Origin of the sequence: Rubrivirga litoralis, from assembly GCF_031846415.1 — a bacterium.
GTDB classification, from domain to species: domain Bacteria; phylum Bacteroidota; class Rhodothermia; order Rhodothermales; family Rubricoccaceae; genus Rubrivirga; species Rubrivirga litoralis.
Window position 1 is genome coordinate 1 of the sequence record NZ_JAVRHT010000031.1, and the last position, 41,472, is coordinate 41,472.

Below are 41,472 nucleotides of genomic sequence, written 5' to 3' on the forward strand. Positions count from 1 at the left end.
AGGAGCTTGTTGGCGTAGGCGTTCCGGCTGGAGAGCGCCTTGTGGAGCCCCTCCGGCGTCGTCGTGTCGTAGCGGTCGAGCGCGTCGAAGAGGTATGGGTCGGCGTCCTCTTCCCCGCCGCCGCTGGCGGGCACCACGCGGTCGAGGTAGGGCTCCAGGACGGCGAGGGCCTGGGGGACGAGGAGCACATCGTTTGTCTTCTGCGTCTTCCCCATCCGATACCGGACGCGGTAGGTCACGACGGGCTCGCCGTCGTCGTCCACGCCCGCCTCGGTGCGGACCACGTCGGAGCGCCGAAGCTGGACCACGTCGGAGAACCTCATGCCCTGGGCGTAGAGCGAGAAGAGAAACCAGTCGCGGACCTTGGCGAATCCCGACCCCTTCGGACCGGCGGGGCCGAGGTCGAGCGCTTCGATGGCCGCCACCTGCTCGGTCGAGAGCTTGGCCCGCTCCGGCCGGGCGATCTTCGGCGGGCGGTACTGAGTGAACGGCGAGTCGGCCGCGTTGACGATCCCGTGCCGAATGGCCCGCCGGTAGTGAAGGCGGAGGACAGAGATACCGGCGGCGACGGTGGACGCCTTGTTCTTCTTCTCCGTCATCAACCAGAGCGTCCACCGGTCGAGGAGCGCCGGGGTAAGGCGCCGGAACGTGAATGGCCTCCCGGCGAACGCCTCCAGCTTGCCGAGGACGGCCCGCTCCTTCCGTCCCCGCTGGACGTTCCCCTGCCGCTCAACGCCGTCCAGGAACTCCTCAGCGTAGGCGAGGAAGCAGTCGATGTGCCCCTTGCCGACCACGGCCGCCTTGAGCGCCTCGGCTGTCGGGTGCTCGCCCGTCTTGAGAAGCCGGAGTCGCTCGCGCTCGGCCGCGTTCAGCTTCGTCTCGATCAGCTCGTTGATCTCCTCGTGGAGGTCGTGCGTCTTCCGGACCCGCTCGGCCCGCGCGTTCCAGTGCCGGGGATGGAGGTAGACCCCGACCGAGTGGTAGAGCGAGCGCGAGGCGTCGGCGAACCGGAGCCGGATCGGATGGTGCCCGCGCGGGCTCGTCTTGTGCGTCCAGAGGACGGGGCGGACGGTTGCCATAGGCGAGGCCGACGGGGTGAAAGGTAGGGTGAAAGGGAATCTACGGATTCAACCGGACTCGACCAACCCCCTACCGACCTCACATTGCCCCTTAGGCAAGAAAAAAGGCGCCTTCCGGGGTCAACCGGAAGGCGCCTGATCTCATCTTGTGCCCGAGACTGGAATCGAACCAGCACTCCCTTTCGGGAACACGACCCTGAATCGTGCGCGTCTACCAATTCCGCCACTCGGGCAGGCCCCGCCAAGGTACGCCGCCCCGCCCTGCGCGCCCACGCGGGCGGGGCGGGGCGGGGCGTCTCCACGGCCTCTCCACCGACGGCCGGCGTCCGCAGGCGGGGCGGGGCGGCCGCCGGCGCTAACCTCCCCGCCCCGCCCGTTCCGCCACGCCCACCGCAGACTTTGTCGATGCCCCTCCGCCTGACCGTCCTCGCCGCCCTCGCGCTGGGCGCCGCGCTCCCCGCCGCCGCCCAGCGCGTGCTCCCGTACCCGGTGACGCCGCCGCCCCAGTTCGAGCGCGCCGTCGCCAACGGGACGCGGTCGCCGACGGGCGCGCCCGGCCCGAACTACTGGCAGAACGGGGCCGACTACGACATCGACGCCCGGCTCGACGAGGCAACGCAGACGCTCGTCGCCACGGGCACGATCACCTACCACAACAACTCGCCCGACGCGCTCCCGTACCTCGTCCTCAAGCTGCGCCAGAACGTCCACGCGCCGGGCGTGCCGCGGAACCGGCCGGTCGCCGTGACCGGCGGGCTCGCGCTCTCGCGCCTCGCCGTGGGCGGGGCGGACCTCCGCGACGTGACGGTCGCCGAGACGCCGGGGAGCTACAGCGGCTCGGTCGAGCCCGGCACCTACGCCGTCAACGGGACCGTCCTCACGCTGGGCCTCCCCGCCCCGCTCGCGCCGGGCGACAGCGTCGCGCTCGACGTGGCCTGGAGCTACCCCGTCCCGCCGGCGACGGGCACGTACCGCCAGGGCACCGACGGCGAGGTCACCTACATCGGCTACTGGTACCCGCAGGTCGCCGTCTACGACGACGTCATGGGCTGGCACACCGACCCCTACCTGGGCAACGGCGAGCACTACATGGACTTCGGCCGCTACGCGGTCGACTTCGACGTGCCGGCGGGGTGGCTCGCGTGGGGCACCGGCCGCCTCGCGAACGCCGACGAGGTCCTCACCGAGCAGACGCGCGGGCGGCTCGCCGAGGCGCTGACGTCCGACGATGTCGTCCACGTGATCACCGAGGACGAGCGCGGCCGCGCCACGCAGCCGGGCACCGACGGCCGGCTCGTGTGGCGGTTCGAGGCCGACCGTGTCCGCGACGTGGCGCTCGCGACGTCGGACGCTTACGTCTGGGACGCCACGCACGCGGACGTGGACCAGGACGGCGACGGCGACGACGAGGCCGTCCTCATCAACGCCCTCTACCGCCCCGCCGGCGAGCGGCCGATGGAGGCCCCGTGGGAGCGGTCGGCCGAGTTTTCGCGGTTCTCGATCGAGCACCTCTCGGACCTCATCTTCCCCTACCCGTGGCCCCACATGACGGCCGTCGAGGGCGTCATCACGGGCGGCATGGAGTACCCCATGATGACGCTCATCGGCGGCGACCGCTCGGCGCCGTCGCTCTTCGGCGTCACCTACCATGAGATCGGCCACATGTGGTTCCCGATGATCGTGGGGACCAACGAGAAGGCGTACACCTGGATGGACGAGGGGCTCACGTCGTTCGACACGAACGAGGGCGTGGCCGCCTTCTTCGACGGGTCGTCCGAGGCCCGCCCCGCCATCGACGCCTGGGACCGCGCCCGGCAGTCGCACTACGCGCTCGCCGGCACCGGCGAGGCCGTCGCGCCGATGCGCCACAACGACTTGTTCCCCATCGGCGGCGGCACGCGCGAGGTCGACGCCGTCCAAGGCGGGGCGCGCGTGGTCGCCAGCTACTCGACGCCGGCCGTGCTCCTCCACGCGCTCCGCGGGCTCTACGGCGAGCCCGCCTTCTACGACGCCTACCGCGAGTACGCCCGCCGCTGGGAGTACAAGCACGCCTACCCGTACGACTTTTTCAACACGGTCGAGAACCGGCTCGGCGAAGACCTCGACTGGGCCTGGACGCCGACGCTCTTCGACACCTGGACCGTCGACCAGGCCGTCGCCTCGGTCCAGAGCGAGGGCGGGGCGGTCGTGGTGACGGTCGAGGACCAGGGCCGCGCGCCCATGCCGGCCCCGGTCCGCGTGACCTACGCCGACGGCCGCGTCGAGGACCAGACGGTGCCCGTGGAGACGTGGCTCTCGGGCGCCACGACGGCGGCCCTCCGGTTCGCCCCGGGCGAGGTGGCGCGCGTCGAGATCGACCCCGGCCAGTTCCTCCCGGACGTCGACCGGACGGACAACGTGTACCCGGCCGAGCCGGCCGACCTGTAGCCGCACCGCCCTCCACCCCGCCCCGCCCACCGAGGGCGGGGTGGGGGCCGTTTGGGAACGGCGCGCAGTGGTTCAGGACGTTGTGCGGGACCGGATGGTCGATGCGCCACCCCGCCCCGCTGACGAACCGACCCACCGCCGCACGGACTCCAGAACGCCCTTCGGGTGGGTACGGGATACCGAGTACGAGGTACGGCTCGATCTGACCTCGGCGCGCGTACCTCGTACCGAGCACCCCGTACCTCCCCGTACCTCCCTCTAGTCTACCACGTCGAACGCGGCGTCGCGGACCGGGAGGTTCGAGGCTTCGGGAGTCCACAGGCGGGCGCGGTCGAGCGCCTCGCGCGGGACGCGCCGCTCGCGCATGGACCACGCCGGGAACCGCCGCTCGGCGACCGGGCCGACGAACGACAGGCGGACGTCGTAGTGGCGGGCGTCGTTCGAGATCCGCGTGAGCAGGTCGAGGACCACGTCCTGCGGCCCCTCCACCCACTGCGCGTAGCGGACGACGTGGCCGTCGCCCTCGATCATCAGGAGCTGCCCCGTCACGCCGGTCCGCCGGTTGGCCGCCGACGCCCGCGCGACGAGCGCAGCCACCTCGTCGGAGCCGAGGGGGCGGGCGGGGAGGGACGAGTACCCGGCGGCGAACAGGGGCGGGGTGGGCACGGCGCAGGCGGGCTCGGGGACGGACCCGATGGTACCACCCCGCCCCGCCCGACGCCTACCCGCGGCGGCCGCCCCGCCCGCGCTCAGCGGATGCGCGGGCGGTAGTCGGTGAGGCCGTAGACGAGGCGGAGCGAGGCGAACGAGACGCCGCCCGGCCCGACGCCGACGAGCGCGCTCAGGATCGGCCGCTCGCGGTCGATAAACCGGAGGTTCAGCCCGACCGCCGCCGACGGCCGCAGCGGGACGCCCTCCCCCTCCGCGACGCGGCCCTGCGTAAACCGGACGCGCGGCGTGAACTGGCGGAACACGTCGTCGTAAGCCGCCCCCGCCATGCCCTCGGCCACGCCCTCGATGAGGAACGCCCCGATCAGCTGGGCGATCACGGCCCGCGCCCCGACCGTGACCGAGAACGCGTCGCGCCCGACGAAGTCGCGCCGCGGGTAGCCCACGAGGAGGTCGCCGTCGAGGACCGGGAGGTACACCCACGGCAGCGGGTCGCCCCCCTCCTCCCGCGTCACGACGCCGTTGAGGCGGACGAACAGCGCGCCCCGCTCGGGGAGGAACGGGAGCCGAATGGGGGCGGGGCGGAACACGTAGCCCAGCGCCTGGACCCGCGTGAACGCCAGCCCCGCCCCGTCGAGCGCCTGGAACCGGGTGACCTGCCCCTGCGCGTAGACCCCGCGCGACGGCATCGTCGGGAGGTCGCGGGTGTCGAGAACGGCGATGAGGCCGGCCTCGGCGCCCACGCGAGCGTCGCCGCGGAGCGCGTCGAGACGGGCGAGGTCCGACGGCGCGACGGCCGCGAGGTCGCCCGGCTCCACCTCTTCGTACCCGCGGAGCCGGTCGACCCGGAACCGTACGACCGGCTCCAGGAGCACGCGGCCCGGGCGCCCTGGCGACCACCCGAGGCGGGCCTCGGCCTCGACGGCGTAGCGGTCCAGGAACAGCTCGGCGCCGGCCGGCGAGGACGGCCCGTGCCCTACGAACCGGCTCCGCGACGTCGTCCCCGCCGCCCCGCCCACGAGCCCGAACAGGCGGTGGCGGCGGGGGTCGCCCGTGAGGTACTCGGCGTAGACGCCCTGGAGCCGCTCAGACAGCCGAGCCGCGAGCTCGGCGTAGTCGTCGTCCGAGAGCAGGCCCTCGACGCCCACGCCGCCCGCGATCCCGAACCCCTTCGACGGCGAGTACAGCGAGCTCGGGGAAAAGAGCGGCTGGACGCGCAAGGACCGCACCTCGTCCACGACCTCGACCAGCGCCTCCTCGACGTCAGACCGGCTCGTGTCGGCGGGCGCCGGCGACGGCCGGAACGTGGTGTCCGGCTGGACGAACAGGGCGGCGACCGAAAAGACGAGGGCGAGCATCAAAGGCGTGGGGGAACCGGGGCGGGGCCAGCGGAGCGGCAGCGGCTTCGACGCCCGCACGCCGCCCGAAAGATCCCCCACCCCGCCCGCGCGCGGGGCGGGGCGGCGCTACAGGCGGAGCGTGAACGTCGTCTCCACGTCGGGCTCGGACGACACGGCGAGCGTCCCGCCGTGGAGCCGAGCGATCCGCTGAGCGAGCGCGAGGCCGATCCCGCTCCCGCCCGGCTTGGTCGAGAAAAACGGAACGAACGCCCGCTCGGCCACCTCGGGCAAAAGCCCCGGCCCGTCGTCGGCGACCTCGACGACGGCGCGGCCGCCCGGCCCGGCGTAGGCCCGGAGCGCGACCGCCCCGCCCGCCGCGCCGCTCGGCTCGCCGTCCCGCGCGCCGATCGCCTCGACCGCGTTGAGGGCCAGGTTCACGAGCGCCTGCTCGACGAGGTCGGCGTCGGCCACGATCTCCAGCCGCTCCGGGTCCACGTCGACCGTCACCGTCACGCCGGGCGCGCTCGCGCGCGCCAGCGTCGCCACGTCGCCCAGGAGCTCGGCCGCTGAGATCACGCGCGGGCGGGGCGTGGGCAGCCGCGCGAGCGTCCGGTAGGCGTCGACGAACGAGACGAGCCCGCGGCTCCGGCGCTCGATGGTCCCCAACGCCTCGCGGACGTCGTCGAGCCGGCCGCCCCGCCCCGCCCCAGGCAAAACGGGCGGGGCGGCGCCCTCGGGCGGGGCGGGGCGGTCGAGGAGCGAGCGGGCGGTCCCGGCCAGCGACGCGATCGGGGCGACCGAGTTGGCGATCTCGTGCGTCAGCACACGCGAGAGCTCCTGCCAGGCTTCGAGCTCGCGGGCTTCCAGCTCCTCGCGGATGTCCTGGAGCGAGACGAGCGTGTGGGCCTCGCCGCCGACCGTGAACCGGGTCGCGTAGGCCACAAGCTCCTGCGGACGCCCCTCGCCGCCGCCCAGCCGCACCAGCGACCGCTCGCCCGGGGCGACGTCGGCGAGCGCCCGCGCCGCCTCGGGCGCCCGCCGCGCGAGCACCTCCAGCGACCGCGGCCGGGCCACGCCGAGCGTCCGCCGCGCAGCCAGGTTGAAGATCGTGACCTCGCCGCCGGCCCGGAACGCGACGAGCGCCACGCCGACGTGGCGGACGACCGCTTCGAGGTAGCCCGCCTGCTCCTCGCGCTCGGCGCGGACGCGGCGGAACGCCCCGCCCACTTCCTCGAACGCCGCCGCGAGCGCGTCGAGCAGCGGGTCGCCCCCGGCCGCCGAGAACCGGCCCGAGACGTCGTCGTAGCGGACGCCCTCCAAAAAACGGCGGACGTCGCGCGCCGGCCGCTCGGCCGCGCGGACGGCGCCCCACCCCGCCCACACGGCCACGGCCGCCAGCGCCGCCGCCCCGCCCGCCGACGCCGCCCCGCCCCGGACGACGAGCGCAGCCGCCCCGCCCACCGCCGCCGCGAGCACGGCGAGCCGAACGACGAGGCGGACGCGGTACCGACGCCAGACGCGGGAGAGGGTCACGGGAGGCGCGTAGGCAGGGACGAGAGGAGGCGCGTAGGCAGGTCAGGGAAACGTACGGGCGAGGCAGGCAGGGCGCTGTAGCGGCTGCACGCCCGCCTACAGGCTTACTCCCCTACCCGCCTACTCGCCTACCCGCCTACCCGCCTCACAGCCCGTACTTCTCGATCCGCCGGTAGAGCGACTTCCGCGTGAGCCCGAGCTCGTCGGCCGCGTGCGTGATGTTGCCGCCGTGCTTGGCGAGCGCGCGTCGGACGGCCGCCCGCTCCAGCTCCTCCAGGTCGAGCGTATCGAGCGCCGCCCCGCCCTGGCCGCCCGCGTCGCCCGAGGGCGGGGCGGCCGAAAACTGGAGGTCGGCGTCGGCGATCCGGTCGCCCTCGGCCAAGATGACGGCGCGCTCGACCGTGTGCTGGAGCTCGCGGACGTTGCCCGGCCACCCGTACTGCCGCAGCCGCGCGCGCGCGCCGTCGGTGAAGCCGGCCGCGGCGCGGCCGTAGGCGCCGGCGTAGCGCGCGAGAAAGTGGTCGGCCAGGAGGTCGAGGTCGGCGCCCCGCTCGCGGAGCGGGGGCAGTCGGAGCTCGACCGTGTTAATCCGGTACAGGAGGTCCTGCCGGAACGCGCCCTCGGCCACGCGCTCATAAACCGGCACGTTCGTCGCGCTCACGACGCGGACGTCGACGCGGCGCGGCGCCGACTCGCCCACGCGGACGACCTCGCGGCGCTGGAGGGCGGCCAGGAGCTTGGCCTGCTCGGTCGGCCCCGCGTTCCCGATCTCGTCGAGGAACAGCGTGCCCCCGGCCGCCGCCTCGAACCGCCCCGCCCGGCCGGCCGCGGCGCCCGTGAACGCGCCCTTGGCGTGGCCGAACAGCTCGGACTCGAACAGCGACGGCGGCACGGCGCCCAGGTCGACCGACACGAACGGGCCGGCGGCGCGGCCCGAGAGCCGATGCACGGCCTCGGCGACCAGCTCCTTGCCCGTCCCGTTCTCGCCCAGAATGAGGACGTTGGCGTCGGTCGGGGCCACTTTGCGGACCGTCTCGTAGACCGCGCGCATGGCCGGGCTCTGGCCCACGAGCTCCCCCACCCCGCCCTCGGGCACGGCCGGGCGGGGCGGACCCGACGCGGGCGGGGCGGGACCCGCGACCGCCCCGCTCGCCTCGCGCTGGCGCCGGAGCTGGGCCGCCGCGCCGACGGCCGCGAGCAGCCGCGCGTTGGCCCACGGCTTCGTCACGAAGTCGGCCGCCCCGTGCTTCATCGCGCGGACGGCGAGGTCGACGTCGCCGTAGCCCGTGATCATGACCACGACGGCGCCGGGGTCGATAGCGTGCGCGTTCTCGAGCCACCGGAGCCCCTCGCGCCCGGTCGAGGCGTCGCGGCTGAAGTTCATGTCGAGGAGCACGCAGTCGTAGCGCGTCTCGCGGAGCAGCGTCGGGAGCGCGGCCGGGCTCGTCGCCGTGTGGACGGTCTGGACGTGGTCGCGGAGGAGGAGCCGGATGGCCGTCAGCACGTCCTCGTTGTCGTCGACGACGAGGACCGAGGCGTCGGGGGGCGGGGCGGCGGCGGAGGGCGGGAGCATGGCGGCAAGATCGTTCGCCCGAGCGCGCGCAAACGGTGTGCGCCCGGACCGCCCCGCCCCAGACGGCGGCCGAGCGGCGGGCGGGGCGGCCGCGCCGTGCCCCAGCGCACGGCCGCTGTGCGCTCGCGCACACCCGGACCGCCCTCAGCGCCCCTGGCACGAGCTGGGCGCCCTCGGCACGCCTCTTGGACTCCCCCAGACCACCCCGCCCCTCCACGTCCATGAGCGCCCCCATCACCCTCCCGCCCACGCCCAACGGCGCCGCCGACGCGGACCGCCCCGCCCCGCCCGCGTCCGTCTTGACGCGCCCCGTGGGCGGGGCAGTCTCGGGCGGGGCGGCTCCGGGCGGGGCGGCGGGGCACGGCGAGGGCGTCGACCGGCGGCGGGCCAAGCGGCTCGTCACGCCGCGCCGGGCGCTGGCCGCGCTCGCCGTCCTCGCCGTGAGCGCGCTCGCCGCCTGGGCGCTCTGGGGCCGGCCCGAGGGGCAGACGCTCCGCGTCGACGCCGACCGGCTGACGGTCGCGGCCGTCGAGGACGGCCCGTTCCAGGAGTACGTGGCCGTCACCGGCACGGCGCAGCCGCTCCGCACCGTCCTGCTCGACGCCGTCGAGGGCGGGCAGGTCGTCCGCCGGCACGTCGAGGAGGGCGACACGGTCGCGGCCGGGCAGGTCCTGTTCACGCTCCGCAACGACGACCTCGCGCTCGAAGTGATGGGGAGCGAGTCGCAGCTCGAAGAGCAGGCGGCGGCGCTGCGCCAGAACCGGCTCCAGATGGACCAGTCGGCCCTCGACCTCGAACAGCAGCTGGCCCAGCTGGACTACGACATCACGCGGCTCGAGCGCGACGAGGCCCGCGTCTCCGGCCTGGTCGACCGCGACGCGGCGCCCCGGAAGGACCTGCTCGCCATCCAGGACGAGCTCGCCTACACCCGCCGCCGCCGCGCGCTCACGGCCCGGGGCGCCGAGCAGCAGGAGGCCCAGCACCGCGTCCAGACCCGCGACATGGCCGCCTCGGTCGGCCGGCTCCGCGAGAACCTCGCCCTCGTCCGCCGCTCGTCGACCAACCTCACGGTCCGCGCGCCGGTCGCGGGCCAGGTGTCGGGGCTCCAGGCCGAGATCGGCGAGCTCAAAAACCGGGGCGACCGGCTGGGCCAGGTCGACGTGCTCGACGCCAGCAAGGTCCGCGCCCTCATCGACGAGCACTACCTCCCGCGCGTGGCCCCGGGCCAGCGGGCCACGGCGACCGTGGGCGGGGCGGAGTACACCCTCGCCGTCCGCGCTGTCTACCCCGAGGTCACGGACGGCCGCTTCGAGGCCGAGCTCGTGTTCGCCGGCCCCGCCCCGCCCGACCTCCGCCGCGGCCAGTCGGTCCGCCTCCGCCTCGAACTGGGCGACCCGGAGCGGGCGCGGCTCCTGGAGCGGGGCGGGTTCTACGGCGACACCGGCGGCCAGTGGGTGTTCGTGTTGTCGCCCGACGGGCGCGAGGCCGTGCGCCGGCCGGTCGAGCTCGGACGCCAGACGCCGCGCCACTTCGAAGTGCTCGGCGGGCTGGAGCGGGGCGACCGCGTCGTGGTCTCGTCCTACGCCGCCTTCGGCGACGCGGACCGGCTGGTGGTCGAATGAGGTCGCTGGTCCCTGGTCCTTTGTCACTTGTCATTCGTCCTTGGCGCGTTGCTTCCTCGACGTTCCGCTATGGGGCGGGGCGGGGTGGTGCGGCCGATGGAGCGCGGGTAGGCGTTCAATCGCGGACCCAACTCGTCGAGGATCGGGCGGAGGCGAGCGGACTGATCACGCGTGAGGAGGCCCCGCTTCTGGGCGCGCCGCAGCCCGTGGCGGGTCTCGTAGAGCGAGCCGCGCGCGTAGTGGACGAAGCGCCTGTTGTCCTTGAACGTGCCCCGCCCCGCTCCTTCGGCGATGTTTGCGCCCACGCTGTCGGCCGAGCGCACGACCTGCTCCCCGACCGTCCGCCGCGCGAGGCGGTCCCATGTGTCCACCGTCTCCCAGACGGCGTCCGCCAGCCGCTCGGGCAGCTTGTAAACCTCCAACTCGTCGAACCCCAGACTCGGCATAGCACATCAGGTGTCGTGGCCCCTCAATCTCGCGCCTAGCGCCCAACCCAAATGACCCATGACAAATGACCTAGGACAAGGCACCCCCACCCCGCTCATCCTCACCCACGACCTCCACAAGGTCTACGCCACCGACGAGGTCGAGACGTCGGCGCTCAACGGCGTCTCGGTCTCCATCGACCCGGGCGAGTTCGTCGCCATCATGGGGCCGTCGGGGTGCGGGAAGTCCACGCTGCTCAACCTGCTCGGGCTCCTCGACCGGCCCTCGACGGGGTCGTACAAGCTGGCCGGCGACGAGGTCGGCGCGCTCCCCGAACGCGACCGCGCGCGGAAGCGGCGGGGGGCGCTCGGGTTCGTGTTCCAGAGCTTCAACCTCATCGACGACCTGACCGTCGCCGAGAACGTCGAGCTCCCGCTCGTCTACCTCAAGGCATCGAAGGCCGAGCGGGCCGAGCGGACCGAGGCCGCGCTCGACCGGGTCGGCATGGCGCACCGGCGGGGGCACACGCCGCAGCAGCTCTCGGGCGGCCAGCAGCAGCGCGTGGCGATTGCGCGCGCCGTCGTCGCCAGCCCGCAGCTCCTGCTCGCCGATGAGCCGACGGGGAACCTGGACAGCCAGAACGGGGCGGCCGTCATGGACCTGCTCGCCGAGCTCAACGCGGCCGGCACGACCATCGTCATGGTCACGCACTCGCCGTCGGACGCCGAGTACGCGCAGCGCGTGGTCAACCTGTTCGACGGGCGCGTGGTGAGCGAGCACGTCCTGGCCGGCGAACTCCACCCGCCGGACCCGGCCGCCAAGGGCGCCCTCCCGCAGCCGCTCTAGCGCTGCGTCGCGAGGAACCCGATGGGTTCGGCTCGGGCGGGGCGGTCCGGGAGGAGTCCCCCTCCTAGCCAGGAGGGGACACCGCGAAGCGTCGGCGCAGCCAAGGGTGGTTGTCGGGCCGAGCACCACCCCGCCCGACAAGCTGTGGAGGAGCACTCGTGCTGCGTCAAGCTCTTGCTTGATCGGGTGGCGCTCTGTTCAGTCCACCACCCCTAGCCCCTCCTGTCCAGGAGGGGGACTCTCTCGCCGACGCCGCCCCGCCCACTCGTCACCCCGCCTTTCCTCCTCCTCCACCCCGCCCGCCATGTGGACGCACCACCTCCGCCTCGCCCTCCGCGCCCTCGCCCGCGACAAGACCAGCGCCGCCCTCGGCGGGCTGAGCCTGGCCGTCGCCGTCGCGGCCTGCGTGCTGATCTCGCTGTTCGTGCGCGAGGAGCTGAGCTACGACCGCGCGCTCCCCAACGCCGACCGGGTCTCGACCGTCGCGACCGAGGACCACTTCGGCGGCGAGCGCCACGCGTTTACTGCGACGCCGTACCTCCTAGCGAGCACGCTCGTCGCCGAGGCCCCGGCGGTCGAGGCCGCGAGCGTTACCTACGGCGGGTGGAACATGACGCCGGTCCTCGACGCGGGCGGGGCGGAGGTCGGGGATGAGGAGGTCCGCCTACTCTTCGCCGACTCGCTCTACTTCGACGTGCTGGCGTACCCGGCCGTCGCAGGCGACGTGGGCACTGCCCTGGACACGCCGGACGGGGCCGTCATCACCGCCTCGACGGCGCAGCGCCTGTTCAGGACGGCCGCCCCGCTCGGGCGGACGCTGACGCTCGCCACCGGCGACACGAACACGGTCACGGTTCGCGCCGTCGTCGCCGACCCGCCCGAGCTGTCGAGCTTCCCGTTCGACGTGATCGCGTCGTTCGCGGGGTGGCGCGCGCAGAACCCGGATGTCAGCCCAGGGTGGAGCGGCGCCATGTACCAAACGTACGTGCTCCGCCGAGCGGGGACCGAGCCCGACGCCGTCCAGCGGGCGCTCGACGTGGTCGTGCCGGAGGTGGAGCGGTCGGAGGACAAGGCCCTAATCAACGTCCCGCTCCGCGAGTACCGGCTCTCCGAGTTCTCGGACGCCCAGGACGGGTTCGGCGGGAGCCTCGTGTTCGTCCGCCTGTTCGCGGCCGTGGCCGGGCTCATCCTGCTCCTCGGCGCCATCAACTACGTCAACCTCGCGACGGCGCGCGGCGCGCGGCGGGCCAAGGAGATCGGCGTGCGGAAGGCGTTGGGGGCGGGGCGGGGCGGGCTCGTGCGCCAGTTCCTCGTCGAGTCCGTCGTGCTGAGCGCGCTCGCGGCGCTCGTCGGGCTGGCGCTCGCGGCGCTCGCGCTCCCGCTCTTTAACGGGACGTTCGGGACCGACCTTGCCCTGGCCGACCTCGACGGGCCGTTCCTGCTCGGCCTGGGCGGGGCGGTCCTCGCGGTCGGCGTGCTGGCGGGGCTGTACCCGGCCCTCTACCTGTCGCGGTTCGACGCAGCGCGTGTTCTCCGGGGCGGGGCGGCGGCGTCGCGGACGGCCGGCGAGGCGTTCCTGTCGCGGACGTGGCTCCGCCGAGGGCTCGTCGTGTTCCAGTTTGCGGCGGCCGTGCTGCTCCTGGTCGGGACGGGCGCCGTCGCGCGCCAGCTCGACTACATCCGGTCGAAGCCGCTCGGGCTCGACCCGGACGGGCTCGTCGTGGTCCCCATCACCGACCGCGCCCTGGCGCAGCAGTCCGACGTCGTGAAAGCGGCGTTCCTCCGACTCCCCGAGGTCGTCGCGGCGGCCGGGGCCTCGGTCGTCCCGCCCAAGCTGTACTCGGGGATGGCGAACGAGCCCGACCCCGAGCAGCCCGGCCTCGGGCTGAACTACAGGCTCGTCGACGGCGACGCCGACTACGCCGACGCGCTCGGCTTGGGCGTCGTGGCGGGGCGGTGGTTCCAGGACACGGCCGACGACGACGCGCGGGCCGTCGTGGTCAACGAGTCGTTCGCCGACGCGCTGGGGTGGACGCCGGACGGCGCCCTCGGGCGCGAGGTGGAGACCGGCTTCGGAGACACGCCGAACGTGGTCGTGGGCGTCGTGGCCGACTTCCACTTTGCCTCGCTCCGCGAGCCGGTCGGGGCCGTCGCCATCGGCCCCGACCGGCCCGACGGGATCGAAAACGGGAGCGGGGACGCCGCGAGCTACCCCTGGATCGCCGTCCGCCTGGCGCCGGGCCGGGACGCCGAGGGCGTGGCCGCCCTCCGCGCGGCGTGGGCTGGCCTCGCGGGCGACGCCCCGTTCGAGCCCTGGTTCGTCGCCGACGACTTCGCCGAGCTCTCCGCCAGCGAGGAGCGGCTGGCGCGGACGTTCGCGTTCTTCGCCGGGATCGCCGTGCTCATCGCCGCGCTCGGGCTCGTCGGGCTGGCCGCGTATTCGGCCGAGCGGCGGACGAAGGAGGTCGGCATTCGCAAGGTGCTCGGGGCGAGCGTGGGCGGGGTGGTGGCGCTCCTGTCGCGGGAGTACCTCGCGCTCGTCGCGGTGGCGGCCGTGCTCGCGGCGCCGGTCGCCGTGGTCCTCGTGCGGCGGTGGCTGGAGGGATTCGCCTACCACGCCCCGTTCAGCCCGCTCGTGCTCGTCGGCGCGGCGCTGGCCGCGCTCGCGCTGGCGCTCTTGTCGGTTGGGACGCAGGCGCTCCGGGCGGCCCGCCGCGACCCCGTCCGCGCGCTGCGCTCCGAGTAGGCCGCCCCGCCCTGTGCGCCGCCGCCCGCCGACTGTGCGCCCGCGCACACCGCCCCGCCCCCAGAACGCCCCCGGAGTGGGCGGGGCGGGGTGGTCCGGGCCTTGCTCTCTCCGCCACCCCGCCCTACCCTCACCTATGTCTCCCCACCCCCTTGAGCGCCGCGTCCGTTTCCTCACGGGTGCCACCATCGCCCTCACGTCGGTCCTCCTCGCCCTGGTGCTCGGGGCCGCGAGCCCTGCCGGCGCTGCCTGGGTCCAGCACCTCGCCGCGGGCGTCGTCGAGGCCGACACCGTCCGTGCCGACGTGATCATCACCGAGCGGGTAAACGTCGTGCAGCCGGATGGCCGGCTCGCCGTCGTCGTCTCGAACGGGGACCGCATTCCAGATCCCATCTTCCAGGGCGAGGAGTTTCCGCCGGAGATTTCGGAAGGGCGCCGAGGCTCTGCAGGGCTCGTGTTCTACAACGCCGACGAGACCGAGTCCGGCGGGCTCATCCACCGGACGGTGCGGGCGGACGGCGGGTACGAGGCGTTCGGAGCGCTCACGTTCGACCAGTTCGAGCAGGACCAGACGGTCGCCCTCGCCTACGACGACGACGGGGCGAGCCGGCGGGCCGGGCTCCACGTCTGGGACCGCCCGACGGAGTTCACGATCAAGGAGCTCATTGACGTCGTCGTCGGCGTCCGGTCAGAGGACCCCGACGCCCGCGCGTCGGCCCAGGAGCGGTACGAGGCTATGCGAGACGCCGGCGGGCTCGACGCCCCGCAGCGGGTGTTCGTCGGGAGCGAGAACCGGACGGCCGAGGTCCGTCTCCAGGACACGCAGGGGCGCCCCCGCATCCGACTCATCGTGGACTCGCTCGACGTCGCGCGCCTCGTCATCCTCGACGCTGACGGCGAAACCGTCCTTCGCCTCCCGGAAGACTAGCCCCGCACCGCGTCACTGGGCCGCTCCCCAAACCCTGCTGTTTTTACCTACCCATATCAAACCGTCATGACGCTTCCGACGAGCTACGTGCTGCTAGGCTTCCGCGCGCTGCGGAAGGACAAGGTGGCCTCCCTCATCAACCTCGTCGGCCTGTCAGTGGCCGTTGCCTGCGCCGTCGCGCTGTTCCTCCTGCTCCACGAGATCAACACCGCCGACGACTTCCACGCGCACGGCGACCGGATCTTCTTGGTCGGCCACGCGGTCGAGGGCGGGGCGGGGCCGGAGCGTTGGGGGACCGCGCCCGAGCCGCTGGGGCCAGCGCTCGCTGCGGACCTCCCTCAGGTCGAGCGGGCCGTCCGCGTGGCGACGCACCCCGCCCTGGTGCGCGCCGATGGCAGCACGTACCACGAGACGCTGTCTTTTGCCGACGCCGGCTTTTTCGACGTGTTCTCCTTCCCCCTCGCCCAGGGCAGCGGCGGGGCGCTCGCCGACCCGAGCGGCGTCGTCCTGAGCGCCGAGGCAGCCACGAAGTACTTCGGCGCCGAGGACCCGCTGGGCCAGACGCTCACGGTGACGCTGCCCTCTACGCGCGACACGAGCGGGGCCGTCGAGACGCTGACCGTCGTCGGCGTCGCCGCCCCCTTCCACGCCCGCGCAGACTTCCGCTTCGACCTCCTCGCGGGCTACGACCTCCAGCGAGCGGCCGGCCTCGCAGCCCCGAACGACTGGGCGTCGCTGACCGAGGCCACGTTCCTCCTGCTCCGCCGGTCGGCCGACGCCCGCGAGGTCTCGGCGCAGCTCGATCGCTACGCCACCGTCCAGAACGCGACCAGCCCGGACCGGCCCGCGACGTTCTTCCTCGACAGCGTCCAGCACCCGGACTGGCTGACGGCCTGGCAGATCGAGGACCGCGCGCTCCAGGCGCCCCTGCTGTGGGAGTCGGTGATGTTCGGCCTGATCGCGCTCCTGATGCTGCTCGTGGCGTGCTTCAACACCATCACCATCTCGCTGGGCGCTGCGGCGCGTCGGCTCAAGGAGATCGGCGTCCGCAAGGCGATGGGGGCCAGCCGCCGGGAGCTCGTCCAGCAGTTCCTGATTGAGAGCCTCGTCCTGTGCTCGCTGGCCGTGCTGGGTGGGCTGTTGGTGGCTTGGACGATCACCGTCCCCTTCCTGAACGGGTTGCTCAACCGGCCAAACCCGCTCGACATCTCGGACGTCGCGGCGTTCTGGCCCGTCGTGGCCGGCCTGCCCCTGTTCCTCGGGTTCGTGGCCGGGCTCTACCCGGCCGTCTACGTCTCAGCGTTCCAGCCCACGGCGATCCTGGGGGGGCGCGCTCGGCTGGCCGAGAAGAAGGCCCTCACCCGGACGCTCACCGTCGTCCAGTTTACGCTGGCCTTGGTCACCATCTGCCTAGCGCTCTTCACGGCCACGCTCGACGACAAGCTGCTCGGGGGCAACTGGGGGTACGACCAGGACAACCTCCTGGTGGTGGCGACGTCGGGGCCGGAGCAGACCGACTGGCTCCGGCGGGAGGCGTCCGCGCTCCACCCGGTCCGCAGGGTGGCCGGGGCCGCGAACCCCGTCGGGTCTCCGGGAGCCCCCGCCACGGTCCGCGTCCAGGGTCAGGAGGCGCAGGCGGCCCACTTTAGCGTCGGGCCGGAGTACCTCGCCACGCTGGGCATCGAGGCGGCCGCGGGGCGTGCGTTCGGCGCGGGCTTCGCCGACGGCGATCGGTCCGTCGTCGTCAACCGCACGTTCGTCCAGGAGCAGGGGTGGGCGGCCCCTGTCGGGCAGCAGGTAGAGCTCGACGGGCGGCCGCTGTCGGTCGTCGGCGTCGTCGAGGACTTCCTGCTGGCGCCGATGGCGGGCACGGCGCGGCCGGTCGTCTTCAGCCTGGCCGAGGCGGCTCAGGTGCGGTCCCTGACCCTGCGCGTCGAAGCCGGGGCCGCCGCCGACCTCGACGCCGCACTCCGGGCGCGCTGGAAGCGCCGGTTCCCGGGCGTCGATTACTCCTCGTACGCTCAGGCGGACGCATTCGCCAGGGAGTCGATGCGCGGCGTCTCGCGGTTCATCACCTACCTGGCCGCCTTCGCCCTCCTCATCTCGTGCATGGGGCTGTTCGGACTGGCCGCCCAGGGCGCGGCACGGCGCACGCGCGAGGTGGGCGTGCGCAAGGCGCTGGGCGCGTCGGCGGCGCACATCGTGTTGTTGGTCAACCGCGGCTTTCTCGGGATGCTCGTCGTCGCTACGCTGGTCGCGACCCCGCTGTGCTACCTCGGGCTAAGCACGGCGCTCCGCCTAGCGCCGGTCGACGTCGCGCTCGGGTCGGCGCCGTTCGTCCTGTCGAACGCCCTGGTCTTCCTACTGGCGGCGGCGACGCTCTCGGTGCAGACGGCCCGGCTCGTCCACGTCCGCCCGGCCGAGGTGCTACGGGCGACGTAGCCGGCCGCCCCGCCCGCCGTCGGGGGAGCGTGCGCCGCCGCCCGCCGACTGTGCGCGTCCGCACACCGCCCCGCCCCCAGAACGCCCCTGAGGCGGGCGGGGCGGGGTGGTCCGGGCCTTGCTCTCTCCGCCACCCCGCCCCGACGTCGCGCTTCCTCGCCGGCCGCCCCTGCCCCCATGCCCCTCGTCCTCCGCACCGCCCTCCGCGCCCTCCGGCGCCGCCCCGCCGACGCCCTCATCAACGGGCTCGGGCTCGCGCTCGGGCTCGCGTGTTGCGCGCTCATCGCCCTCCACGTCGCCGCCGAGCGCGGGGCCGACCGCCAGCACGCGGGCGGCGAGCGCGTCGTCCGCGTCGGCATCGAGATGACGGACGCGGGCGGCGAGGTCACGAAAGCTCCGACCGTGCCCCGACCACTGCTCGCCGCCGTCGAGCGCGATCCGGCCGCCGAGGCCGTCGCCACCGTCCGGTACGGGGCGGGGTTCCGCGTCGAGCGGCCGGTGGGGAACGTCCGCGCCGACGCCATCTTCGCCAGCGCCGACGTCCTCGACGTCCTCAATGGCTACCGCCTCATCGCGGGCGACGCCCAGACAGCGCTCGCGGCACCCGGATCGGTCGTCCTCACCGAGGAGGCCGCGCTCCGGCTCACCGGCGAGGCCGCCCCGCTCGGGCAGACGCTCGACGTGGGCGCCGACCTTCCCTACACCGTCACCGGCGTCTTCGACGAGACGGGCCGGTCGCACCTCGCGTTCGACGCGCTCGTTTCGTTCGCTACGCTCGACGCGGCGGACTGGTACGACCCAGACCAGTGGCAGTCGTTCGACCTCGGCGTCTACGCCCGGCTCCGCTCTGGAGCCGACCGCGCCGCGTTCGCCGGCCGCGTTCAGGGCGCGCTGGACGACGGGATCGGGGAGGGCATGCGGGCTGAGGGCATGGCCGCCGCCGCCGCCGTCCAGCCGCTCCACGACGTTTACCTCGCTGAGGACGGGCGGATGAACCCGCCGTACGTGCGGACCGGCCACCCCGCCCTGCTCCGCGTCCTGTCGCTCGTCGGGCTGTTCGTGCTCGCGGTCGCCGCCGTCAACTTCGTGAACCTGGCGACGGCCCGGTCGGTCGAGCGCGCCCGCGAGGTCGGCGTGCGGAAGGCGGTTGGGGCGGGGCGGGGCGGGCTCGTGGCGCAGTTTCTAGCCGAGGCCGTGGCGCTCGCCCTCGCGTCGGGCGCCGTGGCCCTCGCCCTCGTGGCGCTCGCGCTCCCGGCCTACAACGGGCTGACGGACGCCGGCCTGGCGCTCTCCGACCTGCTCGCGCCCGCCCCGCTCGCGGCCGGGCTCGCCGTTGTCGTGGCCGTCGGGCTCCTGGCTGGAGCCTACCCCGCGCTCGCGCTCTCGTCGTTCCGCCCCGCCGAGACGCTCCGCGGCTCGTTCGCGACCGACCGCCGGGGGGCCGGGCTGCGGCGCGGGCTCGTCGTGTTCCAGTTTGCCGTCTCGGGCGCGCTCCTCGTCGCCACGCTCGTCGTGGGATCGCAGCTGGGCCACCTCCGCGACCAGGACCCCGGGTTCGACCGCGAGCACGTCGTCCTCGTCCCCACGAACGTCGTGGGCGGGGCGGACGTGCGGGCGCTGAAGGACGCCTTCGCGCGCGTCCCCGGCGTCGAGGCCGTCGCCCTAACGGGGGCGCCGCCGACCGAGGCGGGCTGGGAGAGCCAGAACGTCTCGGCCCGGGGCGGGGCGGGCGGGACGCAGACGATGGAGACAGTGATCGCCGACCCGGACTACGCCGAGGCCCTCGGGCTGCGCGTCGTCGCCGGCCGCGACCTCTCGGCCGAGATCGAGACGGACCGCGAGACGGCCGTGCTCCTCAACGCGTCGGCCGCGCGCGCGCTCGGGTGGACGCCCGAGGAGGCCGTCGGGCAGGAGGTCGAGACGTCGGGCCGCTACCCCGGCACCGTCGTCGGCGTCCTGGCCGACTACGCCCACCACGGCCTGGCCGCCCCGCCCCGCCCCCAGGTCTTTTTCGACCAGGCGGGGCAGGCGCAGTGGGCGGCCATCCGCCTCGCGCCGGGCGCGACGGGCGCCCTCGACCGGCTCCGGGCGGTGTGGGAGGGCCGCGTGCCCGGCGACCCGTTCGCGCCCACGTTCCTCGACGCCGCCGTCGACGCGCAGTACCGGGCTGAGGAGCAGCTCGCGCGGGCGTTCGCCCTGTTCGCCGGCCTCGCCGTCGTCGTGGCGTGCCTCGGCCTGTTCGGGCTGGCGGCGCACGCGGTCCAGAAGCGGCGGAAGGAGGTCGGCGTGCGGCGCGTGCTCGGCGCCACGGTCGGGCAGGTCGTCGGCCGCCTCACGGCGGACTTTGCGCGGCCGGTCCTCGTCGGCCTGGCCGTCGCGGTGCCGGTCGCGTGGTGGGGCCTCTCGCGGTGGCTCGACGGGTTCGCCGAGCGCGTGGCGCTCACGCCCGCCCCGTTCCTCGTCGCCGGCCTCGTGGCGCTGGCCGTGGCCGTGCTGACGGTGAGCGTCCACACAGTCCGCGCGGCGACGGCGGACCCGGCGCGGGCGCTGCGCTCGGAGTAGGGCGGGGTGGTCGTCTGTCCTTTGTCATGGGTCCCCCAGTTGAGCCGCCCCGCCCACCCCGCCGCTTCTCCCCCACCCCGCCCCGCTCGCGATGACTGACTCGATCCGGTTCGCGCTCCGCCGCCTCGCCCGCCGCCCCTCCACGTCCGCGCTCCACGTGGGCGGGCTGGCCGTCGGGCTCGCGTGCTGCTTTTTGGCCCTCTTGTTCGTTCAAGACGAGTTGGGCTACGACCGCTTCCACGAGGGCGCCGAACGGATCGTCGGCCTCCGCCAGGAGCTCTCGTTTGGGGACCAGACGATGGATATCCAGTCCGTCCCCAAGGATGGGCGGGCAGCGCTAGACTACGACGTGCCGGGCGTCGAGGCGGTGACGGAGACGAACGGGCAGGGCGGCCTCGTCCGCCGTGCGCCCGAGGCTGAGGGCGTGGTCGTGGAGGACGCCCGGTTTGCCGACGCCTCCTTTTTCGACGTGTTCACGTTCCCGCTCGTCCGCGGCGACGCGGCCACGGCGCTCGACGGCCCCGGCCGGGCCGTCCTCACGGCGTCGCTCGCCCGCTCTCTCTTTGGCAGCGACGACCCGGTCGGGCAGGATGTCTACCTCGAACGAACGGGGTTCGGTCTCCAGGACCCTGATCCGATCCTGCTCACCGTCACGGGCGTCGCGGCCGACCCGCCCGCGGCGTCGTCCATCCTGTTCGACCTCCTCGTTTCAGGTCAGACGGAGGTGACGGTGTTTAGCGGGATGGCGCCGGCGCTCGACGGGACCGGCGCGACGTACGTCCGGCTCGCCGCGCTCCGCGACACGGCCGCCGTCAAAGCGGCGCTCAACGCGCTCGCCCCGGCCGACGACTCGTTCGCTGAGTTCGTGCAGGCAGGCGCCGTGTCGACGCCGCGCCTGATAGATCAGCACCTGAGCGAGGGCGGGACCCGGACGGCCCTCGTCGGGCGCCCGCTCTACCTCGCCCTGTTCTCGACCGTCGCCGCGCTCGTCCTACTGCTGGCGTGCGTGAACTACGCCAACCTCGCGACGGCCCTCGCGCTCGGCCGGGCGACCGAGGTCGGCGTGCGGAAAACGCTGGGGGCGGGGCGGGGGCAGCTTGCGCGGCTGTTCCTGATCGAAGCCGTCGCGCTCGCGCTCGCGGCGGGTGGGGTGGCGGTCGCGCTCGTGGCGCTCGTGCTCCCAGCGTTCAACGCCTTCTTCGAGAAGGGCGTCTCGCTGAGCTCGCTCGGGCTGGCGGAGTGGGCCGTAGTGCCAGCGCTGGCCGTCGCCGCCGGACTCTTGGCCGGCGCCTACCCGGCCCTCGTGCTGGCCCGGTTCCGGCCCGCCACCGCCCTCCGGGGGGGCGGGATGCGAGGGCGGGGCGGAACGACCGTTCGACGAGCGCTCGTCGTGTTCCAGTTTGCCGTGACCATCGTGCTCCTGGCGTCGACAGCCGTCGTCGCGCAGCAGCTCGACGCGGCGCGGTCGCGAGACCTGGGGTTCGAGGGCGACCGCGTAGTCTCGCTCGGTCTCCAGGCCGACCGGCTCCGCCAGCAGGCGGGCGTTCTGAAGGAGGAGGTCGCGTCGATCCCCGGTGTCGCTCGCGTGGCCCTGGGGTCGGGCGTGCCGGGCGCCTTCAGCCTCCAGACGGCGGTCTCGGCCTCGCCAGCAGCGGGCGGGGCGGCCGACGATGTCGTCGTAACGTTCCTCCAAGCGGACGCCGATTACGCGGCGGCGCTCGGGCTCAAAATGGCGGCGGGCGCGTGGTTCGACGCCGACGCGGCGCGCTCTGAAGGCGTCGTCCTAAACGAGGCGGCGGCCCGGCAGCTCGGGCTGATGACGACGGACCCCACCGAGGCGATGGGGAAAGGCGTAGGGATTGGGGCGGGCGAGTCGAGGCTTCCTGTCATCGGTGTTCTCCGCGACTTCCACTTCCAAGGACCCCGCGCTGAGATCGGGCCGGTCGTGGTCCAGCCGGTCGCGGAGTTCGCCACCACGCTCGAACTCGTCGTCCAACTGAACTCGGCCGACGCCCGAACGCTCGGCGGGATTCAGGGCGTGTGGGAGCGTGTCGTACCCGAGTACCCGTTCGACCCGCAGTTCGTAACCGACACGTTCGCCGGCGAGCTCCGCGAGGACCGCCGGCTGGGCCAACTGTTCGGGGCGCTGGGCGGCGTCGCCGTCGTGCTCGCGTGCCTCGGCGTGTTCGGGCTCGCCGCGCACGCGGCCGACCGCCGGCGCAAGGAGGTCGGCATCCGCAAGGTGCTCGGGGCGACGGTCGCCGGCTTGGTGGCCCGGCTCTCGGGCGAGTTCGCCGCGCTCGTGGCCGTGGCGCTCGTCGTGGCCGGCCCCGTCGTGTGGTGGACGGGGCGGCGGTGGCTGGAGGACTTCGCCTACCCCGCCCCGCTCGCGGCGTGGCCGTTCGTGGCGGTGGCGCTCGGCGTGCTCGCGCTGGCGCTGCTGGCGGCGGGCGTCCACGCCATCCGCGCGGCGACGGCCGACCCCGTCCGCGCCCTCCGCTCGGAGTAGCCTCCACCCCGCCCCGCCCGTCCTGCGTGGGCGGGGCGGCGGACGTTTGCTCCCGCCCCGCTCAGCCGCCCCGCCCCGCCCGCGTCGCCTTCAGGGCGGGGCGGCGCCTTCGTCTTCCGCCCTGCCCGTGACCGCCCCGCCCGTGACCCCGCTCGTCTCGCTCCGCAGTCTGACCTACGCCTACCGCACGCGCCGCCGCGCCGAGACCGTCCTGCACGGGGTCGACGTGGACGTGGCGCCCGGCGAGTTCGTCACCGTCGTCGGCCCGTCCGGTTCGGGGAAGTCGACGTTGCTGCACGTGCTCGCCTTGCTCGACCGGGCGACGTCGGGGACGTACCGGTTCGACGGCCGCGACGTGGGCGCGCTGTCCGACCGCGAGCGGGCGGCGCTCGCGCGCGAGGCCGTCGCCGTCGTGTTCCAGGCGTACCACCTCCTGGACGACCTCACGGTCGCCGAGAACGTGGCCGAGCCGCTCCGCTACCAGAAGGTGCCCGCCGCCGAGCGGACCCGGCGCGCGGCCGAGGTGCTCGCCCGGTTCGGGCTCGACGTGAAGGCCGACCGCTATCCGGCCGAGCTCTCGGGCGGCCAGCAGCAGCTGGTCGGCGTGGCCCGCGCCCTCGCCGGGCGTCCGCGGCTGCTTCTCGCCGACGAGCCCACGGGCAACCTCCACGCGGCGCAGGGCGGGGCGGTCGTCGACGCGCTCCGCGAGCTCAACGAGCGCGACGGCGTGACCGTCCTCCACGTCACGCACTCGGAGCGGTGGGCGGCCGCGGGCGGGCGCGTGGTCGAGCTCCTCGACGGCCGCGTTGTCGCCGACTCGGGCACGTAGCCGCCCCGCCCTCGGCGGGCGGAGCATGGGAGCAGACGACGGGCGGGGCGGCGTGCGCCCGCGCACAGCCGGTGGGCGCCGGCGCACACGTCGGCCCCGCCCTGGGCGCCACGGGCGGGGCGGAGACGCGTGGCACGGCGGTTGGACCTCGGGGAAGACCACCCCGCCCGATGAGTCCGCCCCTTGGGTCCGCCCGCTATGCACCGCCCCGCCCTCCTCGCCCTTTCATCCCTCGCCGCGCCGCTGGCGGCCCAGACGCCGGTCCCGCTCGACGACGCGCTCCAGACGGCCCGCACGCAGGCCGTCGCCGTGCTCCGCGCCGACGCCGCCGTCGAGGGCGCCCGCGTGGCGGTCGACGCCGCCGAGGCCCGGCGGTGGCCGTCGCTGGACCTCCGCGCGGGCGGCGGGCAGCGCTACGGGCTCGCCTTCGACAACACGAGCGGGAGCCTGACGCAGGCCACGATCGAGTCGGTGGACATTGGGATCGACGCCGGCTACGTCGTCTACGACGGGGGCGCGCGCGGCGCCGACGCCCGCGCCGCCGAGGCCGGGCTCCAGGCAGCGGTCCTGGACCGCGAGCGGGCCGAGCAGCGGGCGGCCGAGGCCGTCGTCGAGGGCTACCGCGCCGTCGCCCGCGCCGACGCCGCGCGTGCCGTCGCGGCCGAGGCGCTCGCGGCCCAGCGCGACCTGCTCGCCGAAGTTGAGGCCCAGGTCGAGGTCGGCGAGCGGCCGGGCTACGAGGCGGCCCAGCAGCGCGAGCGCGTCGCGGCGGCCCAGGGCGACGTGCTCGCCGCCGAGCGCGATCGGGCGCTCGCCGAGGCCCGTCTCGTCCGCGTGCTCGGGCTCGATCCGGCCGGCGACTACGCGTTTCCGGCGCCCGCCCCAGGCGCCGCCCCGCCCGCCGCGCTCGTGGGCGACCTCGTCCGCCAGGCGCTCTCCGTCCGCGCCGACGTGCGCGCGGCCGAGGCCGCCGTGGTCGCCGCTGAGGCCGACCGCCACGCGGCGCGGGCGGGGCGGCTCCCGACGGTCGCCGTCGGCGCCTACGTCGGGACGAACTATTCGAGCGCGGCCGGGACCGCCCTGCCCGGCCAGCTCGGCGACAACCGGGCCGGCGCCCTGCGCCTGACGGTCTCGCTCCCCGTCCTCGACCGGGGCGCCGCCGGCACCGCCGTGCGCCGCGCCGAGGCCCGCGCCACGGCCCTCCGCGCCGACCAGGAAGACGTCCGCCGCGCCGTGGCCCTCGACGTCCGCGAGCGGTCCGTCGAGGTCGACGCCGCCGCCGCCCGCGCCGAGGTGGCCGCCGTGCGCGTGGAGGCGGCCGAGGCCGCGCTCGCCGCCGAGCGGGCGCGGTACGCGGCGGGCGCGACGACGCTCCAGGCGGTTTCGCTCCTCCAGGCCCGGCTCGTCGAGGCCCAGACCGAGCGGGCGCAGCTGGCCGTCGAGGCCGCGTTCAACCGGCGCCTCCTCGCCCTCGCGCTGGGGCAGTGACGCCGTCCCGCAGAGCCGGGACGGTCGTCGGTGCCAGAGGGCAAGGGCGCGCGGGCCGCCAGAGCGGGCGCGCTGCCCGAGGGTGGAGGCGACTCGGTCCCCGCTCGCCTTGCACGTGGGCGGGGTGGCTCGCCCGCCCCGACCAGGCTCCACCGCCCCGCCCGCCGCCGTTCCTGGGCGGGGCGGCTCAGGCCGCGTCCGCCCCGCCCTCGGGGCCGCCCTCGGGGCGGAGGAGCGGGAACAGGAGGACGTCGCGGATCGACGGCTGGTTCGTCATCACCATCGCCAGGCGGTCGACGCCGATGCCCAAGCCGGCGGCCGGCGGCATGCCGTACTCGAGCGCCCGGAGAAAGTCCTCGTCGACGGCGTTCACGGCCTCGTCGTCGCCGGCCGACGCCAGGCGGACCTGGTCCTCGAAGCGGGCGCGCTGCTCCAACGGGTCGTTCAGCTCGGAGAACGCGTTGCACAGCTCCTTGCCGCCGGCGATGAGCTCGAACCGCTCGACGAGGCCCGGCTTTGTCCGGTGGCGCTTGGCGAGCGGCGACAGCTCGACGGGGTAGTCGGTCACGAACGTGGGCTGGACGAGCGTCGGCTCGACGGCCGCGCCGAAGATCTCGTCGATCAGCTTGCCCACGCCCATCGCGTCGTCCGTCTCGACGCCCACCGACTGGGCCGCAGCGACGAGGGCGGGGCGGTCGGCCACGCGCTCGCCGTCGTAGAGCCGGTGCCCCGTCGCCTCCTCGATGGCGTCGAAGATGGGGACGCGCCGGAAGGGCGCCGCGAACGACAGCGCGTGCTCCGCCCCGCCCGCGGCGTACGGCACGTCCGGCGAGCTGTGGAGCGCGCGCGCGACCGTCTCCAGCATCCGCTCGACGAGCCCCATCATCCAATCGTAGTCGCGGAAGGCGACGTAGAGCTCGAGCATGGTGAACTCCGGGTTGTGGAACCGGGAGAGCCCCTCGTTGCGGAAGTCCTTGGCGATCTCGTAGACGCCCTCGAAGCCGCCCACGAGCAGGCGCTTGAGGTACAGCTCGTCCGCGATGCGGAGGAAGAGCGGCATGTCGAGCGCGTTGTGGTGCGTCGTGAACGGGCGCGCCGCGGCGCCGCCGTAGAGCGGCTGGAGCGCCGGCGTCTCGACCTCGACGTAGCCCTGGCCGTCCAGGAAGTCGCGGAGCGTGCGCGTGATCGTGTGCCGGGCCTTGAACACGTCGCGGACGTCGGGGTGCAGCGCGAGGTCGGCGTAGCGCTGGCGGTAGCGGAATTCGGGGTCCGAGACCTCGTTGAACCGGCGCGTCTCGCCAGTCTCCTCGTCCGTCACCTCCTTCTCGACGGGCAGCGGCTTGAGCGACTTGGCGAGCAGGACCAGCCGCTCAGCGCGGACCGACACCTCGCCCATGCGCGTGCGGAACACCTCGCCCTCGACGCCGACCCAGTCGCCCGTGTCGAGCAGCTTTTTAAAGACCGCGTTGTACTCGCCCTCGGGGAGGTCGTCGCGGCGGACGTACACCTGGACCGCCCCGCTCTCGTCGGCGAGGTGGAAAAAGGCGGCCTTGCCCATGACCCGCTTCGTCAGCATCCGCCCCGCCACAGTCGCGCGGAGCGGGGTGGTGCCGTCGGTCTCGGGGTCGTTCGCGGCGTCGTCGTAGGCGTCCAGGACCTCGGCGGCGCGGTGCGTGACGGGCGGGGCGGCGGCCGGGTACGGCTCGACGCCGGCCTCGCGGAGGGCGTCGAGGTGGTCGCGGCGGATCTGCTCCTGCTCGGTGAGGGCCATCAAGAGGGATGCGGGGTGGAGGGATCGAGGGACGGGAAGATCCACCCGCCCAGCCCTCGAAGCATGGACGGGAGACGGAGACCGCGCCTGACCGCCCCGCCCCGGCGTCGGGTGGCGCACGCGGGGCGGGGTGGCCGCCCTCATGCCTCCATCCCCTATCCCTCCATCCCTCCCGCTAGTCCACGACGCGGGCCACGTCGGCGAGGAGCGTGTCGCGGTGCGCGCGGAGCCGGGCCGCGAGGCGATCGGCCAGCATGCGCGCCGACGACTCGGCCGGCTGCGCGGCGCCCAGGAGGGCCAGGTGCTCGGCCGTCTGGCCGAGCGCGCCGACGGCGGCGGCGGCGGCCGTCACCCACGGGCGCGTGGGGGGCGGGGCGGGCATGGCGAGGCTCCCGGCCCGCTCGCGGAGCCGCGGGAGCCACCCGGGGGCGGGGCGGAGCACGGACCGGACGCGCTGGGCGGCCGTCGGCGGGGCCGGCGCGAGGCACCGGGCCTCGGCCGAGACGCCCGACCGGAGCGCGGCGACGACGGCCTCGACGTCGGCGGCGACGTCGGCCACGTGCTCGCGCTGGGCCAGGTTCAGCGCCGACGCCTCGGCCACCTCCAACGGCTCCGCCGTCCGCTCGAGGGCGGTGACGGAGGCGGCGAGGAGGGCCTGGAACGACGGAGCCGAGTCACGGCTCACGCTCCGGGCGACGAGGTCAGAGACGTCCTCGGCCGTGAGGCCGGTGGAGACGTCGTCATGAAAAACAGCGGTTTCACTCATACAGTCGCGGCCCGCAGGGCGAGACGCGGTCGGTGGGACAGCGCGGGAGGAAAGGGTAACGACCGGGCAACGTTCCCGGGGTCCGCCGCACCGACGATCCTCCGTTCCGCCACACCACGTCCACACGGCCGCCGCGGCGTTTTCACGGGGTGCCGCCTGGCGCAGCGCCGTCCGGGCGGGGCGGGGCGGCCATCTGCTCCAGGAGCGCGAGCACGGCCTCGGCGCGCTCCGCCGGCAGCCGCCCCGCCCGCACCGCCACGCGGACCGCCTCGACGGAGAGTGCGGCGTAGGCCGGGACGAGGTGCGGGAGGCGCGTGCGGAGCGCGCGCCCGTGGGCCTCCAGCGTCTCCAAGTCGCCGCGCGCGACCGGCCCCGTAAGGGACGCCTCGGGCGACGACGCGAGCACGTTCTCGACCGTCCCGCGGACGAGCGGGGCGAGCATCGCCGCGGCGTCGTCGCGGCCGACGTCGATGGACGCCAGGACCTCCTGGGCGACGGCGAGGAGCGCCACGACGAGGTTCGAGGCCGTGGCCGCGGCGAGGTGGTAGAGCGGCTTGGCCGCGGTCGGCACCACGAGCGGCCGCATTCCGAGCGCCTCGGCCAGCGCGGCGCCGGCGGCGACGCCCTCCGCCCCGCCCTCGACGCCGACCGTGACGCCGTCGAACACGGCCGCGCCCGCCCCGCCCGGGACGGTCTGGAGCGGGTGGAACGAGAGCGTCCGCGCGCCCTCGGCCGCGAGCGAGCCGAGCGCCGAGGCCGGCGTGGCGCCCGACGTGTGGAGCACGACCGCCCCGCCCCACGCGCGGTCCAGCCCAGCGAGCGCGCGGGCGACGCCGGCGATCTCGCCGTCGGGCACGCACAGCGCGACGAGCGGGGCGGCGGGGAGGTCGGCGAGTCGGTCCGACGCGACTGGCGCGCCGAGAACGTCCGCGAGCGCGCTGGCCGAGGCGCGCGTCCGGCTGACGACGCCGGCGACGGCGTGGCCGGCCGCGGCGAGCCGGAGCCCGAGCGCGCGGCCGACGGCGCCGGCGCCGACGAGCGCGAAGGCCGGGCGGGGCGGGGCGGCATCCTCCACCGGCGTCAGGCGCGCCAGAGGGCGCAGGCGAGGACGCCGGGCGCGTCGTCGGAGGGCGGCTCCAGCGCGAGGACCTCGGCGCGCGTGGCCCCGCGGCGCTGGGCGGCGATGAGTGTCGTGACGAGCGCGCCCATGCCCTCGACCTGGACGGTCTCGCTCCCCAAGAGGTGCATGAGCTCGCTCTCGTTGAACGCCTCGATGGCCGTGCGGAGCCGGCCGAGCGCCTCCGCCCCGCCCGAGAGCACGTCGCACGAGCCGACGACGACGGCCTGCTTGGCGTACATCACCTCGCCCACGGCCGCGCCCAGCTCGCGGCAGTACGCCGGGCTCTCCTCGCCCATCACGATCGGGACCGCGCTGAACCCCTCGTCCAGGACCACCTGGAGAAACGGGAGCTGGACGTCGGCGCCCTCGGTGTGGTAGTGGCCCGTGTCGTCGAGGTAGATGTCGTCGTCCTCGTCGCAGAGCTCGTTGCGCAGGTGGTCGTTGATGGGGACCGGCCCGAGCGGCGTGTGGTACTGCTCGGTCTTGCAGATCGAGAGGCGCCCGAACGCGCCCGTGTGGCTGGGCGAGATGAGGACGACCGTGTCGAGGTCGGCCCCGCGGAGCCGGGCGTAGGCCGCCGCCGAGGCCGCCCCGCCCGAGGCCCGGTTCGAGTCGGGCACGACGAGGGCGACGAGGTCGTCGGGCGGGGCGGCGCCCGCGTCGTCGGCGTCGGCGAGGAGGCGGTCGAGGTGCTGGCGGAGGGGTCCCGGTTGCGTGGGGTAGACCGCGCGGGTGGCGAGGCTCATCGGCTCGGACGGCGTGTGGGAAGGGGCGCGCCCGACCGGGCGCTTGGCGCCTACGCGCGACCGGCGCCCGGGATGCCGGACGGGCCAGATGGGCGCCCCGCCGGTCCAGCAGTCGACGGCTACGGTCCGAGGCGGCTCGCGCTCGACGCAGCCTCGGTCGTGCCCGACGCCGGGGCTCCCACCCCGCCCTCGCCTGAGGAGGGCGGGGCGGGGCCGTGCGCCCTCTTTCCCGGAAGGCTCATGCGGACCCGCGGGCGGGGCGGCTAGCTTGCCGGCTTCTCACCCCCTCGACGCATGACGCTCCGCTCCCCTCTCTGCGCCCTCGCGCTCGCCGCCGCGCTCGTCGGCTGCGGCGAGGGCACCGCCTCGTCGTCGCCGGCGGCCGGCACGACCGACCTCGACAACCTGGCCGGGGCGGACCCCGTCGCGCAGATCGCCTACGACGCCGGCTTCCAGGCGGCGGGCCAGCTCCGCGGCCAGGACTCGACGCTCCAGTTCTCGAGCTTCGAGGACGGGTTCAACACGGGCCTCCGCAACGCCCGCGACCCGGCCTACGCCGAGGGCGTCCAGTTCGGGCTCCAGGTCGGGGCCGACACCGTCGTCAACATCGACCCCGAGGTGTTCCTCGCTGGCGCCCGCGAGGCGTTCGAGGGCGCCGAGTCGCGGCTCACGCCGGAGCAGCTCCAGGCAGCCCAGGCGGCGGCCCAGGACTCGATCCAGATGCGGCAGCTCCGGTCGCAGGCGCGGTCGAACCCGCAGGCCCGCGAGCGGCTCGACCAGTTGGCCCAGAACCGGACGCAGGCCGACGCCTTCCTCGCCCAGGTCGCCGAGCGCCCGGGCATCCAGCGGCTCCCGAGCGGCGTCCTCTACACGATCACCGACGAGGGCGAGGGGGCCAAGCCGACGGTGCAGTCCGTCGTCTCGGTCGACTACACGGGCCGCCTCGCCGACGGGACCGTCTTCGACCAGTCGCCCGAGGGCCAGCCGGTCCAGTTCCCGGTCGGCAACGTGGTCCCCGGCTTCCGCGACGCGATCCTCGACATGCGCCCGGGCGAGACGCGGACGGTGTACCTCCCGCCGGACCTCGCCTACGGCCAGGCCGGGGCGCCGGGGCCGGGCGGCCAAGGCGGCATCCCGCCGAACGCGGCGCTCGAGTTCGACATCACGCTCCGCGAGGTGCTGAACGCCCCGCCCCAGGGCGCGGGCGGGGCGGTCCCGCCGCTCAACTAGCGGGCTTCGTGCGGGGTCTCCTGGGGGGCCGTCTCGCCGCGGGCGGGGCGGCCCCTCGTTTTTGCCGCCCCGCCCGGCGCGCGGGACGTAACACGCGGGCGGGGTGGGCGGGGCGGTCCCGCCTGCTCCTCCACCCCGCCCCGCTGGAGCCCGTGCAACCCGAGGCGTGCGTCAGGGCTACGACGGGACGCCCACCCCGCCCCATCATGGCGCAACCGTCTCCGCACCACGTCCCCCTGCTGACGGCCAGCATGGCTCAGCTCATCGTGAGCGCCGCGTTCTCAGAAGCTCAGCGGGACTGCTCGGCTGTCACGGTCACCGTGGTCGACCGCTCCGGCCAGACGCTGGCGGTCCTGCGGGACCACCGAGCCGGCGTCCACACGCTACCGCGCGAGCTACAAAAAGGCGTACACCGCCTGCTCGCAGAAGCGGACGATGGCTGAGATCGCTCGCGGAATCCAGGACGGCACCATCCCCGAAGACGTCCGGCACCTCGACGAGAACGTGCTCGCGATAGACGGCGACCTCCCGATCTACGTCGATGGCGTCGTCGTGGGGGACGTCGGCGTGGGCGGGGCGCACGGGGCCAAGGACGTGCGCGTTGCCGAGGCGGGCTTGCGGGCCGTGGACGACCTCGCTGGGGAGTAGCGCCGGCCGCGACACCGGGCGGGGCGGCGGCTCCACCCCGCCCGCCGCCCGGGGCGGGGCGGCTACTCCCGGTAGGCCAGGAGCCGGAGCGCGTTGAACACGACGACGAGCGTGGACCCCTCGTGGAGCGCCACGGCCGGCCCGATGCCGAGCCCGAAGATCGTCGCCGGCACCAGGAAGGCCACCATGCCCAGGCTCAGCCACAGGTTCTGGCGGATGATGCCGCGCGTCTTGCGGCTCAGGCCGACCGCGAACGGGAGCCGCGCGAGGTCGTCGGCCATGAGCGCCACGTCGGCCGTCTCGAGCGCCACGTCGGAGCCCGCCGCGCCCATCGCGATGCCGACCGTCGCGTTCGCGAGCGCCGGCGCGTCGTTGACGCCGTCGCCGACCATCGCCACCCCGCCCCGCTCGCGGAGCCGCTTGATGGCCTCGACCTTGTCGGCCGGGAGCAGGTCGCCGCGCGCCTCGTCGATGCCGACGGCGCGGGCGACCGACTCGGCGACGACCTGGGCGTCGCCCGAGATCATGACGGTCGTCTCGATGCCCAGCGCGTGGAGCCGCCGGATGACGCCCTCTGCGCTCTCGCGCGGCGTGTCCATGAGCCCGACGACACCGAGGAACCGTGCGCCGCGGCGGACGAGCATGGTCGAGCGGCCGTCGGCCTTGAGCCGGCGGTCGTCGTCGAGGAGGGCCGCGGGCGGGGCGGCGCCCCCGTCGAGCGTGAACAGGGCGGGCTTGCCGACCTCGACGGGCTCGCCGCCGAGCGTCGCGCGGACGCCGTGGCCGGTCACGCTCTGGAGGTCCTCGGCCGCCCCGCCCGAGGCCGCCCCGCCCGCTGCGCGGTCGCCCAGGTCGCGGACGACGGCGCGGGCCAGCGGGTGCTCGCTCAGGCGCTCGACGGCGACGACGGCTGCCACGAGCTCGGCCTTGGTCGCGCCCGCCGCCGGGACCACGTCGGTCACGCGCGGCTCGCCCTCCGTTAGCGTCCCCGTCTTGTCGAAGGCGACGGCCTCGATCCCGCCCAGCGCTTCGAGCGGCCCGCCGCCCTTGACGAGCACGCCGCTCCGCCCCGCCCGCGCCACGCCCGAGAGCACGGCCGACGGCGTGGCGATCGCGAGCGCGCACGGACTCGCCGCCACCAGGACGGCCATCGCCCGGTAGAACGAGACCGAGAACGACTCCGTGATCACGCCCAGCGCGTCCAGCGCCGGCGGGCCGACGATGAGGAGCGCCACGAGCACGAGCACGGACGGCACGAACACCTTCTCGAAGCGGTCCGTGAACCGCTGCGTGGGCGAGCGCTCAGTCTCGGCCTCGGCCACGAGCTGCACCACGCGCGCCAGCGTGGTCTCGCCGGCCGGCCGCGTGACGACGACGTCGAGCGCGCCCGCCCCGTTGAGCGTGCCCGCGAACACGCGGTGCTCCGGGGCCGGCTCGTCGGCAGCGAGGGCCGCGTCGAGGTCCGACGCCGGCCGCTTGTCGACCGGCACGCTCTCGCCCGTCACCGGCGCCTGGTCGACCGCGCTCGTGCCGCGCACGACGACGCCGTCGGCCGCGATCCGCTCGTCGGGGCGGACCACGACGGTGTCGCCCACCTGGAGGTCACCGACCGGCACCTCGGCCTCCACCCCGCCCCGCCGGACGCGGGCGGTCGCCGGGGCCAGTTCGCCCAGCGCCTCGATGGCCGCCCGCGCGCGGCCCATCGCGTAGCCTTCGAGCGCGTGGCCGAGCGAGAACAGGGCGAGCAGCAGCCCGCCCTCGAACCACTCGCCCAGCGCGGCAGCGCCGGCCGCGGCCACGATCATGAGGAAGTCGATCTCGAACCGCCCCGCCCGGATCGAGTCCCACGCCTCGCGGACCGTGAACCACCCGCCAAAGGCGTAGGCGCCGAGAAAGAGCGCGAACGGAACGGCCTCGGCGACGCCCGTGAACACGTCCAGCGCCCACCCCGCCCCCACGCAGACGCCGGCGAGGAGGGCGAAGACCAGCTCGGTCCGCTCGCCGAAGATGCCACCGTGGGCGTGGGCGTGCGCGCCCGGCGCGTGGTCGTGGCCCGCGTGCTCGTCGTCGGAGCGGGGCGGGGCGGCGTGTTCACCCGGGCCGTGGTCGTGGCCCGCGTGGGCGCCCACCCCGCCCTCGGCGGCGGCCACCTCGGGCGGCTCCGTCGCCGTGACCGTCACGCCCAGGTCCGCCAGGGCGCGGCGGAGCTCGGCCTCGCCCGTCGCCTCGCGGTCGAACTCGATGCGGACCGGCCCGGTCGCATTCGCCTCGGCCTCGACGACGCCCGGCGCCTGCTGCAACCGCTCCGTCACGGTCCGCGCCCGGCGCTGGTGGCCCAGCCCGTCGACGGCCCAGAGCACGTGCCCGTAGCGCTCCGTGACGCGGGCGCCCGCGGCCTCGGCCGCGCGGCGGAGGCGCGGGAGCGCGACGACGGCGGGGTCGTAGTGCAGGCAGAGCTGGGCGGGGCGGCCGCCCTCGGGCGGGACGACGTGGGCGCGCTCGACGCCGGCCGTCGCCCCGAGCGCGTCGGTCAGGCGGCCGACGCAGGCGTCCTGCGCGTCGGGGGCATCAGGAAGGAGGACCGGGAGGTCGAGGCGGAGCGGGGCGGGCATGGGTGGCGAAACGGGGACGGGGCGGGAGCGGCCGCAGCCTACGGCGCGGGCGGGGCGGCGGGCGGGGCGGCGGCGACGGCGAGGTAGACGGCGCCCCCGAGCGTCTCCTCGTAGGCGACCTGGCGGGCGTGCCTGAAGACCGAGCGCCACGGCCGGACACCCTCGGAAGCGCGTGTGACCCCGAACGGGCGGTTGACGAGCGCGCCCAGGCGGACGGCCCACTCGGGCCAGCGGGCGGGGCGGCGCAGGCCGCCGACCACGATCCGCCGGCCGGGCGCGAGCGCCGCGACGGCACGTTCGACGACGGCGTCGTGCTCGGGGACGAACTCGAGCCCGTACGTCGAGACGACGCCGCCGAGCGGGGCGGGGAACGCGAACTGGCGCACGTCGCCCTCGACCAGTTCGACGGTCGCCCACCCACCCCGCCCAACCCGCCGGCGGGCGCGGGCGAGCATCTCAGGCGAGAGGTCCACACCGACGACGCGGCCGGTCGGCCCGACGGCGCGGGCGAGCCGGCCGAGGTTCGCGCCCGTCCCGCAGGCGAGGTCCACGACGGTGTCGCCGGGCCGGAGCGCCAGGGCTTCGACGGCGCGGCGGTGGAAGCGGTCTGCGCCGACGAGGGCGTAGGCCGCGGCCACGAGATCGTACGTCGGCGCGGCGCGGTCGTAGAGGGCGCGGACGGCGTCGGGGCCGAGCGTGGGCGGGGCGGCCGCGTGCCGCCCGCGGCGCCACGCGAGGACGACGCCCGCGGCGGCGGCGAGGAGGAGCGGGGCGGTCCGGTTCACCGGCGTCGTGCGGGGTCGGGAGGAGCGGGCACCGCCCCGCCCTCGAAGCGGGGCGGGGTGGCGGTCCGGCGTCAGTGGCTGTGCCCAGAGAGCTCGCCGCGGCTGCGGAAGCTTTTGAGCGCGAACACGCCGTCGACGACGACGCGCTCGCCGGGCTCCAGGCCCGCCGTCACCTCGACGCGGTCGCCGGTCGCCCCGCCCAGCGCGACGGCGCGGCGGGCGTAGGTCCGCGGCTCGCCCGGGACCGGCACGTAGACGAACGCCTGCCCGCCCTCGCGCTCGACGGCCTCGGCGGGGACCGTGACCGCCCCGCCCGCCGGGGCCTCCACCTCGAAGGCCACCGTCACGAACGTCTCGGGCCGCAGCTCGGCCGTCGCGTTCGCCACGCGGAGGCGGACGGTCGCCGTGCGCGTCTCGCCGGCCACCTCGGCGCCGACGAACTGGACGGTGCCGCGGTAGCGCCGCCCGCCCGGGGCCTCGATCACGGCCGCGTCGCCCTGGCCGATGGCCGCGGCGGCGGCCGGGTCCACGCTCGCGTCGGCGTAGACCTGGCCCGGCGCGACGACCTCGTAGAGCGGGGCGGCGGCCTGCACGAACGCGCCGAGCTCGGCCTGCCGCGCCGACACGACGCCCGCGATGGGCGACGCGACCGTCACGCGCCCGGTCACCCCGCCCGGACCGGACGGCGCGGTGCCGCCGTGGGACCGGATCTCGCCGGCGAGCGCGGCTGCCTGCGCCTCGGTCGCGCGGGCGTCGGCGACGGCCTGTTCGAGGAGCGTGCCCGAGATGAGGTCCTCGGCCGCGAGTTGGCGCGACCGCGCAAGCTGCTGCTCCGCCTGCGTCGCGCGGGCCTGCGCCTGGAGGTACTCGCCCTGGAGGCGCGCGACCTCGGGGCTCTCGATCGCCGCGACGGCGGCGCCCCGGCGGACCGCCTGGCCCTCGGCCGCCAGCAGCCGGACGACGCGGCCGTCGACGAGCGCGCCGACCTGGGCCTGCCCCGTCTCGGTCGGGATGATCCGGGCCGGCACGCGGAGCTCGTCCGCGAGCGGCCCGGCCTGGGCGGCGGCCGTCTCGATTCCGGCCGCGGCGGCCTGCGCCTCGGTGAGCGCGATCTCGTCCTGGGAGTCGTGCCCGTCGTCGCTGTGCCCGTCGTCGTGCTCGGCGTCGCCGTGCTCCTCGTGGTCTGTGTCGTCGGCGGGCGCCGCCCCGAACTCGGAGCCGCACCCGGCGAGCGGGGCGGCCGCGAGGAGGAAAAGGAGGATGCAGAGGGGCCGGTTCATCGGGGGCGGCGTCGGGGCCGCTGTGGCGTGGGAGGTCGGGCGGGGTGGCCGGGGCGCCAGGGCGGATTGCGCCGACGCCTCCGGTACGGCGCGGCCGCGCGAACGTTCGACCGTTGGAAGCGCGAGAGTGACGGCGAGCGCGCTCCCCAGGACGGCGCATGGTACCGCCCCGCCCCGCCCCGCCCCGCTCACTCGCTCGGGCGGGGCGGGTCACGGGCGGGGCGCCGTCACCGCCCGAGGCGGACACGACAGGTCGTGTCTCTAACGATCCTACCCGGCCCGGCTCGCCCGGGCGGGGCGGCGCGTGGCGGCGTCGTGAACGGGGCGCCCATGCGTGGAGAAGAAGGGTCAGCCGCAAGCGGCCTCAGAAACTCCCCTTGCGGCGCTCCCATTACACGCCGTCACGTCTCCGGCCTGGGCGTCGCCCGCGGACCGCCCCCTTCTCCCAACGTTTCCAGTCCCATGCGCCCGCTTGTTTCTCTCCTCTTACTTGGCCTCTTCGCCGCCGGCTGCGCCTCTACGGGCGCGATGGGCGACGCCGCGGACCGGGTCGTCGGTCCCACGTGGCAGCTTACGTCGGTCGGCACCGTCTCCGCCGCGGGACCCGAGGCCACGATCACGTTCGAGCCCGACGGCCGCGTCTTCGGCACGACGGGCTGCAACCGCTTTTTCGGCACGTACGACTTGGGCTCCAACGGCGCCCTCACGCTCTCCCAAGTCGGCTCGACGCGGATGGCCTGCCCGCCGATCGACATGACGCAGGAGGCCGGCTTCCTCGACGCGCTGGACCGCGCGGAGCGTGTCCTGGTCGAGGGCGATCAGCTGTCCCTCGTGGCGGATGATGAGCGGCTCCTCCGGTTCCGCTCTACGGCGGGCTCCACGGCCAACGCGACGCTCTCCGGCACCGTCACCTACCTCCCGCGCATCGCGCTCCCGCCGGACGCCGTCGTCGCCGTCCGCCTGATCGACGTGAACCGGGGCGACGCGCAGGCCCAGGCGGTCGCCGAAAACCGCGTGGAGACGGACGGCGGGCAGGTGCCCATCCCGTTCTCGCTCCGCTACGACGCCTCGCAGATCCAGCCGGCCAACCGCTACGTGGTCCGCGCCGAGATCTACGACGCCGACGGCACCGCCCTGTGGACGACGGACACGTCGTACCCGGTGCTCACCAACGGCGCGCCCTCCGACGACATCGAGATCCGCGTGGCGCAGGTGACTGAGACCGGCGTGAACAGCGCGCTCATCGGCCCGTCGTGGCGGCTCCTCGAAATCCAGAAGCCGGGCGGGGTGGCCCTCTCGTACGAGGGCACAGCGCCGTTCACGATCTCCTTCGGGACCGACGGCCGCTACAGCGGCCAGGCCGACTGCAACCGCTACGGCGGCACGTTCGAGGTCGACCCCGACGGGGCGCTCCGCCTGTCGCAGGGGCTCTCGACGCTCGCGGCCTGCCCAGAGCCGTCGGTGTCGGGCGACTTTTTCGAGGTGCTCAACAACGTCGGCCGCTACGACGTCGGCGGCGGGCGCCTGACGCTGCGCGGCGTCGACGGCGGCTCGCTCGTGTTCCAGTAGGCCGCGTCCCGTAGGCCGCGCGCGCGGCCCGTCCGCTCCGGGCGGGGTGGTCCTGTCGACCGCCCCGCCCGTCTGTTTTGCACGATGCGGGGGCGGGGCGGCACCGGGCGGGGTGGAGCGAGTCGAGCGGCGCCCCGCCCGTCTAGCCTTGGCCGCCCGTCCGAGACCGGGCGGGCGGGGCGGACCGGCGAGCGGTCGCCGGCTCCGCGGGGCGACGAGCGTTCCGGCCCCGCCGCGGGCCGTAGACTCGGCCACCCCGCCCCCACGAGACGATGCTCCGCTCGGTCCTACGCCAGCTTCTCGACGCGGAGCACCTGGACCGTATGGTCCTGGGCGTCCCGGTCGAGGACTGGCTGCTGCTCGCCGCCGCCCTCCTCGCGACGGGCCTGCTGCTCGCCGTCACGCGCGCCGCCATCCGCTGGCAGCTGCGCCGAGACACCCGGAGCCGGACCAACGCCTGGTTCGCGCAGGCCGTCGACAACGTGCTCGAGCGCACGCGGGGGTACTTCCTGTTCGCGCTCACGCTCTACCTCGCCTCCCGCCTCGTCGGGTGGAACGAGCAAGGGCTCACGTGGACGGCCACGCTGCTCACGCTCGCGTCGCTGCTCCAGGCGGGCCGGTGGATCACCGGGCTCATCGAGATCTGGCTCGACCGGTACCGGGCGCAGAAGCTGGACGCCGACGCCTCGGCCGTGACCAGCATGCAGGCCATCGGGATCCTGGCCCAGATCGCCGTGTGGTCGGTGATCGCGCTCATGTTCCTGGCCAACATCGGCATCAACGTGACGGCGCTCGTGGCCGGGCTCGGGATCGGCGGCGTCGCGATCGGCCTGGCCGTCCAGAACATCCTCGGCGACCTGTTCGCCTCGCTCTCGATCGTCCTCGACAAGCCGTTCGTCATCGGCGACACGCTCGCGGTCGGCAGCGAGATGGGGACGGTCCAGCACATCGGGCTCAAGTCGACCCGGATCCAGAGCCTCTCGGGCGAGCAGATCGTGTTCTCGAACGGGGACCTCCTCGCGAGCCGCATCCGCAACTACCAGCGGATGACCGAGCGCCGGGTCGTGCTCACGTTCGGGGTCACGTACGACACGCCGCCCGACGAGATCGCCGCGGTCCCCGGCCGCGTCCGCGAGGTGATCGAGGGGCTCCGCTCCGACGACGACACCCAGGGCGCCGCCCCGCTCGGCGGCGACCCGCCCAAGGCCGACGCTCCGGTCCCCCCGCCCGTCCGGTTCGACCGCGCCCACTTCAGGGGGTTTGGGGCCTCGTCGCTCGACTTCGAGGTGGTCTACTACGTCCTCGTCCCCGACTACGCGCGGTACATGGACGCGCAGCAGGCCATCAACCTGGGGCTCCTCCGGGCCTTCGGGGCGCACGGCGTCGAGTTCGCCTTCCCCACGCGGACACTCCACGTCGCCTCCGACGCCCGCCCCGCCCGCGACGGCTCGGCCCGCGACAACTCAGCCCGCAACGGCTCTGACGCCGAGACGCCCGACCGCCACGACGCCCGCCCCGCCGACGGCGACGAGGCGCCCGCCCCGCCCGACCCCGCATGACGCGCTTGTTTCTCGCCCTCGCCCTCGTCGCTTCGGGCGGGGTGGCGGCTCAGACGGCCACTCCCGCCCCGCCCGCCGAGCGGCCGACGGTGGGCCTGGCGCTCTCGGGCGGGGCGGCCAAGGGGTTCGCCCACATCGGCGTGCTCCAGGTGCTGGAGGAGGAGGGCGTGCCGGTCGACGTCGTCGCCGGGACGAGCATGGGGGCGCTCCTGGGCGGCCTCTACGCCGTCGGCTACACGGGCCACGACATCGAGCGGATCGTGCTCGACCTCGACGTGCCGGCCCTCCTCTTCGGGCCGAGCGGCCCGGGCGCGCTGAGCCTGGGCGAGGCCCTCGTGCCTGGCCCCACGCTCATCGACGTGCCCACGCGCGGGCTGACGCCGGTGCTCCCCGAGGGGCTCCTCACGGGGCAGCCGCTGCTCGAGCTGCTCGCGCGGCTGACGTGGGACGTCCAGGGCGTGACCGACTTCCGGGACCTCCCGCGGCCGTTCGCGTGCAACGCCATCGACCTGGTCACGGGCGAGGACGTGACGCTGGACGCGGGGTACCTCCCGCTCGCCATCCGCACGTGCATGTCGCTCCCGGGCGCGTTCCGGCCCATCCGCTACGGCGACGGCGTGTACCTCGACGGCGGGCCGGACCACATGCTGCCGGTCCCCGAGGCCGAGGCGCTCGGGGCCGACCTCGTCATCGGCGTCGACGTGAGCAGCGACGTGGACCCGGAGACCGGCCGGCTCCGCCTGTCGCCGACCGGCAACACCGTCAACCTGCTGGTCCTCTTCGAGAAGGTCACCGGCACGACGCGCCGCCGCCGGGCGATCGGCGACCGCGAGGCCACCGACGTCCTCATCCAGCCCGACGTGGCGGCCGTGGTGTCGGCCGGCCTGACGGACCCGGCCCCGTGGATCGCCGAGGGCCGCCGCGTGGCGACGGCGGCGCTCCCCGAGATCCGCGCGCTCCTCTCCCAGAACGACGTAGGCCGCGCCGCCCCGCCCCCGCCGCCGCCCGCGCCCCGGGCGGTCCGCGTGGGCGCCATCCGGTTCCGGGGCGTCGAGGGGCCGGCGCTCCGGCTCGCCGAGCGGCTGACGGCGCGCGCGCTGCCGGCCGACCTGGGGCCGGACGACGTCGACCGGCTCGTGGGTCGCCTCGTGGCGACTGGGAGCTACGACTACGTGATCCCGCGCGTCGTGCCGGACGGGCGGGGCGGGGCGGCCGTGCTGGACGTCCGCCTGGTGCCGAAGGACCCGCCGGACCGGCTGGGCTTCGGGCTCCGCTACGACGACGAGAACGGGGGCGAGCTGCTGGCCCAGCTCGCGCTCCGCCACCGGCTCCGCTGGGGCGACCGCTCGGCGTTCGCGCTCCGGCTCGGCCGCCAGTCGCAGGCGCTCGCCGCCTACACCGCCCCGCTCGGGCTGACGTCGTCGGTCGAGGCCGGCGCGCGCGTCGGCGTGACCGAGGCGCCGGTCGACGTCGTGCTGCTGGGCGAGGAGAAGGACCGCTCGACGCTCTCGCAGCGCGTGGCCGAGGCGGCGCTCGTGGGCGCGTGGGCGCCGCTCCCCAGCGTGCTCGTCGGCGCCTCCGTCGGGGGCGGGGTGGGGCGGAACGAGGTCACCGACTTCTCGGTCGACGCCAACGCCGTGTTCCCCGGCCCCGACGGCGTGCCCATCGTGCTCGACCCCGAGGGCGTGGCGCTGGGCGAGCGGTGGGCCTCGGGCACGGCCTTCGCCGAGGTCCGCACGCTGGACCGGCTGAACGTGCCCACGCGCGGCGTCCGCGTCCGCGCTCAGGTCGAGGGCGGGCGGGGCCGGCTGGACGCGACGGAGTTCGCGGACCGGATCTCGGAGCAGGCCCGCGTGCCGGCCGCGTCGCTGGGGCTGGTCGAGGTCCGCACGGGCGGGTTTACGCGGGCGCTCCTCGACGTCGAGGGGTTCGTGCCCGTCTCGCCACGTGTCTCGCTCGTCGGCCGCGCGGCCTACGCCCGCGGCTCGGGCGAGGGCCTCCCGCTCAACCGGCGGACGTTCCTGGGCGGGATGCAGACGGTGACGGTCCTGCCGGGCACGTTCCTCCCGCTCTACGGCCACGACCCCGAGTCGCTGACCGGCCCCAACGCCTGGCTCGCCGTCGCGGGCATCCAGGCGCAGGCGGGCGCCCTGTTCGCGCGCCTGTTCGCGAACGCCGGCCGCGTCTTCGGCGACGACGACGCGATCGTCGACGCCGACGGCGTGCTCGCGGGCGTCGGCCTCGACCTGTCGGCGCGGACGCCGATCGGCCCGGTCACGCTCTCGCTGGGGACCGACGCGCTTGACCGGCTCCCCGACGTGGGCGTCCGCGTAGGCTACGTGTTCTAGGGCGGACTTCGGGAGGGTA

At 75.1% G+C, this 41,472-nt stretch carries 27 protein-coding genes, 1 tRNA gene and 1 pseudogene; 15 read left to right on the forward strand and 14 right to left on the reverse strand.

Features of this window, described 5'->3' with window-relative positions; all coding sequences use genetic code 11:
* Both RM540_RS12350 and RM540_RS12355 read right to left on the reverse strand, forming a co-directional pair.
* A partial coding sequence (locus RM540_RS12350) for a phage integrase SAM-like domain-containing protein (RefSeq protein WP_311664524.1) occupies positions 1-1,079 on the reverse strand: 1,079 nt, incomplete at its 3' end.
* A 149-nt stretch (positions 1,080-1,228) separates the two neighbouring features.
* Positions 1,229-1,312 (reverse strand) — tRNA-Leu (locus tag RM540_RS12355).
* 172 nt (positions 1,313-1,484) lie between these two features.
* Here RM540_RS12355 and RM540_RS12360 point away from each other — a divergent pair.
* Entirely contained in the window at positions 1,485-3,506 is a 2,022-nt protein-coding gene (locus RM540_RS12360) for a M1 family metallopeptidase (RefSeq protein WP_311664526.1), read from the forward strand.
* Positions 3,507-3,764: 258 nt separating this feature from the next.
* Here RM540_RS12360 and RM540_RS12365 read toward each other — a convergent pair whose 3' ends face one another.
* The 4 genes from RM540_RS12365 to RM540_RS12380 all read right to left on the reverse strand — a co-directional run bounded on the left by RM540_RS12365 (position 3,765) and on the right by RM540_RS12380 (position 8,621).
* Positions 3,765-4,172, reverse strand: coding sequence for a BLUF domain-containing protein (locus tag RM540_RS12365; RefSeq protein ID WP_311664528.1), 408 nt, complete (start codon positions 4,170-4,172; stop codon positions 3,765-3,767).
* An 83-nt stretch (positions 4,173-4,255) separates the two neighbouring features.
* Positions 4,256-5,533: a hypothetical protein gene (locus RM540_RS12370; RefSeq protein ID WP_311664530.1), complete on the reverse strand. Its 1,278-nt coding sequence runs from the start codon at positions 5,531-5,533 to the stop codon at positions 4,256-4,258.
* Positions 5,534-5,641: 108 nt separating this feature from the next.
* Complete coding sequence (locus tag RM540_RS12375; protein WP_311664532.1) at positions 5,642-7,048, reverse strand: sensor histidine kinase; 1,407 nt, start codon at positions 7,046-7,048, stop codon at positions 5,642-5,644.
* Positions 7,049-7,193: 145 nt separating this feature from the next.
* Positions 7,194-8,621 (reverse strand): sigma-54-dependent transcriptional regulator, encoded by a 1,428-nt coding sequence (locus RM540_RS12380; RefSeq protein ID WP_311664533.1) that lies wholly within the window; start codon positions 8,619-8,621, stop codon positions 7,194-7,196.
* 221 nt (positions 8,622-8,842) lie between these two features.
* Between RM540_RS12380 and RM540_RS12385 the strand changes: the two genes are divergently transcribed.
* Positions 8,843-10,243, forward strand: a complete 1,401-nt coding sequence (locus RM540_RS12385) for an efflux RND transporter periplasmic adaptor subunit (RefSeq protein WP_311664536.1) — start codon at positions 8,843-8,845, stop codon at positions 10,241-10,243.
* 23 nt (positions 10,244-10,266) lie between these two features.
* Here RM540_RS12385 and RM540_RS12390 read toward each other — a convergent pair whose 3' ends face one another.
* Positions 10,267-10,689: a four helix bundle protein gene (locus RM540_RS12390; RefSeq protein WP_311664537.1), complete on the reverse strand. Its 423-nt coding sequence runs from the start codon at positions 10,687-10,689 to the stop codon at positions 10,267-10,269.
* Positions 10,690-10,747: 58 nt separating this feature from the next.
* On the opposite strand from RM540_RS12390, the gene RM540_RS12395 reads away from it, so the two are divergent.
* The 8 genes from RM540_RS12395 to RM540_RS12430 all read left to right on the forward strand — a co-directional run bounded on the left by RM540_RS12395 (position 10,748) and on the right by RM540_RS12430 (position 25,019).
* Complete coding sequence (locus tag RM540_RS12395) at positions 10,748-11,515, forward strand: ABC transporter ATP-binding protein (RefSeq protein WP_311664539.1); 768 nt, start codon at positions 10,748-10,750, stop codon at positions 11,513-11,515.
* A gap of 304 nt (positions 11,516-11,819) precedes the next feature.
* Positions 11,820-14,261: an ABC transporter permease gene (locus tag RM540_RS12400; protein WP_311664542.1), complete on the forward strand. Its 2,442-nt coding sequence runs from the start codon at positions 11,820-11,822 to the stop codon at positions 14,259-14,261.
* Between the two features lie 136 nt (positions 14,262-14,397).
* A complete protein-coding gene (locus tag RM540_RS12405; RefSeq protein WP_311664545.1) occupies positions 14,398-15,189 on the forward strand; it encodes a hypothetical protein in 792 nt (263 codons plus the stop codon).
* 66 nt (positions 15,190-15,255) lie between these two features.
* The gene (locus RM540_RS12410; protein ID WP_311664547.1) at positions 15,256-17,631 is read left to right on the forward strand and encodes an ABC transporter permease; all 2,376 of its coding nucleotides are present in this window, start codon (positions 15,256-15,258) and stop codon (positions 17,629-17,631) included.
* 177 nt (positions 17,632-17,808) lie between these two features.
* Positions 17,809-20,193 carry an ABC transporter permease gene (locus RM540_RS12415; RefSeq protein ID WP_311664549.1) on the forward strand — a complete coding sequence of 795 codons (2,385 nt, stop codon included), beginning with the start codon at positions 17,809-17,811 and terminating at the stop codon, positions 20,191-20,193.
* Between the two features lie 91 nt (positions 20,194-20,284).
* Positions 20,285-22,702, forward strand: coding sequence for an ABC transporter permease (locus RM540_RS12420; RefSeq protein ID WP_311664551.1), 2,418 nt, complete (start codon positions 20,285-20,287; stop codon positions 22,700-22,702).
* 127 nt (positions 22,703-22,829) lie between these two features.
* Entirely contained in the window at positions 22,830-23,531 is a 702-nt protein-coding gene (locus RM540_RS12425; protein ID WP_311664553.1) for an ABC transporter ATP-binding protein, read from the forward strand.
* Positions 23,532-23,729: 198 nt separating this feature from the next.
* Positions 23,730-25,019 (forward strand): TolC family protein, encoded by a 1,290-nt coding sequence (locus RM540_RS12430; RefSeq protein WP_311664555.1) that lies wholly within the window; start codon positions 23,730-23,732, stop codon positions 25,017-25,019.
* 187 nt (positions 25,020-25,206) lie between these two features.
* Here the strand turns inward: RM540_RS12430 and lysS are convergent, their stop codons facing one another.
* The 4 genes from lysS to amrB all read right to left on the reverse strand — a co-directional run bounded on the left by lysS (position 25,207) and on the right by amrB (position 29,422).
* Positions 25,207-26,790, reverse strand: coding sequence for a lysine--tRNA ligase (gene lysS, locus RM540_RS12435; protein ID WP_311664557.1), 1,584 nt, complete (start codon positions 26,788-26,790; stop codon positions 25,207-25,209).
* Between the two features lie 175 nt (positions 26,791-26,965).
* Positions 26,966-27,556: a hypothetical protein gene (locus tag RM540_RS12440; protein ID WP_311664559.1), complete on the reverse strand. Its 591-nt coding sequence runs from the start codon at positions 27,554-27,556 to the stop codon at positions 26,966-26,968.
* Between the two features lie 142 nt (positions 27,557-27,698).
* Complete coding sequence (locus tag RM540_RS12445) at positions 27,699-28,631, reverse strand: Rossmann-like and DUF2520 domain-containing protein (RefSeq protein WP_311664561.1); 933 nt, start codon at positions 28,629-28,631, stop codon at positions 27,699-27,701.
* 5 nt (positions 28,632-28,636) lie between these two features.
* Complete coding sequence (gene amrB / locus RM540_RS12450; RefSeq protein WP_311664563.1) at positions 28,637-29,422, reverse strand: AmmeMemoRadiSam system protein B; 786 nt, start codon at positions 29,420-29,422, stop codon at positions 28,637-28,639.
* 294 nt (positions 29,423-29,716) lie between these two features.
* On the opposite strand from amrB, the gene RM540_RS12455 reads away from it, so the two are divergent.
* Complete coding sequence (locus RM540_RS12455; protein ID WP_311664565.1) at positions 29,717-30,652, forward strand: FKBP-type peptidyl-prolyl cis-trans isomerase; 936 nt, start codon at positions 29,717-29,719, stop codon at positions 30,650-30,652.
* Between the two features lie 206 nt (positions 30,653-30,858).
* Positions 30,859-31,300 (forward strand): annotated as a pseudogene (locus RM540_RS16425) (GlcG/HbpS family heme-binding protein).
* 62 nt (positions 31,301-31,362) lie between these two features.
* Here the strand turns inward: RM540_RS16425 and RM540_RS12470 are convergent.
* The 3 genes from RM540_RS12470 to RM540_RS12480 form a co-directional block, all read right to left on the reverse strand.
* Positions 31,363-33,912 (reverse strand): heavy metal translocating P-type ATPase, encoded by a 2,550-nt coding sequence (locus RM540_RS12470; RefSeq protein WP_311664571.1) that lies wholly within the window; start codon positions 33,910-33,912, stop codon positions 31,363-31,365.
* Between the two features lie 38 nt (positions 33,913-33,950).
* The gene (locus RM540_RS12475) at positions 33,951-34,697 is read right to left on the reverse strand and encodes a class I SAM-dependent methyltransferase (RefSeq protein ID WP_311664573.1); all 747 of its coding nucleotides are present in this window, start codon (positions 34,695-34,697) and stop codon (positions 33,951-33,953) included.
* A gap of 71 nt (positions 34,698-34,768) precedes the next feature.
* Positions 34,769-35,977, reverse strand: coding sequence for an efflux RND transporter periplasmic adaptor subunit (locus RM540_RS12480; protein WP_311664575.1), 1,209 nt, complete (start codon positions 35,975-35,977; stop codon positions 34,769-34,771).
* A gap of 462 nt (positions 35,978-36,439) precedes the next feature.
* Between RM540_RS12480 and RM540_RS12485 the strand changes: the two genes are divergently transcribed.
* From RM540_RS12485 to RM540_RS12495, 3 genes are all read left to right on the forward strand, one after another.
* The gene (locus RM540_RS12485) at positions 36,440-37,546 is read left to right on the forward strand and encodes an META domain-containing protein (protein ID WP_311664577.1); all 1,107 of its coding nucleotides are present in this window, start codon (positions 36,440-36,442) and stop codon (positions 37,544-37,546) included.
* A 272-nt stretch (positions 37,547-37,818) separates the two neighbouring features.
* Positions 37,819-39,105: a mechanosensitive ion channel family protein gene (locus RM540_RS12490; protein ID WP_311664579.1), complete on the forward strand. Its 1,287-nt coding sequence runs from the start codon at positions 37,819-37,821 to the stop codon at positions 39,103-39,105.
* Entirely contained in the window at positions 39,102-41,453 is a 2,352-nt protein-coding gene (locus RM540_RS12495; RefSeq protein ID WP_311664581.1) for a patatin-like phospholipase family protein, read from the forward strand. Before RM540_RS12490 ends, RM540_RS12495 begins: the two co-directional genes overlap by 4 nt.
* Positions 41,454-41,472: the final 19 nt, after the last annotated feature.

Coding starts and splice junctions, on each gene's coding strand:
- RM540_RS12430 (WP_311664555.1), top strand. CDS start 23,730: ATGCACCGCCCCGCCCTCCTCGCCCTTTCATCCCTCGCCGCGCCGCTG.
- RM540_RS12470 (WP_311664571.1), bottom strand. CDS start 33,912: ATGCCCGCCCCGCTCCGCCTCGACCTCCCGGTCCTCCTTCCTGATGCC.
- RM540_RS12360 (WP_311664526.1), top strand. CDS start 1,485: ATGCCCCTCCGCCTGACCGTCCTCGCCGCCCTCGCGCTGGGCGCCGCG.
- RM540_RS12400 (WP_311664542.1), top strand. CDS start 11,820: ATGTGGACGCACCACCTCCGCCTCGCCCTCCGCGCCCTCGCCCGCGAC.
- RM540_RS12380 (WP_311664533.1), bottom strand. CDS start 8,621: ATGCTCCCGCCCTCCGCCGCCGCCCCGCCCCCCGACGCCTCGGTCCTC.
- RM540_RS12405 (WP_311664545.1), top strand. CDS start 14,398: ATGTCTCCCCACCCCCTTGAGCGCCGCGTCCGTTTCCTCACGGGTGCC.
- RM540_RS12395 (WP_311664539.1), top strand. CDS start 10,748: ATGACAAATGACCTAGGACAAGGCACCCCCACCCCGCTCATCCTCACC.
- RM540_RS12490 (WP_311664579.1), top strand. CDS start 37,819: ATGCTCCGCTCGGTCCTACGCCAGCTTCTCGACGCGGAGCACCTGGAC.
- lysS (WP_311664557.1), bottom strand. CDS start 26,790: ATGGCCCTCACCGAGCAGGAGCAGATCCGCCGCGACCACCTCGACGCC.
- RM540_RS12495 (WP_311664581.1), top strand. CDS start 39,102: ATGACGCGCTTGTTTCTCGCCCTCGCCCTCGTCGCTTCGGGCGGGGTG.
- RM540_RS12415 (WP_311664549.1), top strand. CDS start 17,809: ATGCCCCTCGTCCTCCGCACCGCCCTCCGCGCCCTCCGGCGCCGCCCC.
- RM540_RS12440 (WP_311664559.1), bottom strand. CDS start 27,556: ATGAGTGAAACCGCTGTTTTTCATGACGACGTCTCCACCGGCCTCACG.
- RM540_RS12390 (WP_311664537.1), bottom strand. CDS start 10,689: ATGCCGAGTCTGGGGTTCGACGAGTTGGAGGTTTACAAGCTGCCCGAG.
- RM540_RS12420 (WP_311664551.1), top strand. CDS start 20,285: ATGACTGACTCGATCCGGTTCGCGCTCCGCCGCCTCGCCCGCCGCCCC.
- RM540_RS12370 (WP_311664530.1), bottom strand. CDS start 5,533: ATGCTCGCCCTCGTCTTTTCGGTCGCCGCCCTGTTCGTCCAGCCGGAC.
- RM540_RS12385 (WP_311664536.1), top strand. CDS start 8,843: ATGAGCGCCCCCATCACCCTCCCGCCCACGCCCAACGGCGCCGCCGAC.
- RM540_RS12455 (WP_311664565.1), top strand. CDS start 29,717: ATGACGCTCCGCTCCCCTCTCTGCGCCCTCGCGCTCGCCGCCGCGCTC.
- RM540_RS12410 (WP_311664547.1), top strand. CDS start 15,256: ATGACGCTTCCGACGAGCTACGTGCTGCTAGGCTTCCGCGCGCTGCGG.
- amrB (WP_311664563.1), bottom strand. CDS start 29,422: ATGAGCCTCGCCACCCGCGCGGTCTACCCCACGCAACCGGGACCCCTC.
- RM540_RS12485 (WP_311664577.1), top strand. CDS start 36,440: ATGCGCCCGCTTGTTTCTCTCCTCTTACTTGGCCTCTTCGCCGCCGGC.
- RM540_RS12480 (WP_311664575.1), bottom strand. CDS start 35,977: ATGAACCGGCCCCTCTGCATCCTCCTTTTCCTCCTCGCGGCCGCCCCG.